The sequence below is a fragment of the Streptomyces sp. NPDC052910 genome (assembly GCF_055585605.1).
In genome coordinates this window covers 906329-963802 of record NZ_JBVJJR010000003.1, presented here as the reverse complement: position 1 = coordinate 963802, position 57474 = coordinate 906329, and the positions used below count along the sequence as shown (strand labels likewise).

Here is a 57474-nt window from a genome sequence, read left to right as displayed (position 1 = left end):
GCGCCGCGGCCCGGAACTCTCACCCCTGTACGCGGACCTGGCCGGGCTGCCACCCGCCCGGATCATCGTCGGCCAGGAGGATCCGCTGCTGGACGACTCGCTGTTCCTGTCCCGGCGATGGCAGGCGGCGGGCGCACCTGTTCACCTCGGCGTCGTCGCCGGCGCGATGCACGGCTTCACCCTGTTCCCCCTGGTGATCACCGAGCGGGAACTGCGGCGAGAGCGGGACTTCCTGGCCTCCGCCGTGACGGTAGCGTCGACGGCGTGAACCGTACCGCCCGGCTGTACGCCTTGGTGGAAGAGCTGCGCGCGGCGGCGCCGCGACCACTGACGGTCGCGGCGCTCGCCGCGCGGTTCGAGGTCGGCACCCGCACGGTACAGCGCGACCTCCAGACACTGATGCGGACCGGTGTCCCGGTGCGCTCCACCCCCGGGCGAGGCGGCGGCTGGTCGATCGACCCGGCAATGACCCTGCCCCCGATCCACCTCACCGCCGACGAAGCCTCGGCCCTCATCACCGCGCTCGCCGCGGCCGGCGCCTCCGCCCCCTACGCCGGCGCGGCCCGCGCGGCGGCCCAGAAGCTCGTCGCCACGATGGCGGGCCCCGCCTCGGCGGCGGCCCAGGAGCTCGCCGCACGGATCGTCACCCTGCCGGTGCGCGGCGACTCCGCGGTCCGTACGGCGGTGGAACGGGCCGTCGCCGACACCCTCGTGCTGCGGCTGACCTACACCGACGCGGCAGGACGCGAAAGCACCCGCGACGTGGAACCGGCCGGACTGCTCACCGCCGACGGCCGCTGGTACCTCATCGCCTGGTGCCGCACCCGCCGGGCCGGCCGGGGCTTCCGGCTGGACCGGATCGCGGCGGCGGTCCCGACCGGCGACCGGGCGCGGCCCCACAACCTGACCGAGCTCCTGCTCGGTTCGGCCGCCGCCGACGCGGTACGACCCGCGGCGCTGGCCTCGTTCACCCCTCCGCCGTGAGGAGGGGGAGGTGGCGGCCGATCGGTGAACCCTTCCGCCCGGGACGCCGGAACACCGGCGTGGGGTGACTCGGCGCCCTGGGGACGGATCACCCTCCATCGACCGATCCGCCGTACTCACAGCGGGGAACGCAGCCGAACCGGGAGCGCGGCCTTACCGGGAACACAGCCGCACGGCGAGCGCGGCCGCACGCGGGGCCGGACCCGGGGCGGGGCCGGGGGCGGAGTGGGCGCCCTGCACGGGACCCCGGCCGAGGGCCGGAGGGGCGCGCCTCCCCCCCTCTCACCCGCCCCCGCTCGGGCTTCCGTCACACCCCCGCCTCCGGTGATGCAAGAATCTTGCAATTTTTGTTATCCGGTCGGGAGCGCCGCGTCTCCCAAGCGTCGGATGCGAACGGAGAGAGGTGCGTGAGGCGTGGGAACCGATAACGCTGCGCTGGTCGAGGCCGCGCGGGCCGGGGACACGGCGGCACAGGACGAACTCGTCGCCGCCTGCCTGCCGCTCGTCTACAACATCGTCGGCCGTGCCCTCAACGGGCACGCGGACGTCGACGACGTCGTCCAGGAGACGATGTTGCGCGTCATCAACGGGCTGGGGGAGCTGCGCGACCCGGCCGGTTTCCGTTCCTGGCTGGTGGCCATCACCACCAACCAGATCCGCACGCACTGGCGCGAGCGGCGCCCGGAGACCCCCCTCGACGGGCTCCCGGGCACCGGTGCCGACGTACCCGATCCGGCGGCGGACTTCGTGGCCGTGACCATCGTGCGGCTCGGTCTGGAGGGCCAGCGCAAGGAGGTCGCCGAGGCCACGCGCTGGCTGGACGAGGGCGAGCGCGAGGTGCTCTCCCTGTGGTGGCTGGAGGCCGCCGGCGAACTGACCCGCGCCGAGGTCGCCGCCGCGCTCGGTCTCAGCCCGCAGCACACCGCCGTCCGCGTCCAGCGCATCAAGGAACGGCTCGACACGGCCCGCGGCGTGGTCCGCGCGCTCGGTGCCACTCCGCGCTGCCCCGGTCTGGACGCGGCCGTCGCCACCTGGGACGGCGTCCCGTCCGCCCTCTGGCGCAAGCGCGTGGCCCGCCACGCGCGCGGGTGCGGCGCCTGCGGCGGTTCGTGGACGTCGCTCGTCCCGGCCGAGGGGCTGCTGGTCGGCTTCGGCCTGGTCCCCGTCGCCGGAGCCCTCCTCGACTGGTGGGGCAGCGCCACCGTGCTGCGGACGGAGGCGGTGGCCGCCGTCCACCCGGGCGGATACGGCGACGTGCCCCACGACACCCACCCCCACCCCGACACTCACTCCCACCCCACGACTCACCCCGCGCAGCACAGCCATCCGGCGCACCCGGTGAAGACGACGAAAGGCAAGCACGGCGTGACCCACGCGAAGCGGAACAACCCCAGGGCGAAGGCGAAGCACGGCACGAAGGGCAAGCGCGTCGCGATCGGTGCCGCCGCTCTCGCCGTCGTGGCCGGCGGCGCGGTCATCGGCGGGACGGAGTTCTTCTCCGACTCGTCCTCCGGCACCGAGGCGAGCACCCGCGTCACGACCGGCGACGCGGCGATGCCCGTCGGCGACCGCTCCGGCACCGCCGCCCCCACCCCGAGCGCCACTCCCTCCGCCTCGGCGAAGGCCGCGAAGGACGGCAAGGGCGACAAGCGGGAGAAGAAGGGCAAGGGTGAAGACAAGGGCAAGGCGGGGGAGGGGAGCGGGAAGGGGAAGTCGGTGCAGGAACGTTCCGGCGGAGCGTCCTCGTCCGGTACCGGCTCGGGTTCGGGCTCCGACGCGGGGACGGGCGGCGGCACGCGCCCGGGTTCGGGAGACCGGCAGCAGAGCTCCCGTACATCCGACTCCGCCCGCACCGCCAAGTCGGCCGCCAAGGCGCCCGCGCCCTCCCAGGGCGACGTGAGCGGATCGCTCCAGCAGCAGATCGCGGCGCTGGTCAACGCCGAGCGCGCCAAGGCCGGCTGCTCGGCCGTCCGCCTCAACTCGCAGCTCACGCAAGCCGCCCAGGGCCACTCCGACGACATGGCGGCCCGCAACTTCTTCGACCACACCAACCCCGACGGCAAGGGCCCGGGCGACCGCATCACCGCCGCCGGCTACCACTGGAGCACCTACGGCGAGAACATCGCGTACGGGCAGCAGTCCGCGGCCTCCGTGATGGACGGCTGGATGCACAGTTCCGGCCACCGGGCGAACATCCTCAACTGCTCCTTCGAGGAGATAGGCGTCGGCATCAACCACGCGCCGGGCGGCCCGCGGTGGACGCAGGTGTTCGGCACGCGGTGACGTCTCGTCGCGGCCCCGCTTCCGGCTGAGCGGCCGTGCCCCGGGCGGGGGCGGGATCGGGGTTGGGCCGGGTGCGGCACACCACGTCACCGGCGAGCGGGTACCCGGTCTCGGCCGGCGAGCGGGGACCCGGCTTCGGCCCTGCTCCCGGCTTCGGCCCTGCTCCCGGCTTCGGCCCTGCTCCCGGCTTCGTCCCGGGTGCCGTCCCTGTCCCTGTCCCGTCCCGTTTCCACCCCCGACCCGGCCCCGGTCATCCCGGTGCCGTCCGGCAGCCGCCGTGGCGACGAAGTAGGGAGGCACGTGGCCGGATGTCATCCCTCGTTCAGGTGGCCCCGGTGTCAGGGCGGGTGGGAGCGGGCCACCGCATCGGGGGCCGTGGCGGGCGTGTGAGGTGACGTCCGGGCCGCCGCTGGGCTCCGTCGCCGAACGTGCTGTTGCTACATGGTGGTTCGGCTTCGACTGACGGCTCGAGGAGTGAGAGCGGCCATCCGGCCGGATGCTTTGGCTCTCGGCTGATCACACCGGCAGTTCTCCGCTGCCTCGGCAGGGGCGGCCTTCCGGCCGCCGGCCCGTGCCACTCCCTCCGACCCCAGGCGGCACGGCCCGCACCCGGCCCGGGACCGAACCTCCCCCGCCACGCACGTGGCACCGCTTCCCTCACGGAGCGGCAGCGTCCCCTCGCCCCTCTCCCGAGGAGACCCGAAGATGTCGATGCGCAATAGCGCGGCCGGTGCGCTGCCAGCCGTACCGGCCGGCGGCATGGTGCCGGCCAGTACGGTACGGCCCTGGCGGACGACCATCACGGCTGTCACCACAACGGTCACGGTCTCGGCCCGCTGCCCGCTGCCCGCTGCCCGTGGCGATCGTCCCCCCGGCTCCGGACAAGACCACCAAGGAGCGCAAGGTTACCGAGACGTGCCAGTGCAACCCGAAGGGCGGCTCCCCCAGCTCCTCCCCCTCGAAGGCAGCCGCCTCCGCCCTCCGGCGCCTCCGCCCCTACCGCCCCTGAACCGGGCCCGGTGACCGGCCTCAAGGGCGCGTCCAACTCGACGACCCAAGCCGCCACTTCCGGCACCCTCAGCACAACCTGACGCGGCTCTGAAGTAACCGCCTCCGGCCCCGCCGACGGCCGACCACAGCGCCGCTGCTCGCCCGCGCGGGAACGCGAGGGGCGGGCGGCGGCGCTGGTGTCACCCAGCTCAGCGATGGCTGACGGCCACCGGCGAGCTGCTTGGCGGGCCTAGAGGAGCCGCCGGGGCCGCCTGGGTGGGGCGCTGGCAGCCGCGCGGTTGGACCCACAAGCCTGAACGGACGGGCATCCGCCCCTTTGAGCCTTCGGCTGCCCGTCATCTGCGTCGCCCTCAAGGGCGAGGGGGAACCGCGGGCATGTGGGCCGCCTCAAACACCCGGACTGCCCCCGCGCGTGCGGGGACTACGAGGCCGCGTTTCTCGTGGCCGGCCGCAACGCGGGACCACCCCCGCGCGTGCGGGGACCACGGGCTGCTGGAGGCGGACGGCGGGTCGGCGGGGACCACCCCCGCGCGTGCGGGGACCACCGCCCCTTCACGAACGCCAGACCGCCGTACACCGGACCACCCCCGCGCGTGCGGGGACCACCAGTCCCGCCCAGGTGTACGTCGACCACCGCGGGGACCACCCCCGCGCGTGCGGGGACCACCACCAGCCACCGGCTTCCGGAGCGTGCACCCAGGGACCACCCCCGCGCGTGCGGGGACCACAGGGCGCCACCTGGTCTTTTAACCCGCCCAAGCCAGGTTTTTACTCACTTGCCGAGCATCCGGCGAAACCGGCATACAGCACACTCCATACGTCATGGTGACGTGGGATCCCACCCCCCCAGCCGAGGCGAGCCGACGGCCGCCTTCAAGCCTCCGCCCCCCGCCACGCCATCACTCACCAACGTCCCCCCCACGCTTGACTCTCACACCGATGTCAGACCTTAGCGTCGCCGCATGGCCCCAAGCACTCCCACTTCACCGGGAACGGCCGACCCCTCGGCACCACCCATAACGCGGAAACTCCCGTCCTCGACCCCCACCCCGACCACCACTCGCCACCTCCGCGACCACCCGGCAACAACCCTCGCAGTCCTCACCGCCTGCGTCTTTTTGGTCGGGACCGGCGAATGGGTCATGGTCGGGCTCCTCCCCACGCTGGCGGCCGACCTGAACCGGCCGCTTCCGGCCGTAGGGCGGCTCGTCACCTGGTACGCGCTGGTGGTCACCGTGGCGGGGCCGGTCGTGACCGTCGCCGTGTTGCCGCTGAGGCGGCGGCGGGCGTTGCTCGGGCTGCTCGGGGTGTTCGCCGTCGGGAACGCGGGCGCGGCGCTGGCCGGTGGTGCCGGGACGCTCGCCGTGGCGCGGGTGGTCACGGCGCTCACGCACAGCACGTCCTTCGCGACCGCCTTGGTCATCGCCGTTTCGGCCGCTCCGGCCGCGTACCGCGGCCGGGCGATCGCCGTCGTAGCCGCCGGCTGGAACCTCGCCACGGTCCTCGGCGCCCCGCTCGGTACCTGGATCGGCGGCCGGTACGGCTGGCGGGTGACGTTCTGGGGCATCACCGCCCTGAGCGTGCTCGCGCTGGTCGCGGTGGCCGTCGTCGTCCGGCCGGCCGAGCCGCGGACACGGCCCGCGCCCCGCACGGAAATACGCGCGCTCGTCGGGCGCGACGCGGCCCGCGTCCTCGCGGTGACCGTCCTCGCCCAAGCCGGCCTCTTCACCGTCCACACATACGTCGCCCCGCTCCTCGGCGACGTGAGCGGCTTCTCCGCGAACGCGGTCACCCTCCTCCTCGCCGCCTTCGGCGCCGGCGCGCTGCTCGGCAACGTCCTGGGCGGCCGGCTCGCCGACCGCACCCCCCAACGCGCCCTGCCCGCCGCGCTCCTGACGCTCGCCGCCGTGCTCGCCACGTTCGCCGTCGCCAGTCACGCGCGCTGGAGCGCCGCCCTCACCGTCGTCGCCCTCGGCCTGGCCTCCGCCACCCTCATCCCGCTGCTCCAGGAACGCGCCCTCGCCGCCGCCCCCGGAGCGCCCACTCTGATCACCGCCGTTACCGCGTCCGCCTTCAACCTCGGTACGGCCGGCGGCTCCGCCCTTGGCGGCCAGGCGCTCGGTTCCGGGTTCGCCCTCGACGATCTCGCCTGGCTGGGTGGCCTCGTCGTCACGGCCGCCGCCGCGCTCGCCGTGAGCCGGCGAGGACGCCCCTCACCCCGGGGCCGCTCCCTCACCTGACCGGCAGCCGGAACGCGCCGCACCCCGGGCCTGCTCCGTCCACCTTCCCCCTCTCTCCACACAGAAAGCAGGAATCATGTCTTCCACCCCCTTCCCCCTCCCCACCCCCACCTTCGACCGCACCGTGCAGGGCAGCGGCCCCGGCCTGCTCCTCGCCCACGGCGCCGGCGGCGGCATACAGGCCAACTTCGGCCCGATCATGGACGGTCTCGCCGAACGCTTCACCGTCGTCGGCCCGGACTTCCCGGGTACGGGCCGCACCCCGCGCTCCGGCGCGCCCCTCACCCTGGACGGACTGGCCGACGAGCTCGTCGCCGCCGCCGTCGCGGAGGGCCGGGAGACGTTCGCCGTCACGGGCTACTCGTTGGGCGCCGCCGTGGCCGTCCGCGTCGCCACCCGGCATCCGGAACGGGTCACCGCCCTCGTCCTCACCGCCGGTTTCGCCCGGCCCAACCCGCGTTTCACGCTCGCCGTACGGCTCTGGCGCGACGTCCTCCGGGCCGACGACCCGGCCGGTCTCACCGCCTTCGGCGCCCTGCTCGGCTTCGCGAATCCCACGGCGGACGAGCTCTCCCAGGACGACGTCGACGCCATGCTGGCCGCCGGCCGGGACTCCGTCCCGCCGGGCACCCCCGACCACCTCGACCTCGCCGAAGCCGTCGATGTCCACGCCGAACTCCCGCGCATCACCGTGCCCACTCTGGTCATCTCCACGACTCTGGACAACCTGGTCACGCCCTATCACCACCGCGAACTCGCCGACGGCATCCCCGGCGCACGCTTCGCCGAACTCCCCACCGGCCACCTGCCGTTCGCCGAGCGCCCGAAGGAGTGGCTGGACCTCATGCGCGGCTTCCTCGACGAGGTGGCCCACTGACGAGGTTTACTCGCTCCCGCCATCCCCCCGCCACCGCAGGTCGGCCCACCGTCGCCACCAGGCGCGGGAAGGCGGCCGGCGCCGGGCTGGGGGGCTGGCCCGTGACTCCGGTGATGTGACGGGAAAAGTGGCACACCAATGTCCGAAATCAACGCCGCCACACGGGCGTTCAGCGGCCGTCCCGAGCTCTGCCCGGCAGCCCCGGCGGTGGCTCCGAGACGCGTTTCACGTCACCTCGCGGCAGGGATACCGAGCCGCCGCAGGCATGAGTCGCCGCCATGGAACGGCAACACCCGCCGGGAAAAGTCGACCTGCCGTCGCCGTGGAGAACGGCGGTTCACCGCATACGCCGGCATCGGCCCGGCGGGAGTCGGGGCCGACGTGGTCTGCGACGGCAACGGAGACGCTGCGAAGAGACGGTTGCCGGGACGCGCACGTCCGTTCAGTCGCGCGCGCATTCCTTGGACGGGCCCAGTAGAAAAGCGCCCCGACCTCGAAGGCCGGCCGTATCGCAACTTGTCTCCGGCGAAGCCGTCCGGCACCGTGTTCGCGTGAAGGACAATGGAGAAGGCGGCGCACTGTCCATCAGCACAGGGCTTGTCGCAGGCATGCTGATCGGCATTCCAGTGGGGCTCGAGCTCGGAATGGTTGTTTTCCACAATGTGGCGTTGGGACTGGAGCTCGGCAGTGGCGTAGGCGGAGTCCTTGGCGTCGCCTTCCGCACGTCGCTGCGCTCGCTGCGCCGGTCCCGATAAGGACTCCGCTTGGCTGCTCGGCTTGACCTGCAGTCTCCGCCGTCGAACGGTATTCGGTTGCTCACCTGGGCACTCGCCGGATGCTGAGACGTCCTCCGCCTGATGCGCTGAACGAAACGAAGCAAGGCTGGCACTCTGACATGGGGCAGAGCCCACCCGTGGCTGCCCCGCCGGACCGCTTGGCAGGCTCACGATGGTGAACTCCATTCGACTCGGCTTGTGTTGGCTTGACGGGAAGCCGCTGCCTTATCGGAAGGCCGGGCGGTTCCGGGCGGTGTGGTGGTGATCGTCCAAGGCTGTCACCGACGCCACGGATGTCGAGCAGGCCCGACAAGCTTCCCTAACCTGGCCTTTCGGAGCCCCCGCCGGCACGTTCCCTGGCCGGCCAGAGCACAGAAACCCGCCGGGCCGGCCCTGGACGGTCCCCGGCACCGGATATGAACATCGGGTACCTGTTACGAGGTGGGCAATACGACCCGCGAGGATGACCAAGGCCCTACCGGAAGCCGGTGAGTGCCCGCCCTTCAGGCGCGGATGGCCAAAGCCAGTACGCCATTGCTCCCTCCCCCCACACCCGTCAGCAGCCGTTCCGCCGCCCGGTGAGCCCCGTCCGTACGGATCAGCGCGGCGACGGCCCGGGCACGTGCGGCGACGTCCGGGCGCATGGTGGACCCAAGGGCCTCGGTCAGGGAGCGGACGGTGGGGGTGACGGGCGGGTGCGCGGTGCCGACGCCGAGTTCGTGGACGCGGCGAGCCCGGTAGTGCTGGTCGTACATCTGCGGGACGACGACCTGGGTTACGCCGGCCAGCGCGGCGGCCGTGGTCGTCCCGGCGCCGCCGTGGTGGACGACGGCCGCGACCCGGGGGAAGAGGGCCCGTTGGCTGACGTCGCCGATGGCGAGGCAGTCAGGGGCGCCGTCCGGGAGGGACAGACCGGCCCAGCCCCGGCAGACGATCGCCCGTCGGCCGGCCGCGCGGGCGGCGCCGATCAATCGCGGCGAGGAAGCCGGGGGTGGCATGGATACTGCCGAAGCCGAAGTAGGCGGGGGCGCCGGACGCGAGGAAGTCCTCGAGGTCGGGGGAGAGCGGGGCGTCATCGGGGAGCAGCTAGGCGCCCGGCTGCCACACCGCACTCTGCTGCAACATCGTCCCCGGCCACCACATCTCGTCCCCCGCGCCGCCTCCCTTCCCACAAGAACCCTGGCCACCGAGCTTTTCACCGGGCTCCTTCCCACCAAGCTCTTCCCCACCGGACTTCTCCCCGCCCGGCCACGGGCCCAGGACCGGGTCCGCGGCGAGCCAGGGCGCCGTGCCGGGCCTGTGACCGCGTACGTCGGCCACCGGAGGCAGACCGGCCTCCCTCCGGCAGGCGTTGAGGATGCCGCGGAAGGTGGCGTTCACGTGGTCGGCGTCCTCAGCCCAGAGAGCGCGGCGGTCGGCTGGCCCCGGAGCGAGCGGCCGGCCGCTCAAGGCCAGTGGGGCGGAGCGTGATGCGCGGAAGGGAGGACTAACGGGCAGTACGAGACGTGGACGTACCGGACACCGGTCGCTTCCGCCACCGAAGGGGCGGTGATCTGCAACCCCCCGCCCGCCACGACGACGTCACAGCCCCGGAGCGCCCCCGGCAGCATGGTGAACTGGTTGACGACCGTGCCCCGGCCGGCGTCCGCAACCGCTCGGGCGAGGGACGAAAGCCGCCCCCGGCGGCGGTCCCGTGCAGCGGGGGAGCGATGAGCACCACGAGGAACCCCAGCTCCTCCACCCACTCCCCGAGACCCGGCGGCACGCACAGGCGCGCCTCCGCGCCGAGTGCCCGGAGTGCGGTGGCCGGCGCCACCATCGGCTGTACCTCACCCCGCGTCCCGATGGCCGACAGCAGCACACGCATCGCGACACCCCCCACCGAGGACCGCTCCGGCCGCCCGACACGGCCGGTATGCCCCGATTCTCAGGCCCGATGCCGGTCTTGCGGCAACTCCCCCTCCCGGCTCTGCGGTGAAAACGCGGGGAGGTGAGGCGGACCTGGCTCATCCGGAATATCCCGAGATGCCCCGGGATATCCCGAGGTGCCTGGAGGTGCCTGGAGGTGCCCGGAAGTGCCTGCCGCGCCCCGCCGCCCTCAAAGTCCCCAGTGGCCCGGCGTCCCCGGGGTGTACCCCATCGAGTGGTTCCCGGGCCTGAGCGGGTTGTTTCGGCAGCGCCGGAGCAACGGATGATCGAGGAACGCGCCGGCGTCCTCCTGCCGCCGTCCGCCCACCCCCCCGAAGGATGCCCGTGATGAAGACGATCGCCCGCCGCCTCGCAGGACTCTCGGCCACCATCGCTCTCGCACTGCTCCTGACCCCGCCGACGGCCGAAGCGGCAACGCACACCCCAGGCGTCCTGGCCGCCCCGACCGCCCCGGCCGGCTCCACGACGCCCATGAGCTGTCGGAGCGTCGGCGCCGCGCGGGACGCCGACGTGGCCGCCGTCCTCAAGCCCCTCGGCGTCGTCCTGCGCAACCCGGACACCCCGGTCGGCCTCTCCTGTACCCCCGCCCGCAATGGGGACCCCGACGTCAACTTCTGCGCGGGCAAGGACCCGTTTCACGGCATCGCCGTCATCGGCCGCCGCCCCACCGGTCACAGGTGCCCGTAAATCCCATCGGCGGATGAGCGGACGGGTGAACGGGCGGAAGGGCGGACGGATGGGGGATGGGTGACACCCCACCCGGGCCCGGCGCTCAGCCGGAGACCTGCTCATCCGCCGCCGGCTCAAGCGACGCCTGCCCGGGCTCGCCCCCCGACGTCTCCCCGCGGAGCATGCTGTACAGCGCCACGTCCCGCCATGCCCCGCCCCGGAAGGCGAAGCCGCGCATCACCCCTTCCAAGGTGAAGCCCACCTTCTCCAGCGCGCGCCGCTCGGCGACGTTGTCCACCTCGGTCTCCGCCGCGATGCGGTGCACGGTGGTGTGCGCGAACAGGTAGTCGACCAGTAGCCGTTGGGCCCGCGTGCCGACACCTCGGCCGCGGGCTTCCGGGAGGAGCTGGACGCCGATGAGCCAGGAGAAGGACGTACGCCAGTTGACGACCTTCCGCCAGCCGACGAAGCCGAGCCGGTCGCCGTCGCCCGTGACCACCATCAGTTGGCCGCCGTCGTCGGAGAGCATCCCGTTCTCCTCCCAACGCCGACGCCACGTACGGGAATCGATCCAGCCGGTCCACTGGAAGGGGCCGACGGTTTCGGGGCAGGTCAGGAAGCGTTCCAGAACGGGGAGGTCGCCGGCCTGGACGGGGCGCAACCGGATCATGTGATCACTCATCCGGGCACCGTAGCCACGGACGCCTCAACTCCCGGTAAGCCCTCGTGTCCGCCCTCACCCCCCCGCACCCGCCCTCACCCCCGCAACTTCCACATCCCCTAACCGCGCTCATTCCCCCCGCGCGAGCTCCGCGCGACGCCGCTTCGTCCGCCGCAGTTCCCGCCGCTTGGGGTGGCGGACGACGACGCCCGCCAGGCCGGGGGTTCCGCTGAGCCGGACCAGCGGGGCGCCGGGCAGCCGGGCGGCGCCGGCGGCGGTCTTGTCCCTGACCCCGGCCTCCATGCCGTCGGTGTTCACACCCCACCCCTCGGGCACGACGAGTACGACGCCGCCCATACCGCCGTTCACCTCCACGGCGACCTCCGGGAACCGGCACTCGGCCGCCGTGAAGTCCAGGACGACGCCGCCCATGCCACCATGGGCGACGATCCGCGCGGGCACCTGCCAGACTCCCTCGCGCTTCGCGCCGTGCAGGCCACCCTTGAGCGTCAGCGGACTGCCCGGGTCCGCGCCCGCCGGCCGCGGCAGATCCGCGGTGAGCGCGGCCAGCTCACCATGCGTCCGGGCCCTCAGTGCCCGCTCCACTCTCTGCTCCAACTCCACCAAGTCCAACCGTCCCTCGGCCGCCGCCTCCTTCAACCACTCCACCACCGCGTCCCGCTCGGTGTGGGAGGCGCGCACGTCCCCTTCAGCGCCGGGGACTGGCAGTCGCTCACTCATTCGCCCATGCTAGGGCCGGGCTTGCGGCGTCGAGGAGGGGCATGCAGACGGCTTGGGCACCATCTCTCGACTGCGAAGGTAAGCCCGGGTGAGCGCCCTACCTGGCCTGCTGGGCTTGACCTTTGTGGCACTGCGGCTTGACGTACCTGACCTGCCCGCGGCACCCAACCTGCCGAGTCTTGGCTGCAGGGCTTTCTCCCAGGGCCTCGACCGACCTGATCAGGAACCGGCCGCCGGCTGCGTATCGTCGAGCGCTGTCCGGACCATTCGGTAGGGTTCGCTGTTTTCTCCGGCCACGGCGGCGAGCAGCACCAAAAGCTCCGCCCCTACGGCCCGTCGAGTTTCCGGATCTGAGATGTCCCGCCAATGCTGGACCGCCCGATGCGCGGAGGCTCGAGTCAACGAATCCTCGACTCCTCGGGTGTGGGCTTGAATACCGGCGGTGTGTAGGTACCAACGTGAGGCGACCTCGGACCTTCCCAACAAGTGCGCTATCCACCCCCGCAGTTCGCGAATTTGAATCGTGTGCGAGTGCCTGTCGCCGTAGATAGCGGTGAACTCCTCGTCGATCCGTTCCGCCTCGTCACTCGCCGCGTGTAGACGGGGTACGTCCTTCGGGTCGGTGAAGGTCGCGGCGATGGCCGCGATGCGTTCGCGGTAGCTCTCGGGTGGGGGAGGCGGTGCCACCTCGTGGCTGCTGCCGATGGTCTTTGTCTGCTGTCGGTGGGTGCGTTCGATATCGACGGCCGCAGCCGGATTCGAGCGGGGCGCCTGTCGGGCCGGGAGAAGAGTGCCCCCCTGCCCGGCCGCTTGGGGCTGCTCCGACGGCCCGCCCTGCCAGAACTCGTGGGTTGTGGTCCCCCAGGGCCGAAAGAGCAGATCTTCGTCGTTCACGGTTTCCTCATAGGGTCGTTTTCTCGTCGACTGCCGGCGTTAGATGTCGATGCCCTTGCGCCGCATGTAGGCCACGGGGTCGACGTCGCTGCCGTATGCGGGGCCTGTGCGAACCTCCATGTGGAGGTGGGGCCCGCTGACGTTTCCGGTGGCGCCTGAGATGCCGATCTTCTGGCCGCCTTGGATGGTCTGGCCGGTGGACACTTCGACCTGGGTCATATGGGCGTACTGGCTGTACATGCCGTCGTCATGCTTGATGATGACTTGGTTGCCGTACGCACCGCCCGGACCGGCGGCGACAACCGTGCCCGGGCCGATGGCGTTGATGGGCGTGCCCGAAGGAACGACGAAGTCGACACCCGTGTGGTAACCGCTGGACCACATACTGCCCGCCTGGTGGTACGGGGTTCCGATGGAGCCGTGCACGGGCCGCTGCCAGTTGCCGGGGGCGGTGTCGGCCTCCACGACGCGGACCACCTTGCTGATGCGGGTGATCGGGGTAGTGGAATGACGCCAACTGTCGTAGGAGACCACGCGGATCTGAGCGCCGGTGTGAGGCGCTTCCACGACTTTCCCGTCTCCGATGTACATCCCGACGTGACCCGGCAAAGCGTCCGACCCGTCATACCCCGGGTTGAAGACCAGGTCTCCCGGCGCCGGGTGGTCGATGTCGACCTGGTGACCGATCTTGACCTGATCCCACGTGGTGCGTGGAATGTCGACGCCTGCCGACTTGTAAGCCTGCTGCATCAGCGACGAACAGTCGCACCGCTTGGCCGAGTTGCTGCCCAGTGGGTCGGTGCAGTCCCCGCCGAGCTGATACCAGCCACCGCGCTGCTTCATGGCCCACTCGACCGCCTGGCGCGCCTTCTGTGCGGGATTTTCGCTCGTCCCTACCGAGCCGGCGAAGCGTGAGGCGTTAGCCATGATGTCCCTGACGTAGTCGTACGTTTGGCCGCCGGCGAACGAGGGGCCAGGCACACCCTTGTGGTTGTGTACGGCTCCTGGCCCCGCGTTGTACCCGGCCAGCGCCAGTTCTATAGGGCTGCCTTTGTAGTCAGGGTACTTTTTGAATTCCTTGAGGAGCCGGCACATCATTCTGCCTTGAGCGGGGATGGCATCCGCAGGATTCCACACATCCTTCTTCCCGTCACCATCCCCGTCCACACCCTCGGTTTCCCACGTACTGTCGATGAACTGGGCGATTCCTTTCGCAAGAGGATTTCCGTCGCCGTCTTTGGATTCAGCATCCGATTGAAAGTTGCTCTCTGCCGAGAGTTGGGCGGCGAGAATGGAGGCGGGGAGTCCGGCATCACATGCGCTCGCAGCTTTCACGATGAGAGGGGCGTATTCAGGAGGGACGGCACCTTTTCCCACCTTCAAGGTGTTGGAGGCGAGGTTGTAATCCCCCTCTTGTTTCTTGTCGTCATCAAGGAAAGTTGCGACGAAAAACAAAAGACCAAGGCCAATGGCAAGCGGGCTGACGACCAGAAATGCTATCCCGGATATCAGAACCTTCTTGAGATTCAAGCTCCCCCCTCGTCATTTATTGCGTGAAGATTCCATTCCCCGGAGAATCGTCTGCCGCAAAGCTCTGGCCAAGGATGGTAGGCCTGAAGCCTCATCGTCAATCACTCCAGTACCGTGAGTAGCGATGAACAACCGCATACCAGAATTAAGGCGCCTAGCGCCCATAAGCCCCATAAAGGGCATGGATGGACTAAAAGGTGTAGATGCTGACGGCAGGTGACCGTTCGTGCCGTGTGCGTGCACCAAAGAACTTGGCCACACCAAGGGCACCTGCTAGAAATGCCTCTCGACGTTTGACCGAAAAATGCGGCGGCAATGCCGGGGGAGCTTTGGGTAGGAAAACGACTCTCGTTCCGTTGCCGGCGCATACCCGTCTGGCATTACCCGTAATGTCGGCGGTCGGCGGTAACGGCCGGTCCACGGTGGCCGGGCTCTTGGCCTGTGCACTGGCCGCGGCGGGCAGCTCTGCCGTGCTTGATACCGTCCCGCGGTTGTCCTCGCCGTGGCCGACGTGGGCCTCCGCCCCCGGCGGGGGTCTGCCGGCTCTGCCTCCGGGCCTGCCCCTTTCGCGCCGTCAGGTGCTGGAAGCCGCCTCGCGCTGTCATGGTCCTGCCGGGGACTGGCAGGTGTTGACCGACCATCAGGACTGGAGCTGTCCGCCGCTGTCGTTGCCCACCGACCCTGCGGCCTGGTATCAGCTCGCGGCCATCGGCGGTTGGCAGACGGTCGTGGCCGACACCGGGCACGCCGTGGCCCACGACATCGTGACCGCCCGGTGCGAAGGCCGGTCGGGGACGACAGCGGCCTGGTGCGGGCTGCCATTCGCTGTTCCCGTGCTGTGCGCGGCGGCCAACGGCGACGGCGTCCAGGCGCTCCAGACCGCCGTCCAGGCCGCCACCGCCGAGGGCCTGCCGCTCCAGCGCACGGTCGTCGCCTTGGTCTCACTCGCCGACGGCCGCCTGCCCGCCCCCGTACGCGCGGCCATCACCATGCTCCAAGGCCGGGTGTCGGCCGTCGTCACCGTGCCCTGGGATCCGCAGGTCCACCTGAGCGGTCTGCGCAGGACCGACCGGCTCAAGGCCCGGACTGTCCAGGCCGGCACCGAGCTGGCTCAGCGGGTTCTCGACGCCGCGAAGACGGCCTGGGGTGAACCCTTGCCACCGGCCCCTGTTCCGGCAGCCCTCCCCGCTGCCCGCCCACTTGACCATGTTCCCCCCGCACTCGAAGGAGCGGCATGAGCCAGCTTCTGCACCACGCCGTCACGTACCTCGCTGGCGGTCCGGTTCCGGACTTCGAGCCCACCGTGCCGGACAAGCTGAAGGACCCCACCAGCAAGATCCTCGGCTGGGCCGCCGGTCTGGGTTTGGCCCTGGCGGTGCTCGGCGGGCTGACCGGATGGGGGTGCGTGGCCGTCGGTCACAACAGTGAACGCGCCGGCCTGGCGGCCCGCGGCAAGCAGGCGATCCTGTGGAGCCTCATAGCCGGCCTGGGCATCTCCGTCACCAGCGGCCTGGTGATGATGTTTTACAACATGGGCAAGTGATCGACGCCCGATGGACTACCAAAAGAGCGCCCACAGGGCCCGCATACGCTTGTTGATCATTGGGGTCGCTGTCGTCGCACTCCTTGTCGGCGGCGTTCTGCTGCTGTCTGGCGGAGGGGAGAGCAGCCAGAAAAGCCCTTCGGCTGCCAAGACACCTCCCAGTGCGTCGCCGTCGCCGTCGTCTTCGCGGCTCGCGATAGGCCGCCCGGGGAACGGGACCCCTGCCAAGTCTCGTCACATCAAGATCCCTCGGAGCCAGGGGGTGAAGGACGGCGTCAGTGTCGGTTTCCACCGGGGGCAGGTGGGTGGGGTGATGGCGGCGGTCCGCCATCAGCAGGAGCTGGACCTCCTTGATGACTCGATCGCGCGCCGCCAGATGGAAGCCATCGTGTCGAAGGACTCCAAGGAAAGTGTCGACAAGTACGTCTCCCAAGTCCGTAAGGCACGCGAAGCCGCCGGGCTTCCGCCTTCCGGGGGCACTCCCGCCGGTGTCACCTTCACCACGCAGGTGAAAGCCGCTCGCCTGCGCAGCGTGAGCGACGATGGCGATGTCGTTGAAGTGTGGATGGCGTATGACCAGTATGCCTCGCTACCGGGAAAGGCTACTGACGACAATCCGTTGAAGGGCCAGACGACGCACGTCTTCTACAAGTGGGAAAGCGGCGACTGGAAATTGACCGAAGAGCCGCAGTACGTCAAGAAGACCTCCTATCCGGTGGCTTGGGACCCGGACAGCAGGTACGCGTGGGCAGACGACTGGAGATTGGTCGACGTTGAGTAGGTTCCTGTCGCGCTTTGGCGCGGTTTTCAGCGTGGCCATGATGATGCTGGCCTTTTTGGTCTCCTTCGCGACGGCGGCTGATAAAGGCGTCGGTCCTCAGGATGACTACCCGGAATGGCTGGAGAAGAGGCACGTTCGGATTGGCGTCACCGAGAAGACTCGCGTGTATTGCGATCTCGATGAGGCCGACAGTTGGAACGAGCAGCATCCCGACAAAAAAAGCTCCTGCCATGCGCAAAAGCGCTGCCCAAATGACTTCCCGCGGGACACCATATGTGGCCCAGAAGAGAACCCTGACCCTACCGACAAGGAAAAGGACGAGAAGGAACTCATTGCGCTGAGGCGATGGCGTGGGGATGCACAGAAAAACAACCCGCCGGACAAGTACAAGAAGTACAACGACTTCTTGACCAAATGCGTCGAGAAGGACGGCGAGATATTCGAAAAATGTAAGCTGAAGATGAACGACGAGTTCGCGGAGGCTAAGAATCCGTTCGGCTGGCTGGCCGGGAAAATCTCCGATCTCGCGTTTAAGGCGCTCAAGGAGGTCGCAGCGGTCATCGGTGAGGCCGTGGTGTGGCTGCTGCAACAGTTCGCCTCATTCTTCGATCATGCTTCGAGGGTCGATCTGAAGCAGACGGGAATCAAGGAGCCAACTGAAATCATGATGGGGGTATCCTCCCTCGTCGCAGCTTTCCTGCTCCTCATTCAGTTCGGCAAGGTGGGCATCTCCCAGCAGGGAGGGCCGCTCGCCACGGCGATTACCGGGCTGGCGAAATGGGGCTTCATCACCGCCACCTACTGGCTCTGCACACAGACGGCCCTGAACTGGTGCGACACCTTCAGCACCTCGATGATCGAGATGACGATCCAGGACGGCGGCCAAGACGCGAAAAAGGCCATGGAAGTCCAGTTGGGCGCGATGTTCTCCGGCATGATCGGCGGCACGGGAGCCGCGGCGGGCGGGGGCGCCCTCATGGCCGGCGGCGGCATCGTGGCGCACTCCGTCGGCGCCATCATCGTGCTCGGTATCCTGACGATCCTGGCCATCGGCATGCTGTGGATGGAGATGCTCATTCGCCAGGCGGCCATCATGATCCTGGTCACCATGATGCCGATCGCTCTCGCCGGGCAGATGCAGGACGCGACCAAGGAGTGGTGGCCCAAGGCCCGCAACGCTCTCATCGCGCTGATCCTGATGAAGCCCGTGATCGTCATCTGCTTCTCCATCGGCTTCTCCGCGATGGGTGACAGCACGGGAATTCAGAACATCCTCGTCGGCCTGGTTATCTTCATCCTCTCTGGCTTCGCTTGGCCGGCGATCGCGAAGTTCATCACCTTCACCACCGTGGGAGCCGGCGCGGCCATGGCCTCCGGAATGGTCAGCTCCCTCGGATCCAGCGTGTCGAGCATGTTCGGCGGCAACCAGCCCGCGCTCGCGGGCCCGGGCACCGTCGGCGGTGGCAGCAACTACACCCGTGCCCTGGAGGGCGACAACGCGGCGACCGCCGGCGGAGGCGGGGGAGGCGACTCCGGGTCCGGCAACGGCGGCAACCGGGGTGGTGGTTTCTGGTCGGCGGACGCGGTCAAGGGCCGTCTGAAGGGCACCGGCGGCGGCAGCCTCGGAACCAAGGTCGGCGCCAGTGTGGGGCTCGGCCTCCAGCTCGCCGCGCTCGGCAAGGACACCGTCGAAAGCGGCTTCGGCAGCGCGGCCGCGCACGCCGGCCTCGACCAGGGCGGCCAGGGCGGCGGACGCCACGTCGTCGTGCCCCCGCGCACCGGCGCCGGTGGTGACGGCGAGTCCGCTCCGCCGGCTGCCGGTTCGCCGACGAACGAGAGCGAACCGCCGCAGCCGACCGCCACCGTGCCGACGACGGCGCCCGCGTCACCGCGGCCTGAGTCGACGCCGCCACCGAGTTCTGCCGCGACGCCTCCCGCCCATGGAGGTGGCGCCTGATGTCCGCTCCGGACACGTTCAGCGGGTGGCAGTCCGAGCGCTCCGGTTTCATGGGCAACCTCAGCGGCGTCGGCTTCGCCCTGGTGGCCGGTGCCTGCGTCGTCGCGCTCATCCCGCTCTACCAGCACAGCTGGACCGCCGCCCTCGTCTTCCTCCCCCTCGCCGCACTGCTGCTCGTGCTCGCCTTCGGGCGCGTGCTCGGGCTGAGCGCGGACGAGTGGATCGTCCTCGCAGTAAGGCACCAGATCGCCGTGGCCACCAACCGCAACGTCTTCCTCTCCGGCGTCTTCGCCCCCCGCACCAAGGACGGCGAACAGCCCATGGACCTGCCCGGGGTGCTCGCGCGCCTGCACCTGCTGGAGGCCCCCGACGGCTTGGGCGGCACCCTCGGCGTCATGCACAACCCGGTCGACGGCACCTACACCGCCATCTGCCGCGTGACCTTCCCCGGTCTCGCGCTGGTCGACACCGACCGGCAGAACGCCCGCGTGCGCGCCTGGGGCGCCTTCCTGCGCTCGCAGTGCAAGGAGGGCGGTGCGATCACCCGGATCAGCGTCCACCAGCGCTCCCTGCCCGACGACGGCGCCGCCCTGCGCTCGTGGACGGAGCGCCACACCGCCGCCGAGGCACCGGCCGCCGCCGTCCAAGCCCTCGACGAGCTGATGGAAGGCGCCGGGCCGACCGCGACGATCCGCGAGACCTACCTCGCCCTCACCCTGTCCTCCTCGCGCGCGCGGCTGGCCATCAAGGGCGCCGGCGGCGGGCAGATCGGCGCCGCCGCCGTCCTGGTGCGTGAGATCCACGCGATGCAGGGCTCCCTGTCCAGCGCGGGCCTTCAGATCGTCGAGTGGCTCGGCCCCCGCGGCGTCGCGCAGGCGATCCGCACCGCCTACGACCCAGAGGCCCAACTCGCCCTCGCCGCCCGCAACACCGCCGCCGAGGACCCTGCCTGGTCGGGCGCCGAGCGCGGCGTCGACCCCGAACTCGCCGGGCCCGCCGCCGCCGAGACCGGCTGGGGCCTGTACCGGCACGACGGCGCGTGGACCGTCACCTACCAGGTCCGCGCCTTCCCCCGCAGCGAGGTCTACGCCACCTTCCTCCAGCCCCTGTTGCGCCCGCGGCAGAACGCCCGCCGCTCGCTCTCCCTGGTCTACGAACCGATCGGCCCGGCCAAGGCCCGCCAGGAACTCGCCCGCGAGAAGACCAAGCGCGACACCGCCCGCAAGCTGCGCGCGAAGACCGGCCGGGCGGAGTCCGAAGACGAGCGCCGCGAGGCGATGACCGCCCGCGCCCAGGACATCGCCCGCGCCTCCGGCCACGGCGTCGTCCGCATGACCTGTCTGATCGCCGTCACCGTCACCAGCCTCGACCAGTTGGAGACCGCCTGCGCCGAGCTCCAGGCCGACGCCTCCGACGCCGGACTGGAGATCCGCCGGGTCTGGGGCGCGCAGGACGCCGCCTTCGCCGTCGCCGCCCTCCCGCTCGGCCAGGGCCTGCCGGAGCGAAGGGTGGGCATCTGATGGCGCCGCTGTTCTCCCGAGGGAAGGACGACACCTCCCTCAAGGCCGCCACCATCTCCGACCTCCTCGACGCGCCCGCCGAAACGGCGCCGGCGAAGACCAAGGTCTCCGCCCGCGACCTGCGGCGTTCGCGTCTGCTGGAGGACCCGGCGGCCGCCATGCGCGTGGCCCCCAAACGCGGGTGGTCCGGGCCGTTCGCCGGCCGGGCCGCGTCCCCGGCCAAGGTCGAGGTGGTGCGCGCCGACACCGAGCGGGCCAGCGGCGTCTACCCGTTCCTGCACGCCGCCTCCCTGCCGCCGATCGGCGTCTACATCGGCTGGAACACCCTGACCATGCAGGCGTTCTCCGCCCATCCGGCCGCGTGGGTGCGCGAAGGGCTGTGCACGAACCCCAATGTCATGATCACCGGCATCCCCGGGTCGGGGAAGTCCGCGCACATCAAGGCCCTGTGCTTCCGCCTGATGGCCCTCGGCCACCGGACCCTGATCGCCGGCGACGTCAAGGGCGAGTACCGGGCCCTGTGCGAGCACCTCGGGGTCGAACCCGTCCGCCTCGGCCCCGGCCTGACCGGCCGGCTCAACCCGCTGGACGCCGGCCCCCTCGGCCACGGCCTGGAGAAGATCAGCGGCCCGGAACTGAAGACCCGGCTCCAGGAGATCCACCGCCGCCGCCTCACCCTCCTCAAGGCCCTGCTGGAACTCCAGCTCAAGCGCACCCTCAAGCCGCAGGAAGAGGAGTGCCTGGACATCGCCGTCCGCGAGGTCACCGGCGAACTCCACGGCCAGAGCACCCTCAGCGTGCCCACCCTCCCGCTGGTCTACGAGCGGTTGAAGGACCCCACCGACGCGATGGCCCGCGAACTGCGCGTCCGCGGCGGCGACGTCCAACTCGCCCGCGAACAGATGACCTCCCTGCGCTCCGCCCTCGGCGGCATGATCACCGGCCACCTCGGCGGCCTGTTCGACCAGCAGACCAGCATCGGCCTGGACTGGCAGGCCCCCATCCAGTCCGTGGACATCTCCGCCCTGGAGCAGTACGGGGACGAGACCGTCGCCATGGTCCTCACCTGCGTCTCCTCCTGGGCCCAGAGCGCCATCGACCGCCCCGGCGAACGGCCCTGGATCGTGGTCCGCGACGAGCTGTGGCGGCAGATGCGCTCGGGCGGTGCCGCCATGGTCCGCAAGATCGACGCCGACCTCCGCCTCTCCCGCGCCACCGGCACCATCCAGCTCCTGGCCACCCACCGTCTGTCCGACTTCGAAGCCGTCGGCTCCGCCGGCAGCGAGGCCGTCGCCATCGCCAAGGACCTCATCGCCTCCTGCGAGACCCGCGTCCAGCTCGCCCAGGACACCAAACCGCTCAGCCTGACCCGTGAGGCCATCGGCCTCACCGACGCCGAATGCGACCTCATCGGCTCCTGGGGCGCCGGACAACGCGGCCGCGCCCTGTGGAAGGTCGGCCGCGGTGGCGGCTCCCACGCCGTCCAGCTCATGCTTTCCCACACCGAACGCAAACTCTTCGAGACCGACGAGCGGATGGTGATCTGAGATCGTGTCCCCTCACGGCAGTCCGCGTCCGTCCCGGGCGGACGCCGATTCCCTCTTGGCACCCATGTTGATCCTCATCGGTGCTGCGGCGCTGGCCTGCACTCTGCTCACCGCACCGCTCGCGGCGCTGCTGTCCGGGCGGGGACGACCGCGATGGGTACATGACGACCCGGCAACCACGGCCGTCCTCGCCATCGTCCGCGGCCCTGGCGCGGCCTATTCTCCCGCTCCGCCCGCCTGGCTCTTCTGGGCTCTGACGATCATGTTGTTCGCCGGTGTCGGATGGGTCACCGTGCGCGTGCTGAGCAAGCGCGGCAAGAAGCCGGCCGGCCTGGCGGGCCGGCGCGAGCTGGCGGGCTTGCTGCCGAAGGGGGCGACGGCGCGCGCCCGGCAGCTACGACCGGGACTGGCCGGGCTCAAGCGCTTGGACCCCGATGACACTGGCAACCTCCTGGGCAATCTGGAGCCGAACGGTCCGGAGCTGCGCTCGTCCTTCGAGGATGTCGAACTCGACCTGATGGCTCCCCGGGCCGGAAAGTCGACGGGTGTCGCCGTTCCCCGTGTTCTTCGGGCACGTGGGTCCGTGCTGCTCACGTCGAACAAGGCGGACGTCTACAGCGTCACCAAAACCGAGCGGGAGCGTGTCGGCACGGTGTGGACGTTCGACCCTCAGGGCATCGCTCACACCCCACGCGAGATGTGGTGGGACATGCTGGCCGACGCTTCCACGATCGAGGGGGCCCGTCGTTTGGCCGGTCACTTCGTGGGGGCGGTCAACGACGACGCGTCCAAGCGGGACTTCTGGATCTCCGCCGCGCAGAACACCCTCACCGCGCTGTTCCACGCCGCGAACCGCGGGAAGCGTCAAGTGACGGACGTATTGGCCTGGCTGGCCGACCCTGCGGACCGCACGCCCGTCGATCTGTTGCGTGATGCGGGCATGGCGGCCCTCGCCGAGCAGTTGCAGGGGACCATCAGAGGCGCCGTCGAAACGCGCGACGGCATCTACGAGACCGCGCGTCAGTGTGTGGCCTGCCTCCTTGACCCCGAGATCGCCGCATGGGTGACCCCCGACCCCCGCCTGCCACAGTTCCGTCCTGATGCGCACGCATTGAGCCGGGACACGCTCTACCTTCTCTCAAAGGACGGCGGGGGCTCGGCCGCCGGCGTGATCGCCGCGGCGGCCGACTCCGTCCTTCGGGCCGGAGTCCGCGCAGCAGAGCGGATGGGTGGGCGCCTTGATCCCCCCATGACCGCTGTGCTTGACGAGGCCGCCAACGTCTGCAGGATCTCGGATCTCCCCGATCTTTACTCACACTTCGGCTCGCGCGGCATCAACGTCGTGACGTTGTTGCAGAGTTACCGACAGGGCAGCCGTGTGTGGGGCGAGGCCGGCATGGACGCGTTGTGGGGGGCGGCCACAGTCAAACTGCTGGGCGCGGGACTGGACGACGCCGACTTCATCGAAAAAATATCCCGGCTTGTCGGAGAGCACGACGTCACCACGGTGAGCTACTCGAAGAGTGAGGGCACGCGCTCCCGCTCCACTTCCACCCGCCTCCAGCGAGTAATGCCGGCGGACCGGATCCGCGCCCTTCCCAAGGGCACCGCCCTCCTCCTCGCCACCGGTGTGAAGCCGGCCCTGATCCGGTTGCGGCCCTGGTACGAGGAACCCGGAGCCGATCGCATCCAAGCGGCCGCCCAGGCGGAGGTGAAGGCCATCACCGCGCGGGCGAATAGGGGGGAATTTCCCACATGAGCGAGTTCGTCACGGAGACCGCAGATCCGGTTGCACCTTTCATTCTCTATTTGGAGGGCGAGGACCAGCGGGCAGCCATGGAAGGTCTCGCCGCATGGGTGAGCGGGCTTCTCCTACCCGTCTACGGCCGGGAGGTGAACCCGCGCTCACCGTGGTGCCCCCGGTGGTGGGAACACCTGGAGGCAGTAGCACAGTTGCATGCGCTGTGGCTCGCCTGGCAGGAACTCACGGGTCCGAATCAAGGGCTGACCGGACCGGCGACGTGGCACAGGGATTTCCTGGCGCCGACGATGCAGACGCTACGAGATCCCGACGGCCCCTTCGCCGGTTGCCGGGCCGGCGGGCACCGGGCAAAAGATGCACCTGCGGCGGAGGAATTCCCCGTGTGACGACCGGCGGAACAACTACTCTGACGAGCAATCATTGGTCTTGGTGCGAGGGGACGCGCATATGGCGGAACAACTGAACCTGGCGGACGCCTACGAGCAGGTCTACTCGGCTGCGGCGCGCATGCTGTGGGCGCAGCAGGCCCCCTCTTGGCGAGAGGAAGATGACCAGGAATGGACATGGCCGGCGCCTCGGCGGGCCGCTTGGCAAGCGCTGGAGCAGGTGCTGCTGGACACCGAGGCGGCTTTGGGAGCGCCTCGGTCGGGTGACGCGTCCGATCCCGCCCGGCACTTGATTTCCCGACGTGGTCCGGGAGACCGCCCTCTGCCCTTCGACGAGGCGGTGCTGGACTGGAAACGGCGACTCGACGCCGATCCGGGGTTCCTGGTGGAGCGACGGGAGCCGTACCCGGACTTTTACATGAAACCTGGCTCCTGCGTGGTGATTCCGTCTTCTCCCTACTTCGCGATGATCGATGTCTTCCCGGAGTTGTTCCACCGGCTGGCTCCCGGGCGGCCGGCGGTGACCGTCGGATCCGGCGCCGCGGACCTCTGTGTCGTGGCACACGAGGCCGCTGACGCCCTGCGTGCGCCGTTGGGAGACGTCACACCGACGCCGTTTCCAGGGAACGCCCCTTGGATTGCTCCCGTCTCCCGTTCGGTGTCGGACATGCTCGATCTCCGCGAGCGCTTCGACGCCCTGCGCCGCGCGGCGTGGAACGCGGCGGAAGCGATGCCGTCCCCGGAGGAGTTGAAGGGGACGCTGGACTTTTCAGTCCAGGTGGGAGCGGCCGTGGCGGCCGCCGATATCCGGATGATGCTGGCGGGGCAGCCGGCGCCCGCGTGGCGCGAGCAGTACGAACAGATTGACCCGGCGCAGCACGGTGTCGTGGGGGTCGTGTCCGGCTCCGGAGGAGAAACAGTGCCTGTGACGTTCGAGAAGAGTGCCGCTGACTGGCGTGGACTGAACGCCAAGGGCTCTCTTCCATGGACGCCGAAGGACTACCAGCGGCAGTACTACCCGGACCGTGGCGAAACCCAGAATGTGGTGATCTCTGCAACCCGCGCCCTGATCTTCGCCGAAATCCTCGACGAATACGCGGCACGTGTGATGCCGGGACGGAACACGGGACTCATCCACTACAGCGCCTACGAGCTCGGCCAGTTCCTCACCTGGGGAATCGGCCGTGAGCTGCGCGCCCACGCCGGATTCTGAGGGGGACGGCAATACATGGCAGACAAGCGCTACCGGATTCTCGTAGTCTCCGATATCAGTGGCATGGGCGGCGGTGGCGTTCCGGTGTTCAATTACCACATCACCGAGGCGCTCGCGAAAGAGCACGACGTCACGCTGTTCACTGCCGACCCTGAGACACAGCCTCACAGGGGCGCCCGGATGGTTTCCACTTCGTCGATACCCGAGGGAGTGGAGGGCCGGGCGTGGATGGATTTTCAGTCCACCCTCGACCCCCGTACCCATGGTCTCCCCAATCCGGAGGAGCGGCCCTTCGATCTGATCATCGGACACTCCCGTTTCTCCGGCCCGGCTGCGGCCGAGTTGCGTGACCGCTGGTATCCGGACGCGAAGGTCGCGCACTTCCTGCACACGAGTCCGGAACGGCTCGCCGAGGTCAATTACGCACACGATCCGACACGTGCACAAGCCAAAGCTGCTCGCGATTCCCGGATCGAGCGCGAAGTGATGGACCGGGCGGACGTCGTGGTGGGTGTCGGCCCATTGCTGACGGCGGAAGCCGAGCGACTGTCCTCGGCAGGACAACATGTGCCCGACGCACACCAGCTCATACCCGGTGTGAAGATCGAAGAGCTGGTGCCGCGTGCACCGCACGAGGGACGCCTCAACCTCCTGGTGATGGGCCGGACAGACGACCCGCTGAAGGGCGTCGACGATGCGCTGCGCGCAGTGAGGATGCTGAATGAGAAGGGCATCGATGTTCACCTGACAGTGCGTGGTGCCGACCCGGAGAAGCTCGACACAATAGCGGCGGGGGCCGAACGCCTGGGAGGGATGGGTAACGTCACTGTCAAACCCTTCACCAAGGACGCCAACGAGCTGAGGGCCGACGTCATCAACGCTGACGCCGTCATCATGCCGTCCAAGCATGAGGGCTTCGGCTTGGTGGCCACCGAGGCGGCAGGACACGGTGTGCCCATTCTCGTCAACCAGGAGAGCGGAGCCGCACAGTTCCTCGCGGACAAGGCGCGCATCGACCCCATGGTCGGCGAGCCCTGCATTGTCCCTGAGCCGGGCAACCCGAACAAGCGCCCCTTGTCCTGGGCCAAGGCCATCGGCGAGCTCAAGGCCGATCTCCCCCAGCGGCGTGAGAATGCCGAGCGACTCCGCGAGGCGCTCAGGGCCTACTCCTGGGAGCACGCGAGCAGAGCTCTTGTCGAGGCATCCATGCAGGCCACGCCCGTATCGCAGCAGAAGCCGCTTACTCAGGGGCAGGCGCAGCGGAAGGCAACCGTTCAGGGCCCCTACGGCAAGCTACTGGCGAGTGGCATGGCCCCGCAGCACGCGACACCACCCGGCCCGCAGAGCACCATCGCCAAGGCCGCTCGCCTGGCCTCTCCAGGGGTGCGTCCTCCCGGAGCCCAGCCCCAGTCGCCCCGCCCCGTACCGGCTCCCGCGCCCCGACCTTTCCATCTACCGCAGAACGTCCCCGGTCAGGGCAGGAACTCAGGCCGATAGGCGGCGTGACGTCGGCGGGAGGGCATCGTGCGGCGGTCTGCCCGCCGGACTCCACCTCTCACCCCCGTCCCTTCACCGCCGCACGCAAGTATTCCCGGTTCATGCGGCCGATCGCTGTCAGGGGGATGCCCTTCGGGCAGGCCGTGGCGCATTCGCCGGTGTTGGTGCAGCCGCCGAAGCCCTGGGCGTCCATGGTGTCGACCATGTCGAGGACGCGGGACTCGCGTTCGGGGGCGCCCTGGGGGAGGGCGTTGAGGTGGACGACCTTCGCGGAGGTGAAGAGCATGGCGGAGCCGTTGGGGCAGGCGGCGACGCAGGCGCCGCAGCCGATGCATTCGGCGTGTTCGAAGGCGAGGTCGGCGGCGGGCTTGGGTACGGGGGTGGCGTGGGCTTCGGGGGCGGAGCCGGTGGGGGCGGAGACGTAGCCGCCGGCGCCGATGATGCGGTCGAACGCCGTGCGGTCGACGACCAGGTCCTTCACCACCGGGAACGCCGCGGCCCGCCACGGTTCGACGTCGATGGTGTCGCCGTCGGCGAAGTGGCGCATGTGGAGCTGGCAGGTCGTGGTGCGTTCCGGGCCGTGTGCCGCGCCGTTGATGACCATGCCGCAGGCGCCGCAGATGCCTTCGCGGCAGTCGTGGTCGAAGGCGACGGGGTCGTCGCCGGCGAGGATCAGTTCCTCGTTGAGGTGGTCGAGCATTTCGAGGAAGGACATGTCCTCGCTGATGCCCGTGACTTCGTAGGTGGTCATGGCGCCCGGTTCCTCGGCGGTGCGCTGGCGCCAGATGCGCAGGGTGAGGTTCATGCGTAGCTCCGCTGGGTGGGGTGGACGTATGCGAAGGTCAGCTCTTCCTTGTGGAGCACCGGTGGGCTGCCCGTGCCGGTGAATTCCCAGGCCGCCGCGTAGGAGAACTCCTCGTCCTTGCGTGCCGCCTCGCCGTCCGGCGTCTGGCTCTCTTCGCGGAAGTGGCCGCCGCAGGACTCGGTGCGGTGCAGCGCGTCCAGGCACATCAGTTCGGCCAGTTCGAGGTAGTCGACGATCCGGTTCGCCTTCTCCAGGGACTGGTTGAGCTCCTCGCCCGTTCCCGGGACCTTGATCCGGCGCCAGAACTCCGCCCGGAGCGAGGGGATGCGGTCCAGCGCCTTGCGCAGGCCGGCATCCGTCCGGGCCATGCCGCACTCGTCCCACAGCAGTTCGCCCAGCTCGCGGTGGAACGAGTCGGGGGTACGGTCGCCGTCGACGGCCAGGAGCCGGGCGAGGCGGTCCGTGACCTCGGTGACGGCCTCGGTCACCGCCGGGTGGTCCTCGGGGACGGGGGTGTGCGCCTGCCGGGCCAGGTAGTCGTTGATCGTGGACGGGAGGACGAAGTAGCCGTCGGCCAGGCCCTGCATCAGGGCGGACGCGCCGAGGCGGTTGGCGCCGTGGTCCGAGAAGTTGGCCTCGCCGATCGCGAACAGGCCGGGAACGGTCGTCTGGAGGTCGTAGTCGACCCACAGACCGCCCATCGTGTAGTGGATCGCCGGGTAGATGCGCATCGGTACCTCGTACGGGTCCTCGGCGGTGATCCGCTCGTACATCTCGAAGAGGTTGCCGTACTTCGCCTCCACCGCCTTCCGGCCCATCCGCCGGATCGCGTCGGCGAAGTCCAGGTAGACGCCCTGCCCGCCGGGGCCGACGCCGCGGCCCTCGTCGCAGACGTTCTTGGCGGCGCGGGAGGCGATGTCCCGGGGGACGAGGTTGCCGAAGGAGGGGTAGACGCGCTCCAGGTAGTAGTCGCGCTCGTCCTCCGGTATGTCGGCCGGCGGGCGCGTGTCGCCCTTCGCCTTCGGTACCCAGATGCGGCCGTCGTTGCGCAGCGACTCGCTCATCAGCGTCAGCTTGGACTGGTGGTCTCCGGAGCGCGGGATGCAGGTGGGGTGGATCTGGGTGAAGCAGGGGTTGGCGAAGTACGCGCCGCGCCGGTGCGCCCGCCAGACCGCCGTCGCGTTGCTGTTCTTGGCGTTGGTCGAGAGGTGGAAGACGTTGCCGTAGCCGCCGGTCGCCAGCACCACGGCGTCGGCGAAGTACGTCCGGACGGCCCCTGTGATCAGGTCGCGGGCGACGATGCCGCGCGCCCGCCCGTCCACGACGATGAGGTCCAGCATCTCCGTGCGCGGGTGCATCTCCACGGTCCCGGCCGCGATCTGCCGGGACAGCGCCTGGTACGCGCCGAGCAGGAGCTGCTGGCCCGTCTGGCCGCGGGCGTAGAACGTCCGGGACACCTGGACGCCGCCGAACGAGCGGGTGTCGAGCAGGCCGCCGTACTCCCGGGCGAACGGCACGCCCTGGGCCACGCACTGGTCGATGATCTCGACGGAGACCTGGGCGAGGCGGTGCACGTTGGACTCGCGGGCCCGGAAGTCGCCGCCCTTGACGGTGTCGTAGAAGAGGCGGTGGACGGAGTCGCCGTCGTTGCGGTAGTTCTTCGCCGCGTTGATGCCGCCCTGGGCGGCGATGGAGTGCGCCCGGCGCGGCGAGTCCTGGTAGCAGAACTGAACGACACGGTAGCCCTGTTCGGCGAGCGTGGCGCCGGCCGCGCCGCCCGCCAGGCCGGTGCCGACGACGATGACGGTCTGCTTGCGGCGGTTGGCCGGGTTGACCAGCTTGGCGGCGAACCTGCGGCGGTCCCAGCGCTCGGCGATCGGGCCGTCGGGGGCCTTGGTGTCGGCGATCGGGTCGCCGGTCGTCCAGAGGCCCTCGCCAGGGGTCTCGTCGGCGGCCCGGCGCGCGTGGTCGTCTCGGGTGGTCCAGTCGGACATGTCAGCTCACGATTCCTGTCAGCACGCCGATCGGGACGGCGAGGAAGCCGAGGGTCAGCAGGGCGGCCAGACCGTTGGCGGTCGCCTTGAACGCCCGGTCCCGCCGCGGGGAGTTGGCGCCGAGCGTCTGGGCGGCGCTCCAGAAGCCGTGCCGGATGTGGAGGCCGAGGGCGAGTATCGCGGCGATGTAGAAGGCGCTCACGTACCAGCGGTCGAAGGAGGCCACCAGGTTCTCGTACGGGCGGCCCTCCTCGGCGTTGGGGTTCACGGTGAGGGTGGTGAGGTCCAGGATGTGCCAGATGATGAACAGCGCCAGGATCACCCCGCCCCAGCGCATGGTCCGGGTGGCGTAGCTCGCCCGTGCCCGCCTCCGCTCGTACCCCGCCGGCCGGGCGGCCAGGTCCCGGCGGCTCAACTGGTAGGCGGCCACGCCGTGCAGCACCACGGACGCCGTGAGCACCACCCGCGTCATCCACAGGAACCAGGTGCGGTGCAGGAAGGGTTCGCCGATCGTGCGGATCCAGTGCCCGTAGTGGTCGAACTCCCCGGGGCCGAAGAAGACTTTGAGGTTGCCCAGCATGTGGGCGACCAGGTACGCCAGCATGATCAGTCCGGTGGCCGCCATGACCGCCTTCTTGCCGACGGTCGAACGCCACAGGATGCCGATGAGGGACGGGGAGCGTTCCGTCCGGGTCGCCAGTGCCATGCCGCCGACAGTAGGTCGGCAAGATTCATGCGTCCAAGACATGACGGAGCTGGTTTCCATAGGCAATGGCTATCTACCCTGCTCGGTGTGCAACTCCAGCAACTCCGGTACTTCGCGACGGTGGCCGAGGTACGTCACTTCACCCGCGCCGCCGAGGCCCTCCACGTCGCCCAGCCGTCGCTCTCCCAGCAGATCCGGGCGCTCGAACGGGAGCTGGGCGCCGACCTCTTCCACCGGGCGCGCGGCAACATCACGCTGACCGACGCGGGCGAGGCGCTGCTCCCGCTGGCCCGGCGCATCCTCGCCGACACCGACACCGCGCGGCGCGAGGTCCAGGAGGTCGCCCGGTTGCGGCGCGGCCGGGTACGGCTCGGCGCCCCGCCGAGCCTGTGCGCCAGCCTGGTGCCGGACGTGCTCCGGGCCTACCACGCGCGGTACCCGGGGATCGAGCTGTTCGTCGACGAGGGCGGCTCCCGCGACCTGGTCCGCGACCTGGCCGCCGGCGAGCTCGACCTGGCCCTGATCATCACACCGCTCGGCGTCGGCGCCCCCGCCCTGACCACCACCGAGCTGCTGCGCGAGGACCTGGTCGTCGTCTCGTCCCCCTCCGCGCCGCCGCCCGTCCGGCGGGCCCGGATCCGGATCGACGACCTGCGCGGTCTGCCGCTGGTGATGTTCCGGCACGGCTACGACCTGCGGGAGATGACCGTCGCGGCCTGCCGGGCGGCCGGTTTCGAGCCGTCGTTCACCGTGGAGGGCGGCGAGATGGACGCCGTCCTGGGCTTCGTCCGGGCCGGGCTGGGCGTCGCCGTGGTCCCCGGCATGGTGGCCGCCCGCTCCGGGCTGCGCGTCACTCCCTTCGAAGGGGAGCGGATGCGGCGCACGGTGGCCGTGGCGCACCGCAAGGACGCGCCCCCGCCGCGCGCGGCACGGGAGTTGTGGGAGGTGCTGCTGGAGCACCTGGGTATCGGCGGGTGAGGTGGCGGGCAGGCGGTGTCAGAACGCCCCGCCGAGCCACACCCCCGCGCACGCCGCCGCGAGCCCCGCCCCCACGCTCCCCAGCACGTTCAGCACCGCCAGTCCCCGGGCCCCGTCCTCCGCCAGCCGCAACGTCTCGTACGAGAACGTGGAGTACGTGGTGAGCGCCCCGCACAGCCCGGTGCCCAGCCCCAGCTTGACGCCCTCCGGGGCCGCGGCGGTCACCACCCCCAGCACCAGGCAGCCGACGACGTTCACCGTGAACGTGCCCCAGGGGAACACCGAGTCGTGCCGCGCCTGGACGGCCCGGTCGGTGAGGTAGCGCAGCGGAGCGCCGGCCATGGCACCGGCGACGACGAACAGCCAGTTCACCCCCGGTGGACCTCGACCTCGTCCAGGGTGACCAGACCGCCGGGCATCCCGTCCAGCAGCTCGTCGACGACGGGCAGGAACGCCCGGACCCGCTCCGGCACGTCCACGATCACCACCGCCACCGGCAGCTCCTCGCTCAGCGACAGCAGCCGCGCGGTGTGCACAATGGACGAGGCGCCGAAGCCCTCGACGCCCCGGAACACGCAGGCACCCGCCAGCCCGGCCCGGTGGGCGCGGTGGACGAGCTCGGAATACAGCGGCCTGCCGTGCGCGGTGTCGGACTCGCCGAGGTACACCGTCAGCCGGAGCGCCGGACCGCGCGGGATCACCGTCGGCCTCCGCTCGTCACGCGCGGCTTCACCGTCGGCCTCCGCTCGCCACGTGCGGCATCACCGTCGGCCTCCATCCGTCCCGCCCGGATCACCCTCGGCCCCCGCCCACGAGCCGGCGCGTCGCCGCCGACGCGGCCCACACCGCCGCCAGCGCGGCGAGCGGCGTCGCGGCCAGGCAGAGCAGCCCGGTCGCCGTCCGGCCGTTCGCCAGGAACCGCTGGACGTCCACCGCGTAGGTGGAGAACGTCGTGTAGCCGCCGAGCACCCCCGTGCCGAGGAAGGGCCGCAGCAGCCGGTGCGGCGCACCCCGCTCGGCGACGGTCACCAGCAGGACGCCGATGAGGGCGCAGCCCGTCGCGTTGACCAGGAACGTCGTCCAGGGGAAGGTGTCGTCCGGCGTCGGCCACAGCAGGCCGGCCCCGTACCGGGCCGCGGCGCCCAGCCCACCGCCGGCGGACACCGCCGCCACCACGGGCCCCTGACCGGGGCCGCGTCGTGCGGTGGCCGGGACGGCCGGTGTCGTGCTCACCCGGTCACGCTAGCGCACGGACCGGACGGGCACCCCTCGGATGCCGGGCCGTCGGCCGACGGCCACCGGTCCATGGAACATCGGGCCCTCGGGCATCGGGCCCTCGGACACCGCCCTGTCGGGCATCGGCCCGTCGCGTCGGAGGTCATCCCCGTCGGACATCGGCCCCTCGGACGTCGCCCCATTCGGCCTCGGCCCGTCGAAGTTCGCCCCGCCGGACACCGCCCGTCAGGCGCCGGCCCCCGTCCGTGGCCGTCGCCCGTACGGCCACCTCACGCGCCGACGGTCCTTCGCCCCCTTCCCCCTTCGTACGCGTTCGTACGCGCTGGGGGGCGCGGTGGTACAGACATCGCACGGCCGTCAGGAGAGCTTCCGGGGCCCGGTGGGGCCGGTCGGCGGCCGGTCACCCGTCCGCCGCACTATTCGAAACCTTCGGGGTGATCGGGCGTTGATCCGGGCTCCCGGCCGTCAACCGGCCGTGAGCCGACCCTGTCAGACCGAACGAAGGTGTCACCCCATGTCACGAATCGCCAAGGCAGCGGCCCTCACCGCCACCGTGGGCACGGCGCTCGCCGGCGTCTCCGGCACCGCCCTCGCCGACTCGAACGCCAAGGGGGCGGCCGTCGGCTCCCCGGGCGTCATCTCCGGCAACGTCATCCAGATCCCGATCCACCTCCCCATCAACCTCTGCGGCAACACCATCGACATCGTCGGGCTGCTCAACTCGACCAACGGCAACGTCTGCGTCGCCGACTGACGCACCGCACCCCGACGACACCGGGCGCGACCGCGCCGGGCCTCCGCTCCGCACGGCGGAGGGCCCGCGGGTCCGGCGCCCGTTCGTGGCGCCCCCGACCCGGTCGGCGGGCGCCACACTGATGCCGGATGCCGGATGCCGGATGCCGGATGCCGGATGCCGGATGCCGGATGCCGGATGTCAGCGGGCGGTGGCCCGGTCCTCCTCCGTGCGGCCCTCGACCCCGTCCTCCTCCGTGCGGCCCTCGGCCCGGTCCGTGACGGGCGCGGCGACGGCGATGGCCGTGGCGACCAGGCCCTCGGCCGCCGCCCAGCGCCCCTCGAAACCGTCCAGCCGGCGGCCGCCGACGACCGGTCCCGGGACCAGCAGCCGGGCGGCGAACGTACCGGCGACCGGGTCGACGGTCAGCTCCGCCTCGTCGAAGTCCAGTTCCAGGCCGGTCAGCGGGTACCAGGCCTTGAACACGCTCTCCTTGGCGCTGAACAGCAGCCGGTCCCAGTGCACGGCGGGGTGGCGGTACGCCAGTTCGGCCAGCCACTCCCGCTCGGACGGCAGCGTGACCATGTCGAGGACGCCGTCCGGGAGCGGCCCGTTCGGCTCGGCGTCTATGCCGAGCGACGCGGCGTCGGCGGCGTGTGCCACCGCGGCGCCCCGGAATCCCAGGCAGTGCGTCATGCTGCCCACCACGCCGTCGGGCCAGCGCGGCGCGCCCCGCCGGCCGGGCAGCAGCGGCCCGGGCGGGAAGCCCAGCCTGCCGAGGGCGGCGCGGGCGCAGACCCGGACGGTGGCGAACTCGTGGAGACGCTTGGGGACGGCGCGGGCGACGTGGGCCGCCTCCTCGGGGAAGAGGAGGCTCACCGGGTCGTCCGGGGCGTCGGCGAAGGCGTGCTCGGTGACGGCCCAGTCGGGCAGGAGTGCGGAGATCACCAGACGGCTCCCGGCTCGTCGACGGGCTGGGGCAGGATCTGCCGGAGCGGCTCGCGGGGCGGCCGGGGCCGCCACTCGCGCGGGTAGCCGACCGACACCTCCTCGAAGCGCACCCCGTCGTACCGGGACACGCGGGGGATGTGCAGGTGGCCGTAGACCGCGGCGGCGGCCCGGAACCGGACGTGCCAGTCCGCGGTGAGCTCGGTGCCGCACCACTGGGCGAAGTCCGGGTAGCGCAGGATCCGGGTGGGTTCGCGGACCAGCGGCCAGTGGCTGACGAGGACGGTCCGCAGCCCCGGGGCCAGCTCCGACAGCCGGCGTTCGGTGTAGGCGACGCGCGCCCGGCACCAGTCGTCGCGGGTGGGGTACGGGTCGGGGTGCAGGAAGTGCTCGTCGGTGCAGACGACGCCGGCCTCGTAGGCCCGGCGCAGCGACTCCTCCTTGGTGTCCGCGCCGGGGACGCGGAAGGTGTAGTCGTAGAGGGTGAACAGCGGTGCCACGGCCACCGGTCCGCCGTCGCCCTCCCACACCGGGTAGGGGTCCTCGGGCGTGGCGACGCCGAGTTCGCGGCAGAGCTCCACCAGGCGCAGGTAGCGCTTCTCGCCGCGCAGGTCGCAGGGGTCCTTGGGCGGGGTCCACAGCTCGTGGTTGCCGGGCGCCCAGATCACCTTGGCGAACCGGCCGGCGAGCAGCCGCAGCGCCCACTCGACGTCGGCGTACCGCTCGGCGATGTCGCCGGCGACGATCAGCCAGTCGCCGTCGTGGGTGGGGCGGAGGGTCTCGGTGAGGGCGCGGTTCTCGGCGTGGGCGATATGGAGGTCGCTGACGGCGAGCAGTCTCGCGTTCGGATGGGGCACGGTTGAACGTCCTTTTCGCTTCTCGCGTCGTACTGGTGAACTTCGCGCCGCCACCCGGCCGGTGACGGCCGATGAGCACCGGTGACGACCGGCGAAGGCCGGTGACGACCTGTCCGGCGGCTCCAGGCCCGTGTCCCGCGCCCGGCCCCTCACGCTAATACGGCGGTCCGGCCGGGTGGAACCCCCGCCGTGAGGCGGGTGGGACGGGTGAGGCGTCGTGGCAGTGTGACGGGCCGGGGGAGCGGCGGTGCGGCGCGAAGGGGGATTACGGGTCCCGGCGCGCGTGGCCGATGATGGGGGCATGACCAACGACGGGGGAAGGGCGCATCAGCCCACCAGTTACGACCTGCGGCCGCCGGCCCCGGCCTGGCCGAACCCGTACGCGGATCCGGCGGCGCCGCCGCTGACCCAGGACCCGGCCGCGATACCCGTCGCGCCCGGCGCGGCGGCGGCCGCGGCCGGAGCACCGGGAATGGCCGGAGGACCGGTCGGAGCACCCGGAACCGCCGGAGCACCCGGGACCGCCGGAGCATCCGGGACCGCCGGAGGGACGGCGGCGGGGGAGCCGGGCGCGGGCCGTCGTGTGGGTGGCCGGTACCTGCTGCGTTCCCGGCTGGGTCACGGCGGCATGGGCACAGTGTGGCGGGCGCACGACGAGGTCGTGGACCGCGAGGTCGCCGTCAAGGAGCCGCGCGTCCCGGACCACCTGCCGGAGTCCATGCGGCAGAACATCCACTTGCGGATGCAGCGCGAGGCCCGCGCCGCGGCCCGCGTCGCGCACCCGTCGGTCGTCGCCGTGCACGACGTGGTGGTGGAGGACGGCCGGCCCTGGATCGTCATGGAGCTGGTCAAGGGCCAGTCGCTGGGCGCCCGGCTGAACGAGGGGACGCTGGACCCGCGCGAGGCGGCCCGGATCGGCCTCGCGGTGCTGGGCGCGCTGGAGGCGGCGCACGAGGCGGGGGTGCTGCACCGGGACGTCAAGCCGGACAACGTCCTGCTCGGGCGGCACGACCGGGTGGTCCTCACCGACTTCGGCATCGCGCAGATCGAGGGGGAGCAGGGCCTCACAGAGACCGGTGGCTTCATCGGCTCGCCCGAGTTCGTCGCCCCGGAACGGGCGTTGGGGCAGCGGCCGGGCCCCGCTTCCGACCTGTGGTCGCTGGGCGTCGTGCTGTACGCGGCCGTCGAGGGGATGTCCCCGTTCCGCCGCTCCAACACCCAGGCCACGATGCAGGCCGTGCTCTCTGCCGAGCCGCCGCGGCCGGCCCGGTGCCCGGCCGCGTACGCGGACGTCGTGATGGGGCTGCTGCGGAAGGAGCCGTCCGCCCGGCCGACGACGTCCCAGGTGCGCGCGGCCCTGGAGGAGGTGGCCCGGCCGGCGCCGCCGGTGCCCGCGGCCGTGGTGCCGACGGTGCCGGTCACCGGCAGCCGCTGGATCCCGCCGGTCCTGCACCACAAGCGGAAGACGCAGTGGTCCCTGGGCATCGGGGTCGTCGTGGTGGGCGCGGCCGTCGCGCTGTTCGCGATCAACCCGTTCGGGTACGGGCCGGCGACCCCGCTGCACTGGAAGGTCGTCGACGAGCCGGAGATCGTCAAGGCGTCGGTGGCGGTACCGGAGGACTACGTCAAGGACGTCAAACCCGACGACCACCTGGTGCACTTCAGCGACCCCGGCGGGGTCTACGGCGTCTCCCTCTTCATCGCGACCGACCCGCCCGCCGGCTCCTCCTCCGCGTCCGACAAGGACAAGGAGGTCCACTCGGCGCGCGGCGAGGCCGCCAAGCGCAAGACGGACTTCGAGAAGGGCAACGTCTCCGGTGTCGCCGACGCCCGGGCGTCGGTCGGCTCGGCCCCCTCCTTCGACGGCCTCGAGTCGGTGGAGATGACGACGACCTACCGGAAGTCCGGTGCCGGGGAGAACGACCCGAAGGCCGTCCTCCGCGGCCGCGTCATCGTGAACAAGGCGAAGGACACCGCCTGGTACCTGGAAGTGACGATGCCGGAGAAGGGCAAGGCGCGGACCGAGGGGGACAAGCTGTACAAGGAGGTCCTGCGGTACCTCAAGCTCAAGGAGAAGTGAGCCGGGGGAACGGGGCGGTGCCCGGGGCTGTCAGCCGGTGGTGTCCCCTCCCGCGGTGCGCCACGCGTGGGCGGCGGCCCGCTCCACCGCGGCGGCCAGCAGGTCGGCGTCGTCCCGCGTGCAGCCCGGCGGCGGCCCCAGCCGGCGCAGCCGGCGCGCGGGGTCGGCGGGCGGCTGGGGGTGCAGGGGGACGGCGGACAGCCCGCCGCCGGTGAAGTAGGCGTCGGCCGGGCCCAGTTCGGAGACGGCGACGCTCGCCGGTCCCGTGGCCGTCCCGGCGGAGCCGCCGGAGCGGGCGGCCCGCAGCTCGGCCAGCAGCCTGTCCTTGCCGCGCCCGCGTAGGGCGGGCAGCAGAAAGGGGTTGTCTTCCAGGGAGCTCGCGAACGCGTAGTGGACGGCCGCCCCGTGGCCGCAGGGGTCACCGGTGTCCCGGCATTCGCACTGCGAGGAGAGCTCGCCACGCCGGGGGAAGAGGGCGAGCCCGGCCTTGCCGAGGGTGTCGTCGATGGTCTCCGGCATACGGCCCTCCAGCAGGCTCGCCGCGTGCCGGAGCTGCCCGGCCAGGACCGTGACGCCGGCCGACCACTCGTCGTCGCCGAACACCGGCAGCCGCAGCGTCACCTCGTAAGCCCGCTTGGCCTGTCGCACCCGGGCGGTCACCTCGCCCGGGCGGACCGTCAGCCCCTGGACCGCGCCCTGGCGGGCCAGCGTACGGCCGCGCGGGAGACGGGGATTGGGATAGGTGGCGCCCAGCGACTCCAGGGCGCGGATCCAGCGCCTGCTCCACCAGGGGTTCGCGGGGGCGGCCGGCTTGCCGGAGGGGGCGGGTTTCCCGGATGCGGTGGATTTCCCGGATGTGGTGGGCTGCCGGCGGGTGGCCGACGTCTCGCGGGTGGCCGCCTTCTCACGAGTTATCGACTTCTCACGAGTGGTCGTGGTGCGACGGGTGGTGGTGCTCATGCCGTTCCTCCTGAGGCTGCCGGAGTGGTCGGGGCGTCGCCCGGGCCCGCCGTCTCTCCCGAGTCGGCGAGGCGGACCAGGGCGCGCAGGGCGTCGTCGTCGAGCTCGGACAGCCAGGTCTCGCTCGTGCCGACCACGGCGTCCGCGAGGGAACGCTTGCTCTCCAGGAGCGCGTCGACGCGCTCCTCGAAGGTGTCGGCGGTGACCAGCTTGTGCACGTGCACGGTCCTGGTCTGGCCGATGCGGTGGGCGCGGTCGGTGGCCTGGTCCTCGACGGCGGGATTCCACCAGCGGTCGTAGTGCAGGACGTGTGAGGCCCGGGTGAGGTTGAGGCCGAAGCCGCCCGCCTTGAGGCTGACGATGAGCAGCGGGGACGCCGCGTCGTCGTGCTGGAACGCGTCCACCATCGCGTCGCGCCGTTCGGCCGGGGTGCCGCCGTGCAGGAACGGCACGTCGTCCAGGTCGAGTTGGGACGCCAGGTGGCGGGCCAGGAGGTCGCCCATCACGCGGTACTGGGTGAACACCAGGGCCCGGTCGCCCGCGGCCACGGCCTCGCCCAGCATCTCGGTCGCGCGCATCAGCTTCCCCGACCGGCCCGCCAGCGAGCCCGTCGTCGCCGTGTCCGCTTCGCCCAGGTACTGGACGGGGTGGTTGCAGATCTGTTTGAGGTGGGTGAGCAGCCGCAGGACGTTGCCCTGCCGCCGGATCCCGGTGCCGAGCCCGCCGTCGCTTTCCAGCGCGTCGGCGACGGCGGCGCGGTAGAGCCGGGCCTGTTCGGGGGTGAGATCGCAGGCGACCGTGGACTCCATCTTCGCCGGCAACTCGTCGACCACCGCGCTCTTCATGCGCCGCAGCACGAACGGCGTGACGACGGCGCGCAGCCGCTCGGCCGCCTCCTGATCGCCGTCCCGCTCGATCGGCCCGGCGAACTGCTGCTTGAACCGCCGATGCGAACCGAGCAGCCCGGGGTTGGCGAAGTGCGTGACGGACCACAGCTCCGACAGCCGGTTCTCGACCGGGGTACCGGTCAGTGCGACCCGGGCCCGGGCCTCCAGGCGCATGGCCGCGCGGAACGTCTGCGCCGTGTGGTTCTTGATCTGCTGCGCCTCGTCCAGGACGACGAGGTCCCAGTCGACGGACGCGAGCAGGTCGGCGTCCAGCCGCAGCAGGGCGTAACTGGTGACGACGACGGCGCCGGGCGGGAACGCGGCCGGGTCCGCGGCGCGGCGGGCGCCGTGGTGGCGGAGCACGGTGAGGCCGGGCGCGAACCGGGCCAGCTCGCGCTCCCAGTTGCTCACCACGGACGTCGGGCAGACGACGAGCCGGGGCCGGTCGCCCGTGCGTCCGGCCAGCAGCGCGATGGTCTGGAGGGTCTTGCCGAGACCCATGTCGTCGGCGAGCAGCGCGCCGAACCCCAGGTCGGTGAGGGACTGCAGCCAGGCGACGCCGCGCCGCTGGTAGTCGCGGAGGTCGGCGTGGACGCCGGCGAGGTCGGGCTCGGTGCGCCCGGCCGCCTCGCGCAGCCGGCCGACGAGATCGGCGACCGAGCCGTCGGCCACGGCCGGGACGTCGCCGAACTCCTCGGTGTGGTGGCGCCCGCACAGCGCGACGGCCAGCGCCTCGGCGGTGGACAGCCGGCCGGTCGTGCCCACCAGCGCGGCCAGGTCGTCGATCCGCTCGGGATCCAGCCGGAGCCAGGCGTTCCGCCAGGCGGCGAGGGGTTCGCCGCGGGAGGCGAGGGCGGCGACCTCGTCCGGGGTGACCGGCTCGTCGCCGACGACGGCCTCCCAGCGGTAGGTGACGGTACGGCCGCGGGGCGCGGGGGCGCCCTTGCGTGCGCCGCGGCGGGTGCCGACGCGGAGGCGGGGGCCGAGGACGTTGCCGCCGTTGCCGTTGCCGTTTCCTTCGTTGCCGACCCGGTCGCCCCTGCCGCCCCCGCCGCTCTTCCCCTCCTTGCCGTTCCCGCCGGAGAGTTCGGCCGGTACGACGAGGCCGATGCCCGCCGTGTGCAGGGCGGTCGCGGTGTCGCCGAACAACTCGGCGGCCTGGAACGGGTTGAGGAGCACCCGGGTGGGCCGGTCCTCCCCCAGACAGGCGGCGACCGGGCGGAACACGCGGGCCGCGCGGCCCAGCCCCTCGGTCAGCGCCTCCTGCGGACCGTCCAGGATCCGGCCGCCGACGGCGAGGGTCTCCGTGCCGGAGTCCCAGACGCGCTGGGCGGAGACGAGCACGCCCGGTTCGTCCACCGCTTCCAGATGGAAGGTGAGCGGCCAGAGCGCGTCCGGACCGGCGGGTGTGCCGAGGCGCAGGCAGAGGCGGGCGACGGCCCGTTCCCCGCCGCCGGCGAGGGCCCACTCCGCGAGTTGCGCGGGGGTGAGGTCGGTGGGGGCGGGTGCCTCGGCGGAGTGGACGGGGGCGGTCAGGGCTGCGATCCAGCGGGAGATGCCCTGGGCGTCCGTTTCGGAGGCGGGGACAGGGGTGGGAGTGGAGGCGGGGGCGGGTGCGGGGGCGGGGGCGTTCGGGTGGGTGGGGGGCCGGGCGCCGGCTCGGGCGCAGGCATCGGCGACGGCGTCGCAGAACGCGGTGAGCAGGGCGAACGGTGACCAGACGCGTGCCGACACGGGGGCTGCGTCGGTGCCGTCCGGCGTGGGGGTGCCGTCCGGTGTGAGGGCGTCACCCGGTGTGAGGGTGCCGTCTGGTGTAAGGGTGCCGTCCGGTGTGGAGATGCGATCCGGCGTGGGGATCCGGTCCTGTGCGGAGGTTCGGTCCTGTGCGGGGATTGGGTCCCGTGCGGGGACGCGCAAGGCGTGGGCGGCGGCGGGCAGCGCCTCGGCGAGAGCAGCGAGCCGGGGGTCGCCCTCGGTCTCGGCCCGCCAGTGGGCCCGCACCCGCCCCTCACCGGCTTCGCGCAGGGCGGGGACGAGGTGGCCGGCGGTGACGTGCTCCAGGGCGAGCCGGGCGGCGATGGCCCAGGCGCGGACGGAGTGGTCCCAGTCCGGCTTCGGATCCTGTTCCGGTTCTTGTTCCGGTACCGGCATGGGTTCCGCGGCGTCCTCCTGTTCGCCGGCGTCCCCGGCGCGGGGGTCCGCGAGGGCGGCCAGCGCCGCGACGGCCTCGCCGATCGGGACGAGCAGCGCCGGAACGTCCGCTTCCACCAGGGAGCCGCCGTGTGGCAGGAGCGTGGGAAGGCGGGTGCCGGTACCGGTGAGGCGTCCGGGACCGGTGGACGGCAGGCCCAGTGCCGCCGCCTCGGCCGCCGGTTCGGAGACGCCCCAGAAGGCCATCGCCCCGTTTCCCGGAACGTCGGGATCCGGAACGAACGTCGCTTGCAAGCGGCCAGGAAACTCCGGCGTGCCCATACAGCGTTCCCCTCTGTCAGGAAATGCGGACTCCAGGAAGCGGACAGCATAACCACGCCGTGCGTGAATTTCACATGAGAGCCCGCGAAGACGTTATTCCCGGGTGTGATCGGCAGGCCTCCGGGGGAGGGGGCGCGGGCGTCGCCGAACGGTTTTATCCGCCGCCGGTCACCGGTGATCGGCCCCCGGTGCGGCCCCTTGCGCACCGCGCCACCTGCCCGAGAGGCGCTGGAGCCTGGCGACTTTCCGACGCAACCCAACCATCCTGCGCTTTTCGGTCGAGCATTTCGCCGGGCCGTTCAGGACACTGTTTTCCGGTAATGTCAAATCACCCTCAGGGCATTTCGAGAGCAGAAATTCAAGCCCTGTCAAGAGCGCTGTTCCCGATCGCCCCTCCTGTCCGTTCTCGAATTCCCCGAACGGAGGGTCGCGGGTGCCTCGTGACGCCTCCGGGTGTTTCCGCGCGGTGCCGCCGGCCGCCTCCGCGGGCGCACCGGCGGCACCGTCCCCGCGAACTCCCCAGCCCGTTGCCTGGTAGCGGCCGATCACGGCACGGTAGAGCTGTCCTTATGAGCCCTGAGACGCACACCGCCGAGACGTCCGCTCCCACGACGCCACCGCCCGCCGTCCCGAAGATCCTCGTCACCGGTGGCGCCGGCTTCATCGGCTCCCACTACGTCCGTACCCTGCTGGCCGGGGACGGACCGGAGCGCCCGCACGTCACCGTCCTGGACAAGCTCACCTACGCGGGGGTCCCGGCCAACCTGGACCCCGTCCGTCACTCCGACCGCTTCCGCTTCGTCCAGGGCGACATCTGCGACGTCGAACTGGTCGACCGGCTCGCGGCCGAGCACGACCAGATCGTCCACTTCGCCGCCGAGTCCCACGTCGACCGCTCCGTGCGGGAGGCGGACGCTTTTGTCCGTACCAACGTGCTGGGCACCCAGAGACTCCTCGACGCGGCGCTGCACAACGGTGTCGAGGTCTTCGTGCACATCTCCACGGACGAGGTCTACGGCTCGATCGACCACGGTTCATGGACCGAGGACGCGCCGCTCGCCCCCAACTCGCCCTACGCGGCGGCCAAGGCGTCCAGCGACCTGTTCGCCCTCGCCTGTCACCGCACCCACGGCCTCGACGTGCGCGTCACCCGATGTTCCAACAACTACGGTCACCACCACTTCCCCGAGAAGCTGATACCGCTCTTCGTCACCAACCTGATGGACGGCCTGGAGGTGCCGCTGTACGGGGACGGGGGCAACGTCCGCGACTGGCTGCACATCGACGACCACGTGCGCGGCGTCGAACTCGTCCGTACCCGCGGCCGGGCCGGCGAGATCTACCACATCGGCGGCGGCACCGAGCTGGCCAACCGGGAGCTCACCGGGATGCTGGTGGAGGCGGTCGGCGCCGACCCGTCCCTCGTCCGGCACGTCGACGACCGCAAGGGGCACGACCGCCGCTACTCGCTCGACTGGAGCAAGATCCGGGACGAGCTGGGGTACCGGCCGGTCCGCCGCTTCGAGGAGGGGCTGGCCGAGACGGTCGCCTGGTACCGGGACAACCGGGACTGGTGGGAACCGCTCAAGCGGCGGGCGGCCCTGCTCCCGCCCGCGCCCGCGCCCGAGGGCGAGCCTGAGCCCGGGGGCGCGCCCGCGTGACCGACGTCCGTCCGGGCGCCGGGCCGGCGCCGGGCCGGCGCCGGGCCGGGTGCCGGCCGGGCGCCCGTCAGGTCATGCCGGGCGTCTGTCGCGCCGTGCCGGCCCCGGACTTCCGCGGCAGCAGGAAGCTGACGGCGAGGCAGAGCGCGACGAGCCCGATGGCGGCCCACATGGTGGCGGTGAACCCGGGGACGTAGCCGTGGGCGCGCCCGTCGGCGTGTGAGTCGCGGACGGCGAAGAAGACGGTGCCCATGACGGCCACACCGACCGAGGCGGCGATCTGGGCGACGGTGTTGAACAGGCCGGAGCCGGAAGCGGCGTGCTCGCCGGGGATGTTCTCCAGGGTGAGCGCGGCCAGCGGCGCGACGGCGAGGCCGAGGCCCAAGCCGCCCACGGCGACGCCGGGCAGGAAGTCGAGCCAGGTCGTGCCGGGGCCGCCGGACCGCGCGGCGAAGGTGAGGAGCAGGAAGCCGACGGCCGTGACGACGAGGCCGAGCTGCACGGTGGCCCGCCCGATCCTCGGCAGCAGCACGGCCGCGCCGAGCCCGGCGCCGGCCGTGGTGGCGACCGGCCACGGCAGGATGGCCACACCGGCGGCCATCGGGCTCATCTCCAGTCCCGCCTGGAGCATCTGCATGAAGGTGAGGAAGAAGCCCATGACCGGCAGGAAGAAGAGGAACTGCAGCAGCAGCCCGCCGCCGACCGACCGCAGGTGGAACAGCGACATCTCGACGAGCGGCGTCCGTCCCGCGGCGGACAGCCGCTTCTCGTACCGGTGGAAGAGGAACAGGGTGACGACGCCGAGGGCGAGGCAGCCGTAGGTCCACAGGGGCCAGGGCCGCTCCTCGCTGCCGGCGATCAGCGGGTAGAGGACCAGGACGAGCCCGGCCCCGGAGAGGAGTATGCCGGGCACGTCCAGCCGGGGCCGGGCCTCGGCGCGGCCTTCCGGCAGCACCCGGGAGGCGATGACGAGCGTCAGGGCGCCGACCGGGATGTTGATCCAGAACACCGCGCGCCAGCCCTGCCCGAACAGGTCGGCCTCCAGCAGGGCGGCGCCGAGGATCGGGCCGACGGCCGAGGCGAGGCCGTTGAGCGAGGAGAACGCGGCCATCGCACCGCCGCGTTCGTGCGGCGCGTACATCAACTGGATCTGCGACAACACCTGCGGAACCATCGCCGCGGCGAAGACGCCCTGGACCACCCGGGTCGCCACCAACAGCTCCGCGTTCGGCGCGGCGGCGCACAGCGCCGAGGCCAGGGTGAACCCGGCGACACCGACGAGGAACACCCGCCGGTACCCGTACAGGTCGCCGAGGCGCGCCCCGGTGATGATGCCGAGCGCGAACGCCAGCGTGTACCCGGCCAGCAGCCACTGCACCTGGGCGGAGGAGGCGTTCAGGTCCTCCCGGACGGAGGGGAGGGTGACGTTCATGACGGTGACGTCGAGCAAATCCATGAAGCTCGCCAGCAGGATCACGACGAGGGCAACGGTCCGGGCCCGGCCGGACGCGACGGTGGTGGTGGCGGGTGGAGCAGAGGTGTCGGTGGACACTCGGGACCCTCCGGTTCACGAGACAGGCACGTGCTGCGGGTAAAGTAACTGCACCGCTAAGTATCTGAATCGCGAAGCTAAAAGAGGATGGCGATGAGTGTCAAACCGACGAACGGGGAAACGGACGTCGCGGCGGATGTCCTGGCCGGCCGCGTCACGCTGGCCATGACCGACCTGGCGGGTGCCCTCGGCCGGCTCCACGACCGGATCGCCCGGCAGTTGGGCATGGCCCCCACCGACCTGCTCTGCCTCCACACCCTCGACCGCGAGGGCCCGACCACCGCCGGCACCCTCAGCGCCCGCCTGGGCCGCACCACCGGCGCGGTCACCCACATGCTCGACCGCCTGGAGAAGGCCGGCTACGTACACCGCCGCCCCCACCCCGACGACCGCCGCCGCGTCGTCGTCGAAGCGGCCCCGGAGGGCCTGGCCCGCATCGCCGCGGCTTACAAGGGCCTGGAAGCTCGCAGCCGCGTCCTCATGTCCGGCTTCTCACCCGCCGAACTCCGGGTGATCCACTCTTTCCTGACGGGCAGCCGGGACGACGCGCTGGAGGAGGCGGCGTCGCTGCCCGAGTAGGCGGGCACGCTCGCCGTCGTGGCAGGCCCGCGGACGCGGGCGGCACTCGGCGGCCCGGCCGTCGGACCGCTCGTCACCGGCGGAGCCGACGGCCTGGGGTCGGACCGTTCGGGGCGGGTTACGCCGTACCCGTGTCCGCGAGGCGTCCCGGCGCGTCCTCGCACCCGAGGGCCTCGTCCTCCCCGAAGTCCGGGGCCTGAAAAGGGTTGTTCGCCGGAGCCGGCGATGCCGCGAGGGAGCGGCGGGGTGCCGGCTCCGGAGCGGAGAACAGTGAGGTCGGACCGATGAGAGATCTCCCTTGTCATTGCCGGCCCCCAAAGGGGCCCGCGTATCGTGCCGGGGCGCGGTGGCCCTACAGCTTGGTCATCTTGGCGTACGGGCTCGGGATCCGTTCTTGGGTCGAACCGAAATCCACGAGCACCGCGCCCCCGTCCTCGGTGCCGATCACCCGGCCGAGGCCGTACATGTCGTGCGTCACCTGGTCGCCCACGGCGAAGTCCTCGGGAGCGGGTGGGACCCGGGCCGCGAAGGGGCTGGTGGGCAGATGGCGCTTCAGTCCAGCAGGCTTAGTCATTGCCTCCATCATGCGCCCGCGAGGGCCCTTCGCGCTGCGGTCGAACGCGTCGGATTGGACACAGAACGGGTACGACACCGTGCACCCGGGAAGGCGACCGGCCGCCCCAAAAGACCCGCGAAGGCGGCCACACCCCTTCTGACCAGCAAAAAGACCCTCCCAAAGGGAGGGTCTCGCAGTGCGCCCCCGGCAGGACTCGAACCTGCGGCCAAGCGCTTAGAAGGCGCCTGCTCTATCCACTGAGCTACGGGGGCCGGTGTGGTGCGGCGGTGTCGCGGACGGCTGGAGCCCCGGGCTCGGTGGTGCCGTGACCTTGCCGGGGACAAGGATAGGGCTCCGCGTACCTCGTCCCGGTTGCTTCACCTCCGTGACACGATGTGGAGGTTCGGTGAAGCGGTCCTGATAATCGCAGGCGAGTGCGAATCGTGCACCGTTTTTGACGCCTCCTGCGGCGGGTGTTGTGTACTCGTTATGCCCGGGCCTCACTCGCCACGCCCCGCGCGGCATGGTCTATACGCTTCAAAAACACCTCAGAATTGGGCATTCTGCACATGTGGCGACCTTGGACGTACGGCCCCGGCTGATCGACGCGCTGTCCGCACTGCGGGACCGCGTGGACGCCGCTCGGTTTCCGCTCCCCCTTCCCGGCGCCGTTCGCGCCCGTCGCAACCGGGCCGAGCTCCTGGCGCAGCTTGACGACTACCTCGTGCCCCGGTTGTGCGCCCCTGAAGCACCCTTGCTGGCCGTGGTCGGCGGATCCACCGGAGCGGGGAAGTCCACGCTGGTGAACTCGCTGGTGGGGCGGCGGGTGACGGAGGCGGGGGTGCTGCGGCCGACGACGCGGGTGCCGGTGCTCGTCTGTCATCCCGATGATCATCATTGGTTCGCCGGGCCGCGGGTGCTGCCGGCGCTGCGGCGGGTCCGGGGGCCCGTGCGGGACGGGCTGCTGGAGGACGTCCCCGTAGAGGTGACCCCTACGGGTGACGAGGATGACGAACGGCCGGGGCTGCGACTGGAGACGGACCGGGCGCTGCCTCGGGGGCTGGCGCTGCTGGACGCGCCCGACATCGACTCGCTGGTGGAGCGCAACCGGGAGCTGGCGGCACAGTTGATCTGCGCGGCGGACGTGTGGGTGCTGGTCACCACGGCCACCCGGTACGCGGACGCGGTGCCGTGGCACCTGCTGCGGGCGGCCAAGGAGTACGACGTCACGCTGGTGACCGTCGTGGACCGGGTGCCGCACCAGGTGACGGGCGAGGTGGCGCGGCAGTTCGGGGCGCTGCTGGAGGCTGCGGGGCTCGGGGACGTCCCCCGGTTCACGATCCCGGAGCTGCCCGAGTCGGTGGCCGGCGGGAGCGGACTGCTGCCCGTCACGGCCGTCGCGGGGCTGCGGGCCTGGCTGATCCAGCGGGCGCAGGACCCGGCCTCGCGGACGGTGGCCCGGGCCCGGACGGCCAACGGCGTGCTGGCGTCGCTCGGTTCGCGGCTGCCCGGGCTGGCCGGGGCGGCGGCGGGGCAGCACTCGGCGGCGGTGCGGCTGCTCCAGCGGGTCGAGGACGCGTACGCCCGGGCCGCGGACCGGGTCCGGCGCGACGCGGCCGGCGGCGAGGCGCTGGCCGGCGACGCGCTGACGCACTGGCGCGGCCACCCCCGCGACAGCACCTCCGACGAGTTGCTGACCGCTCTCACCAACGCCTTCATCGCCCTCCTGTCCTGCGCCGTCGACGCCGCCGACGAGGAGATCGCCACCGCCTGCGCCGGTGATCCGGCCACCGCCACGGCGCTGGCCCCGCGGGACGCGGAGGGCGCCGTCGCCCGGATCGGGGTGGCCGTGCGCTATTGGCGGCGCTGTCTGGAGGAGCACGCGGAGGAAGAGGTGCGGGAGGTCCGGCAGACGAGGACCGTCGACCGCGGCCCCGTCCCCGACGCGGACCGGGTGACCGCGCTGCTGGCCGCCGCGCTGCTGGGCGGCCGACGCGCGCAGTCCGCGAGCGAGGCGCTCGCCGAGGCGCTCGGCGCACGCAGCGCGCTCCGGTTGCGCGAACGCGGCGGAGCGCTCCTCGACGCCTGCGTGGACCGCGTGCTGGAGACGGAGCGGGACCGCCGGACCGCCCCCCTGGAAGCCCTCGACGTGACCCCCGACCACCAGGTCGAGCTCATCGCCGCCCTGTCCGTGCTGCAGAAGGAAAGGTGACCGCGGTGCATTCAGCCGACGACCGCCGCGGGCCGGGGAGGCCGCCCGCGTCCGACGCCGTCGACCGTTCCTGGGACGACGGACTCATCGCCCGCCGCGCGCGCCCGGAGCGTACCCACCCGGACAAGGCGCGCCAGGAACGGCGGGAGCGCCCAGTGGCTCCCGCGCGCCCCGCGCCGAGCGTCGCCACCACCCTGGGCCAGCCCCTCCTCACCCGGCTCGACGCCCTGCGCCAACTGGTCGGACTCTCCCGGGCCCGGCTCGACGGTGGCACCCTCGACCAGGCCGGACGGGTACTGGAGGAAGCCGCCACCCGGCAGCGGCACCCGCTCGACCTGACGGTCGTGGCCATCGCCGGATCGACCGGAAGCGGCAAGTCCACCCTTTTCAACGCCCTCGCCCGCGCCCAGCTCTCCGAGGCCGGGGTACGCCGCCCCACCACCTCCGCGCCCGTCTCCTGCGCCTGGACCGACCGCGCGGACGGGCTGCTGGACCGGCTCGGGATCGCGGCGGCGGCCCGCTGCCGGCCGCCGCGCCCGTGCGACCCCGCGTTCGCCGGGCTCGTCCTCCTCGACCTCCCGGACCACGACTCCGCCGCCCCCGGTCACCGGGAGCAGGTGGACCGGCTGCTGGGGCTGGTGGACGCGGTCGTCTGGGTGGTGGACCCGGAGAAGTACGCCGACGCGGTGCTGCACGAGCGCTACCTGCGCCCGCTGGCCGGCTACGCGGAGGTCACCTTCGTCGTCCTCAACCAGCTCGACCGGCTCTCCGGGGACGCGGCCGACCAGGTCCTGGACGACCTCCGCCGGCTCCTCGACGAGGACGGCCTGGCCCTCGGCGAGCACGGCGAGCCCGGCGCGGCGGTCCTGGCCCTGTCCGCCCTGACCGGCGAGGGCGTCGGGGAACTGCGCGAGGTCCTCGGCCAGTTCGTCACCCGCAGGAAGGCCGCCGAACTGCGCCTCACCGCCGACGTCGACGGCGCCTCGGCGCGGCTCCGCCCCGTCTACGTCGCCGAGGGCCGGCCCGGCCTGACGGACGGGACCCGGCTGGACTTCGAGGACCGGCTGGCGGAAGCGGTCGGCGCCCGCGCGTCGGGACTGCGCGCCGAACGGACCTGGCTGCGCGGCGCCGAACGGGCCTGCGGGACGGTCTGGGGCCGCGCCTGGCGCCACTACCGCAAGACCCACGACGCGCGGACGGGTGAGGCAGGCGGGGGAAGCGGTGCGGAGGTGGCGCCGCCCCAGCGGCGGACGGCCTCCCGCCCACTGGTCGAACAGGCGGTGCGCACCCTGGTGCACGAGGCGTCCGCCGGGCTGCCGGAGCCCTGGGCGGTGGCCGTCCGCGAGGCCGCCGTCGGTGGTGCCGAAGGGCTGGCCGAGGCCCTGGACGAGGCGGGCGCCGCGGCCTCCCTGCCCGCCGCGCGCCGGGGCGCGTCCGGCGTCCGGTGGACGGGCGGACGGCGGACCGGGAGCCGGCGGGTCCCGCGGGGCCAGGCGGCGGGCGCGCGGACGGAAGGGCATCGTCCGGCGGAGACCGGCGGTGAAGCGCCGCCCACGGGCGGACGCGGCGGTGGGGAACGGCCTGGCGGGCGGCGGCCGGGCGGGCGGAGAACGGCCGGCCGGGGTGCGGGCGATCGAGGTGCGGGCGATCGAGGTGCGGGCGGGTGGGAGAACCGGCGGCGGCGTGGGGGCGGGCGGCGTACGGGTGGGTGGCGCACCGGGGGGCGGCGGACGGGCGTGGGGCGGACGCGCGGTGGCGGCGCGCCCCGGCTGGTGCGGCCCCGGTGGTGGGCTTTGGCCACGGCCGCACAGGTGATGCTGGTGCTGCTGCAACTGTGCGGACTGGTGTGGCTGCTGGCGGCGGTGTGCGGCGGCACGGATGTGCCGTGGTGGGTGCCTGGCGGGCTGACCGCGGGCTGCGTGGCGGGGGCCCCACTGCTCTCCTGGGGCTGCCGGCTGGCCGCCCGGGGGCCGGCCCGCGGGTACGGGCTGGAGACGGAACGCCGCTTGCGGAACGCCGCGGCGGCCTGCGGCCGGGAGCGGGTGCTGGAGCCGGTGGCGGCGGAGCTGCTGCGCTACCGGGAACTGCGGGGGCAGTACGTGGTGGCGGCGGGGGAGGGGTGAGGGCGGGGGCTGGGACTGGGACTGGGGTGCCCGGGTGGGGTGTTCGGATGGGGTGGGGTGCTCCGGTTGGGGCGGGGTGCCCCGGTTGGGGTGGGGTGTCCCGGTGGGGGTGGGGTCCCCCGGGTGGGGGTGAGGAGTGAGTGGTGGGAAGGGGTCGGTCTGTGGAAAAGCCGGGTTGAGGTCCTTGGGGCGGTGAGGGGAGGGGCGGGGGCGTCTTTTGAGGTTCCTGTGAGTGACGACTTTCTTCAGCGCGCTCGCGCACTGTCCACAGGCCCCCACACGCCTTGCGCGCCGCGTGCACGATGAGGTCACGGGCGGGTTCGCCGCTCGTGCCGGGCGGTGCCGGGTCACGCGAGCGACCCCGGCTGCCGTGAAACGGGGGAGGCAGCACGATGAACGAGACACTGGTGACGGTCGTGGGCAATGTGGCGACCCAGCCCGACTTCCGGGAGGCCACGAACGGCGCGGCCGTCTCCCGCTTCCGGCTCGCCGCGACGGTGCGTCGCTGGGACCGGGGGCGGGAGGAGTGGGCGGACGCCTACACCAGCTTCTACTCGGTGTGGGCGTGGCGGTCGCTCGCCAGCAACGTGGTCGCCTCGGTGTCGATCGGTGAACCGTTGGTGGTACAGGGCAAATTGCGGATCACCACGCAGGAGCGGGACGGGAGGCGGTGGACCTCCGCGGACATCGACGCGGTGGCGATCGGGCACGATCTCGCGCGCGGGACGTCGGCGTTCCGCAGGGTGACGCCGGCCCGGCCGCTGCCGGTCGAACCGGTGCGCATGGCGGGCGCCCTGGGGAAGGCGGTCACGGACGTGGAGGCGGCGCGGATGAGCGCGGTCGTGGGCGGCGTGAGGACCGGCTCACCGGGAGAGGCAGCCCTCACGGCGGCCGTCGTCCCACCGGACATCCCCTCGGCCTCCCCGCCGGCCACCGCATCGGCCACCCCACCGGACACCGCATCGGCCGTCCCACCGGACCTCCCCACAGGCGTCCCGTCCGACATCCCATCGGCCACCGCATCAACCACCGCACCGGGCACCGCATCGGTCACCCCATCAGGCGGCCCTTCGAGGGGCGTCGGCGTATCTGACGACGTTTCCGGTAGTGAGCCCGTGGGTACCGTGGATCGCTCGTTGGTGCGGAGCGCTCTCTGAAGTGGGGCGTTTGTCCGGGTGATTTGTCGATAAACCCGGACCGAACACCTGGTTCCGATAACGATTCCGATTCGGATCGGCCGCCCGGAAGGTGAGGGTGACCTTCGCGTCGCGCCCGCTCCATAGGATCCCCCACACGTACCAACGGGGCTGCTGCTTTTGAATTGCCCGGCGTGTCGCGCGAGGCCCTGCGACGCCTCGCGCGCGCCCGAAAGGAAGTCCATGAGCTCTGAAACGAGGCGGTGGCCCGTGCGCTTCGCCGCGGCCGTCCTGGCGTGGGCCCTCGCCCTGGTGGGCGTGGCGTCCGTGTCCGGGGCGGCGGTGGCGGCGGAGGCGCCGCAGCACACGGGGGGTGTGAGCGCGGTGCTGGGCGGCGAGACAGCGGCCCGGTCCGGGGCGCACGTCAAGAAGGGGAGCGCGTCGGTTCCCGTCTCGGCCGGCCTCTTCGAGATGAAGGTCGACGGCGGCGGAACGGTGCAGACCTACTGCGTCGACGCCGACACGGCCACCGTCAACGGGGCGAAGTACCGGGAAGTGAGCTGGAGCGAGTCCTCGCTCCAGCGCAACCGGAACGCGGGCCGGATCCGGTGGATCCTGCAGAACTCCTACCCCCAGGTCGACGACCTCGCCGCGCTCGCCGAGAGATCCGGGGCCGGCACCCTCGATCCCGGGCTCGCCGCGGCCGGCACCCAGGTCGCCATCTGGCGCTACTCGGAAGGCGCCGTCGTCCGGGCCGACCACCCCGCGGCGCAGAAGCTCGCCGACTACCTCTACAAGAACGCCGAGGACCTGGCGGAGCCGAAGGCGTCCCTCTCCCTGGACCGGCTCGCCGTGTCCGGCCGGCCGGGCGGGCGGATCGGTCCGGTCACCGTCCGGACCACCGCGGACAGCGTCACCCTCACGCCCACCGCGGAGGCGGTCGCCCGGAACATACGGATCGTGGACAAGGCCGGCAAGCCCGTCACCACCACGGGCAACGGCGGACAGCTCTACTTCGGGGTCCCCGCCGGTGTCCCGGCCGGGACGGCCGGGGTCACGGCCACCGCCACCACCCAGGTCCCGGTCGGCCGGGTGTTCACCGGCGACCTGGTCCGCACGCAGACGATGATCCTGGCCGGTTCCAGTCGGAGCACCGCCACGGCCGGAGCCGTCGCCGCGTGGGCGGACAAGGGCGCCGCCCCCGCGATATCGGCCCGGAAGAACTGCGCCAAGGGCGGCGTCGAGATCACCGTCGGCAACCGGGGCGACGCGCCCTACGCCTTCCGGATAGACGGCGCGCCGCACACGGTGAAGCCGAACGCGACCGAGACGGTCCTGGTCAAGGTCCCGGAGGACCAGGCGTACCGCATCACCGTCAGCGGGCCGGACGAGCGGTCCACGATCTTCACGGGCGTCCTCGACTGCCGGACCGGTGACGCCGCCCGGACCGGCCTGGTGACCAAGGACGCGACGGCGGCCGGGCCGCCGCCCTCCCCGTCCGGTACGCCGGACGGCCGGGCCGGGAGCGGCGGGACGGGCCGGGACGGAGCCGGTGACGGTGCCGGCGACGGTGCCGGGGGAACCGCCTCGGACCGTGATCTGGCGGACACCGGCGGCAGCGGCACCACGCCGACGGCCGTGGGCCTCGCCTCGGCCCTGGTGCTGGTCGGGGGAGCCACGGTGTTCCTTCTGCGGCGCCGTAGGGCCGCCGCTTCCGAGGCGTCGGGCGACTGACGCCGGGCCCGGCGTGGACGGGCGCCGGCCGCCCCCACCGGCGTGGCGGGGGCGGCGCGCCGCCCCCTGCCGTGCCGAATCGCGTTTTCGCCACGGGGCGCCGGTACGGCAAGATGGGTGTGTCTGCCCTCACGCGGCGGAGCCGCACATTGGCCCTTCTCGAATGCCGGACGGTTTCTCTTGGCTGAGTACATCTACACCATGCGCAAGACGCGCAAGGCGCACGGCGACAAGGTCATCCTCGATGACGTGACGCTGAGCTTCCTGCCCGGTGCGAAGATCGGTGTGGTCGGCCCGAACGGCGCCGGTAAGTCCACCGTCCTGAAGATCATGGCCGGTCTGGAGCAGCCCTCCAACGGCGATGCCTTCCTCTCTCCGGGCTACACCGTCGGCATCCTGATGCAGGAGCCGGAGCTCGACGAGTCCAAGACGGTGCTGGAGAACGTCCAGGACGGCGTCGCCGAGGTCAAGGGCAAGCTCGACCGGTTCAACGAGATCGCCGAGCTGATGGCCACCGACTACTCCGACGCGCTGCTGGAGGAGATGGGCAAGCTCCAGGAGGAGCTGGACCACGCCAACGCGTGGGACCTGGACGCCCAGCTCGAGCAGGCCATGGACGCCCTGGGCTGCCCCCCCGGCGACTGGCCGGTCACCAACCTCTCCGGTGGTGAGAAGCGCCGCGTGGCCCTCTGCAAGCTGCTGCTCGAGGCCCCCGACCTGCTGCTCCTCGACGAGCCCACCAACCACCTCGACGCCGAGTCGGTGAACTGGCTGGAGCAGCACCTCGCCCAGTACGCCGGCACCGTCGTGGCGATCACCCACGACCGGTACTTCCTCGACAACGTCGCGGGCTGGATCCTGGAGCTCGACCGCGGTCGCGCCATCGGCTACGAGGGCAACTACTCCACCTACCTGGAGAGCAAGCAGGCCCGCCTCAAGGTCGAGGGCCAGAAGGACGCCAAGCGCGCCAAGCGGCTCAAGGAAGAGCTGGAGTGGGTCCGCTCCAACGCCAAGGGCCGTCAGGCCAAGTCGAAGGCGCGTCTGGCCCGCTACGAGGAGATGGCGGCCGAGGCCGACAAGATGCGGAAGCTGGACTTCGAGGAGATCCAGATCCCGCCGGGCCCGCGTCTGGGTTCCGTCGTCGTCGAGGTCAGCAACCTCTCCAAGGCGTTCGGTGACAAGGTCCTCATCGACGACCTGTCCTTCACGCTGCCGCGCAACGGCATCGTCGGCGTCATCGGCCCGAACGGCGCCGGCAAGACGACCCTGTTCAAGATGATCCAGGGCCTGGAGAAGCCGGACTCCGGCACCATCAAGGTCGGCGAGACCGTCAAGATCTCCTACGTCGACCAGAGCCGCTCCAACATCGACCCCAAGAAGACGCTGTGGGCCGTCGTCTCGGACGAACTGGACTACATCAACGTCGGCCAGGTCGAGATGCCCTCGCGCGCCTACGTCTCGGCGTTCGGTTTCAAGGGCCCGGACCAGCAGAAGCCGGCCGGTGTGCTCTCCGGTGGTGAGCGCAACCGTCTCAACCTGGCGCTCACCCTCAAGCAGGGCGGAAACCTGCTGCTCCTCGACGAGCCGACCAACGACCTCGACGTCGAGACCCTGTCCTCGCTCGAGAACGCGCTGCTGGACTTCCCCGGCGCGGCCGTGGTCGTCTCCCACGACCGCTGGTTCCTCGACCGGGTCGCCACCCACATCCTGGCGTACGAGGGCGACTCCAAGTGGTTCTGGTTCGAGGGCAACTTCGAGTCCTACGAGAAGAACAAGATCGAGCGGCTCGGCCCGGACGCGGCGCGTCCGCACCGCGCTTCCTACAAGAAGCTCACCCGGGGCTGACGTGGCGCGCCGCACCTACTCCTGCCCGCTGCGCTGGTCCGACATGGACGCCTTCGGACATGTCAACAACGCGGTCTTCCTCCGGTACCTGGAGGAGGCCCGGATCGACTTCCTCTTCGGCTCCGAGTTCGGCAAGGGGAACCACTCGTTCTCGGACGGGTCCGTCGTGGCCCGGCACGAGATCGACTACCTGCGGCCGTTGGTCCACCGGCCCGAGCCGGTGGTCATCGAGAGCTGGGTGACGCACATCTCCCGCGCCTCGCTGACCATGTCCTACGAGATCAAGGACGAGGAGCGGGTGTACGCCCGGGCCTCCACGGTCGTCGTGCCGATAGACCGGGAGACCGGGCGGGCGCGGCGGATCACCGACGAGGAGCGCGAACTGCTCGCGGAGTTCCGGGACGAGGAGTCCGTCGCGGACGGTGTCGAGGGAGCCGTCGCCGTATGACGGCGGCTCCCGTCCCGCCGCCCGCCCCGGCCCCGTCCGGGCGGGGGCCGCGGCTGCGGTTCGCCGACGCGGGGGAGGCGGCCGACCTGGCCGCCTTCCTGGCCCGGCTGATCCACTACGACCGGGCGGCGGTGGTACGGCTCCAGGCGGGCGGCGGGGTGCTCGGCGTGTTCGGGCGCCCGCCGTCCTTCGAGGTGCTCGCCATCCGGACGGCCCGGCTGGCCGACGACGGCGCGCTCGACGTGACCGTGTCGGCCGGGCGGCTGGCCGATGAGATCGACGCCGGTGTCCCGGCCTCGGCCGGCGGTGGGCCTGATCCTGTCGGCGGTGGGCTTGAGGTCGCCGTTCCCGAGACCGTCACCGGGCCGCCCTGGGCCGGTGTGCTGCCGCCGCGCGGTGGCTGGCGACGGGTGCCCGGGCTGCCGCCGGTGGACGAGGTGCGAGGTGTCGTCGCGGCGGCGGTCGGGGAGTTCCGGGCGCGGGACGAGGCGTTGCCCGAGCAGCGGCGGAACCGGGCCGAGCGGGATCGGATCGGGCGGGAGATCTGGTCGCGGACGCTCGGGGAGACGGGCGTGCCGTTGCGGGTGGTGCACGCGGCTCAGGCTCTTGGTTTTTTGCGGCCCTCGCGGGTGGCTGTCGGGGCGGGTGCGGTCGGTTCCGCCGGTGTGGAGCCGTTGGCGCTTTTCGCCGTTGGCGGGTGGTTGCGGTTGCGGACGCCTTACGGGTCCGTCGCCGTGCGGGTCGGGGGCGTCGGGGGGCTGACCGTCACGCCTGCGTGACGGGTTCGGAGGGTGCCCCTGTCCCGCCCTTTCACCGTTTCTTGCGGGGGCAAGCCCCCGCACCCCCGAAACCGCGCTCCGCGCGGTTGTCCTCAAACGCCGGACGGGCTTAGTCGGGGGTGTTGATCATTGAGGCCGCCGCGTACGTCAGGTAGCGCCACATCTCGTCCCTGTGTGCCTGCGAGAGGTCCAGGGAGTCCACCGCGTCCCGCATGTGGCGGAGCCAGGCGTCGTGGGCGGCGCGGTCGACGGTGAAGGGGGCGTGGCGCATGCGGAGGCGGGGGTGGCCGCGGTTCTCGCTGTAGGTGCGGGGGCCGCCCCAGTACTGCATGAGGAAGAGGGCCATGCGCTCCTCGGCGGGGCCGAGGTCGCCTTCGGGGTACATGGGCCGGAGGAGCGGGTCCTCGGCCACCCCCTCGTAGAAGCGGTGGGCCAGGCGCCGGAAGGTGTCCTCGCCGCCGACCTGCTCGTAGAAGGTCTGCTCCTGAAGCGTGCCGCGCGGAATCTCTTTCACCCCTCCATGGTCGCAGACCACCCGGCCGAGGACTCCCGTCGTAGGACTCCTCGGCCGGAACGGGACGGTCTCAGCCTCGGCGGACGGTGATCGTCGTCCAGGCGCCCACGTGGACCCGGTCGCCGTCGTGCAGCGGGACCGGAACATAGGGCTGGATCGGGTCCTCGGAGCCGTTGATCGTCGTGCCGTTGGTGGAGTCCTGGTCGACCACGGCCCAACTGCCGTCCGGCTGCTCCACCAGTACGGCGTGCTGGTGGGAGACGCCCGGGTCCTCGGGCGGGCGGGAGAGGTCGATGTCGGGGGACTCGCCCGTGCTGTGCCGGCGGCGGCCGATGGTGACCTGGGGGCCGGTGAGACGGCACTGCTGCTCGGGTGAGTAGGCGGGCAGGTTCAGGCCGGCCGCCTCGGGGCCGCTGCGGTTCATCATCGACCGGAAGTAGTCGCGGTCGGGTGCTATCACCGCGACCCAGCCGGCGGCCGGCGCCGGAGCCGCCGGGGGCCCCGGCTCGTACGCGTAGGGGTTGTCGGGCGCGGGGGCCGGCGGGGGCAGCATCCAGTCGTCGTCGCCGTCGAGCCCCGGCGAGGTGTGCTGCGGGGCGAGCGGCTCCGCCGGGCGGTTGATCCGCGACGGGCGGGAGCCCTGGTAATCGAAGGAGTGCGGCGGGCCGGGCTGCGGCGGCGGGGGAGGGGCCGACTGGAAGCCGTGGGGCTGCGGTGGCGTCACGTACGGCGAGGCGGCCCTGGTCAGGAAGTTGTACGCGCACTCCTCGCAGAACGGCGCCTGTGCCTCACGGGGCGTACGGCACTGCGGGCACAGTTCCGCCTGCATCGTGGCCTCGGCGGTGCCGCCGGGGTAGGAAGGCGGCGCCGGTGGCGGG

At 71.7% G+C, this 57474-nt stretch carries 49 protein-coding genes, 1 tRNA gene and 1 CRISPR repeat array (2 of these 51 only partly in view); of the genes, 29 read left to right on the top strand and 21 right to left on the bottom strand.

The genetic code is table 11. The annotated features are described in order from the left end of the window. From ACZ6X9_RS15280 to ACZ6X9_RS15255, 6 genes are all read left to right on the top strand, one after another. Positions 1 to 268: the 3' portion of an alpha/beta hydrolase gene (locus tag ACZ6X9_RS15280; protein WP_469778449.1), read on the top strand. 686 nt of this gene lie to the left of the window's left edge; only the last 268 of its 954 coding nucleotides appear in the window; its start codon lies off the left edge, out of view; its stop codon occupies positions 266 to 268. Then, on the top strand, positions 265 to 984 hold the full coding sequence (locus tag ACZ6X9_RS15275) for a helix-turn-helix transcriptional regulator (protein ID WP_469778448.1): 720 nt from the start codon (positions 265 to 267) through the stop codon (positions 982 to 984). The genes ACZ6X9_RS15280 and ACZ6X9_RS15275 overlap by 4 nt, the downstream gene beginning before the upstream one ends. A gap of 414 nt (positions 985 to 1398) precedes the next feature. Then, entirely contained in the window at positions 1399 to 3267 is a 1869-nt protein-coding gene (locus ACZ6X9_RS15270) for a sigma-70 family RNA polymerase sigma factor (protein ID WP_469778447.1), read from the top strand. A gap of 1407 nt (positions 3268 to 4674) precedes the next feature. Further along, positions 4675 to 5006: direct repeats of the CRISPR family, unit length 29 nt; unit sequence GGGACCACCCCCGCGCGTGCGGGGACCAC. Between the two features lie 234 nt (positions 5007 to 5240). Beyond that, positions 5241 to 6518, top strand: a complete 1278-nt coding sequence (locus tag ACZ6X9_RS15265; protein WP_469778446.1) for an MFS transporter — start codon at positions 5241 to 5243, stop codon at positions 6516 to 6518. Between the two features lie 76 nt (positions 6519 to 6594). Next, positions 6595 to 7395 carry an alpha/beta fold hydrolase gene (locus ACZ6X9_RS15260; protein WP_469778445.1) on the top strand — a complete coding sequence of 267 codons (801 nt, stop codon included), beginning with the start codon at positions 6595 to 6597 and terminating at the stop codon, positions 7393 to 7395. 551 nt (positions 7396 to 7946) lie between these two features. After that, the gene (locus ACZ6X9_RS15255) at positions 7947 to 8150 is read left to right on the top strand and encodes a hypothetical protein (protein ID WP_469778444.1); all 204 of its coding nucleotides are present in this window, start codon (positions 7947 to 7949) and stop codon (positions 8148 to 8150) included. A 524-nt stretch (positions 8151 to 8674) separates the two neighbouring features. Here ACZ6X9_RS15255 and ACZ6X9_RS15250 read toward each other — a convergent pair. Then, positions 8675 to 9169, bottom strand: a complete 495-nt coding sequence (locus ACZ6X9_RS15250; protein WP_469778443.1) for a glycosyltransferase — start codon at positions 9167 to 9169, stop codon at positions 8675 to 8677. A gap of 488 nt (positions 9170 to 9657) precedes the next feature. Then, positions 9658 to 9990 (bottom strand): hypothetical protein, encoded by a 333-nt coding sequence (locus ACZ6X9_RS15245; RefSeq protein WP_469778661.1) that lies wholly within the window; start codon positions 9988 to 9990, stop codon positions 9658 to 9660. 437 nt (positions 9991 to 10427) lie between these two features. On the opposite strand from ACZ6X9_RS15245, the gene ACZ6X9_RS15240 reads away from it, so the two are divergent. Next, on the top strand, positions 10428 to 10787 hold the full coding sequence (locus ACZ6X9_RS15240) for a hydrophobin family protein (RefSeq protein ID WP_469778442.1): 360 nt from the start codon (positions 10428 to 10430) through the stop codon (positions 10785 to 10787). A gap of 85 nt (positions 10788 to 10872) precedes the next feature. Here ACZ6X9_RS15240 and ACZ6X9_RS15235 read toward each other — a convergent pair whose 3' ends face one another. The 4 genes from ACZ6X9_RS15235 to ACZ6X9_RS15220 all read right to left on the bottom strand — a co-directional run bounded on the left by ACZ6X9_RS15235 (position 10873) and on the right by ACZ6X9_RS15220 (position 14595). Continuing rightward, a complete protein-coding gene (locus tag ACZ6X9_RS15235) occupies positions 10873 to 11451 on the bottom strand; it encodes a GNAT family N-acetyltransferase (RefSeq protein WP_469778441.1) in 579 nt (192 codons plus the stop codon). A gap of 108 nt (positions 11452 to 11559) precedes the next feature. After that, positions 11560 to 12171 (bottom strand): DUF1707 SHOCT-like domain-containing protein, encoded by a 612-nt coding sequence (locus ACZ6X9_RS15230; RefSeq protein ID WP_469778440.1) that lies wholly within the window; start codon positions 12169 to 12171, stop codon positions 11560 to 11562. Positions 12172 to 12390: 219 nt separating this feature from the next. After that, complete coding sequence (locus ACZ6X9_RS15225; protein WP_469778439.1) at positions 12391 to 13065, bottom strand: hypothetical protein; 675 nt, start codon at positions 13063 to 13065, stop codon at positions 12391 to 12393. A gap of 39 nt (positions 13066 to 13104) precedes the next feature. Continuing rightward, entirely contained in the window at positions 13105 to 14595 is a 1491-nt protein-coding gene (locus ACZ6X9_RS15220; protein ID WP_469778438.1) for a peptidoglycan DD-metalloendopeptidase family protein, read from the bottom strand. A 629-nt stretch (positions 14596 to 15224) separates the two neighbouring features. Here ACZ6X9_RS15220 and ACZ6X9_RS15215 point away from each other — a divergent pair. The 10 genes from ACZ6X9_RS15215 (at position 15225) to ACZ6X9_RS15170 (ending at position 26801) form a co-directional block, all read left to right on the top strand. Further along, the gene (locus ACZ6X9_RS15215; RefSeq protein ID WP_469778437.1) at positions 15225 to 15833 is read left to right on the top strand and encodes a hypothetical protein; all 609 of its coding nucleotides are present in this window, start codon (positions 15225 to 15227) and stop codon (positions 15831 to 15833) included. After that, positions 15830 to 16138, top strand: a complete 309-nt coding sequence (locus ACZ6X9_RS15210) for a hypothetical protein (RefSeq protein WP_469778436.1) — start codon at positions 15830 to 15832, stop codon at positions 16136 to 16138. The genes ACZ6X9_RS15215 and ACZ6X9_RS15210 overlap by 4 nt, the downstream gene beginning before the upstream one ends. Positions 16139 to 16400: 262 nt before the next feature. After that, positions 16401 to 16919, top strand: coding sequence for a hypothetical protein (locus ACZ6X9_RS15205; RefSeq protein WP_469778435.1), 519 nt, complete (start codon positions 16401 to 16403; stop codon positions 16917 to 16919). Continuing rightward, on the top strand, positions 16912 to 18876 hold the full coding sequence (locus ACZ6X9_RS15200) for a hypothetical protein (RefSeq protein ID WP_469778434.1): 1965 nt from the start codon (positions 16912 to 16914) through the stop codon (positions 18874 to 18876). Before ACZ6X9_RS15205 ends, ACZ6X9_RS15200 begins: the two co-directional genes overlap by 8 nt. Then, positions 18876 to 20396: an SCO6880 family protein gene (locus ACZ6X9_RS15195; RefSeq protein ID WP_469778433.1), complete on the top strand. Its 1521-nt coding sequence runs from the start codon at positions 18876 to 18878 to the stop codon at positions 20394 to 20396. The genes ACZ6X9_RS15200 and ACZ6X9_RS15195 overlap by 1 nt, the downstream gene beginning before the upstream one ends. After that, complete coding sequence (locus ACZ6X9_RS15190; RefSeq protein ID WP_469778432.1) at positions 20396 to 21943, top strand: type VI secretion protein; 1548 nt, start codon at positions 20396 to 20398, stop codon at positions 21941 to 21943. Before ACZ6X9_RS15195 ends, ACZ6X9_RS15190 begins: the two co-directional genes overlap by 1 nt. A gap of 64 nt (positions 21944 to 22007) precedes the next feature. Continuing rightward, entirely contained in the window at positions 22008 to 23702 is a 1695-nt protein-coding gene (locus ACZ6X9_RS15185) for a type IV secretory system conjugative DNA transfer family protein (RefSeq protein WP_469778431.1), read from the top strand. Then, entirely contained in the window at positions 23699 to 24091 is a 393-nt protein-coding gene (locus ACZ6X9_RS15180) for a DUF4913 domain-containing protein (protein ID WP_469778430.1), read from the top strand. The genes ACZ6X9_RS15185 and ACZ6X9_RS15180 overlap by 4 nt, the downstream gene beginning before the upstream one ends. A 61-nt stretch (positions 24092 to 24152) precedes the next feature. After that, positions 24153 to 25304, top strand: a complete 1152-nt coding sequence (locus ACZ6X9_RS15175) for a hypothetical protein (protein WP_469778429.1) — start codon at positions 24153 to 24155, stop codon at positions 25302 to 25304. Between the two features lie 15 nt (positions 25305 to 25319). After that, a complete protein-coding gene (locus ACZ6X9_RS15170; protein ID WP_469778428.1) occupies positions 25320 to 26801 on the top strand; it encodes a glycosyltransferase family 4 protein in 1482 nt (493 codons plus the stop codon). A 58-nt stretch (positions 26802 to 26859) separates the two neighbouring features. Here ACZ6X9_RS15170 and ACZ6X9_RS15165 read toward each other — a convergent pair whose 3' ends face one another. From ACZ6X9_RS15165 to ACZ6X9_RS15155, 3 genes are read right to left on the bottom strand one after another with little or no spacing between them, the layout of a single operon-like run. Further along, positions 26860 to 27606 (bottom strand): succinate dehydrogenase/fumarate reductase iron-sulfur subunit, encoded by a 747-nt coding sequence (locus tag ACZ6X9_RS15165; protein WP_469778427.1) that lies wholly within the window; start codon positions 27604 to 27606, stop codon positions 26860 to 26862. Continuing rightward, a complete protein-coding gene (locus tag ACZ6X9_RS15160; RefSeq protein WP_469778426.1) occupies positions 27603 to 29600 on the bottom strand; it encodes a fumarate reductase/succinate dehydrogenase flavoprotein subunit in 1998 nt (665 codons plus the stop codon). Before ACZ6X9_RS15160 ends, ACZ6X9_RS15165 begins: the two co-directional genes overlap by 4 nt. 1 nt (position 29601) lies before the next feature. Next, positions 29602 to 30306 carry a succinate dehydrogenase cytochrome b subunit gene (locus ACZ6X9_RS15155; RefSeq protein ID WP_469778425.1) on the bottom strand — a complete coding sequence of 235 codons (705 nt, stop codon included), beginning with the start codon at positions 30304 to 30306 and terminating at the stop codon, positions 29602 to 29604. 87 nt (positions 30307 to 30393) lie between these two features. Between ACZ6X9_RS15155 and ACZ6X9_RS15150 the strand changes: the two genes are divergently transcribed. Beyond that, a complete protein-coding gene (locus ACZ6X9_RS15150) occupies positions 30394 to 31284 on the top strand; it encodes a LysR family transcriptional regulator (protein ID WP_469778424.1) in 891 nt (296 codons plus the stop codon). A gap of 18 nt (positions 31285 to 31302) precedes the next feature. On the opposite strand, the gene crcB is transcribed toward ACZ6X9_RS15150, so the two are convergent. The 3 genes from crcB to ACZ6X9_RS15135 all read right to left on the bottom strand — a co-directional run bounded on the left by crcB (position 31303) and on the right by ACZ6X9_RS15135 (position 32517). Continuing rightward, positions 31303 to 31656, bottom strand: a complete 354-nt coding sequence (gene crcB, locus ACZ6X9_RS15145) for a fluoride efflux transporter CrcB (protein WP_469778423.1) — start codon at positions 31654 to 31656, stop codon at positions 31303 to 31305. Next, complete coding sequence (locus ACZ6X9_RS15140; protein WP_469778422.1) at positions 31653 to 31985, bottom strand: DUF190 domain-containing protein; 333 nt, start codon at positions 31983 to 31985, stop codon at positions 31653 to 31655. Before ACZ6X9_RS15140 ends, crcB begins: the two co-directional genes overlap by 4 nt. 91 nt (positions 31986 to 32076) lie before the next feature. Then, a complete protein-coding gene (locus tag ACZ6X9_RS15135) occupies positions 32077 to 32517 on the bottom strand; it encodes a fluoride efflux transporter FluC (RefSeq protein WP_469778421.1) in 441 nt (146 codons plus the stop codon). A gap of 517 nt (positions 32518 to 33034) precedes the next feature. Here ACZ6X9_RS15135 and ACZ6X9_RS15130 point away from each other — a divergent pair. Further along, positions 33035 to 33274, top strand: a complete 240-nt coding sequence (locus ACZ6X9_RS15130) for a chaplin (protein WP_351503252.1) — start codon at positions 33035 to 33037, stop codon at positions 33272 to 33274. A 180-nt stretch (positions 33275 to 33454) separates the two neighbouring features. Here ACZ6X9_RS15130 and ACZ6X9_RS15125 read toward each other — a convergent pair whose 3' ends face one another. Continuing rightward, on the bottom strand, positions 33455 to 34201 hold the full coding sequence (locus tag ACZ6X9_RS15125; protein WP_469778420.1) for a 4'-phosphopantetheinyl transferase family protein: 747 nt from the start codon (positions 34199 to 34201) through the stop codon (positions 33455 to 33457). After that, positions 34198 to 35058 carry a metallophosphoesterase family protein gene (locus tag ACZ6X9_RS15120; protein ID WP_469778419.1) on the bottom strand — a complete coding sequence of 287 codons (861 nt, stop codon included), beginning with the start codon at positions 35056 to 35058 and terminating at the stop codon, positions 34198 to 34200. The genes ACZ6X9_RS15125 and ACZ6X9_RS15120 overlap by 4 nt, the downstream gene beginning before the upstream one ends. Before the next feature lie 301 nt (positions 35059 to 35359). Between ACZ6X9_RS15120 and ACZ6X9_RS15115 the strand changes: the two genes are divergently transcribed. Continuing rightward, entirely contained in the window at positions 35360 to 37138 is a 1779-nt protein-coding gene (locus ACZ6X9_RS15115; RefSeq protein WP_469778418.1) for a serine/threonine-protein kinase, read from the top strand. A 30-nt stretch (positions 37139 to 37168) separates the two neighbouring features. Here ACZ6X9_RS15115 and ACZ6X9_RS15110 read toward each other — a convergent pair whose 3' ends face one another. Beyond that, positions 37169 to 38098 (bottom strand): SWIM zinc finger family protein, encoded by a 930-nt coding sequence (locus tag ACZ6X9_RS15110; RefSeq protein WP_469778417.1) that lies wholly within the window; start codon positions 38096 to 38098, stop codon positions 37169 to 37171. Beyond that, positions 38095 to 41382 carry a DEAD/DEAH box helicase gene (locus ACZ6X9_RS15105; protein WP_469778416.1) on the bottom strand — a complete coding sequence of 1096 codons (3288 nt, stop codon included), beginning with the start codon at positions 41380 to 41382 and terminating at the stop codon, positions 38095 to 38097. The genes ACZ6X9_RS15110 and ACZ6X9_RS15105 overlap by 4 nt, the downstream gene beginning before the upstream one ends. Positions 41383 to 42026: 644 nt before the next feature. Here ACZ6X9_RS15105 and rfbB point away from each other — a divergent pair. Continuing rightward, positions 42027 to 43118, top strand: a complete 1092-nt coding sequence (gene rfbB, locus ACZ6X9_RS15100) for a dTDP-glucose 4,6-dehydratase (protein ID WP_469778415.1) — start codon at positions 42027 to 42029, stop codon at positions 43116 to 43118. Between the two features lie 67 nt (positions 43119 to 43185). On the opposite strand, the gene ACZ6X9_RS15095 is transcribed toward rfbB, so the two are convergent. Further along, entirely contained in the window at positions 43186 to 44670 is a 1485-nt protein-coding gene (locus ACZ6X9_RS15095) for an MFS transporter (protein WP_469778414.1), read from the bottom strand. A 93-nt stretch (positions 44671 to 44763) separates the two neighbouring features. Between ACZ6X9_RS15095 and ACZ6X9_RS15090 the strand changes: the two genes are divergently transcribed. Then, entirely contained in the window at positions 44764 to 45249 is a 486-nt protein-coding gene (locus tag ACZ6X9_RS15090; protein WP_469778413.1) for a MarR family winged helix-turn-helix transcriptional regulator, read from the top strand. Positions 45250 to 45601: 352 nt separating this feature from the next. Here ACZ6X9_RS15090 and ACZ6X9_RS15085 read toward each other — a convergent pair whose 3' ends face one another. Both ACZ6X9_RS15085 and ACZ6X9_RS15080 read right to left on the bottom strand, forming a co-directional pair. Further along, positions 45602 to 45823, bottom strand: coding sequence for a hypothetical protein (locus ACZ6X9_RS15085; RefSeq protein ID WP_469778412.1), 222 nt, complete (start codon positions 45821 to 45823; stop codon positions 45602 to 45604). Positions 45824 to 46004: 181 nt separating this feature from the next. After that, a tRNA-Arg gene (locus tag ACZ6X9_RS15080) sits at positions 46005 to 46077 on the bottom strand. Between the two features lie 308 nt (positions 46078 to 46385). Here ACZ6X9_RS15080 and ACZ6X9_RS15075 point away from each other — a divergent pair. From ACZ6X9_RS15075 to ACZ6X9_RS15045, 7 genes are all read left to right on the top strand, one after another. Beyond that, entirely contained in the window at positions 46386 to 48017 is a 1632-nt protein-coding gene (locus tag ACZ6X9_RS15075; protein ID WP_469778660.1) for a dynamin family protein, read from the top strand. After that, positions 48014 to 50140, top strand: a complete 2127-nt coding sequence (locus ACZ6X9_RS15070) for a GTPase (protein WP_469778411.1) — start codon at positions 48014 to 48016, stop codon at positions 50138 to 50140. The genes ACZ6X9_RS15075 and ACZ6X9_RS15070 overlap by 4 nt, the downstream gene beginning before the upstream one ends. A 392-nt stretch (positions 50141 to 50532) precedes the next feature. Then, a complete protein-coding gene (locus tag ACZ6X9_RS15065; protein WP_469778410.1) occupies positions 50533 to 51297 on the top strand; it encodes a single-stranded DNA-binding protein in 765 nt (254 codons plus the stop codon). Between the two features lie 222 nt (positions 51298 to 51519). After that, positions 51520 to 53010 (top strand): Cys-Gln thioester bond-forming surface protein, encoded by a 1491-nt coding sequence (locus ACZ6X9_RS15060; protein WP_469778409.1) that lies wholly within the window; start codon positions 51520 to 51522, stop codon positions 53008 to 53010. A 180-nt stretch (positions 53011 to 53190) separates the two neighbouring features. Then, positions 53191 to 54855: an energy-dependent translational throttle protein EttA gene (ettA, locus tag ACZ6X9_RS15055; protein ID WP_469778408.1), complete on the top strand. Its 1665-nt coding sequence runs from the start codon at positions 53191 to 53193 to the stop codon at positions 54853 to 54855. 1 nt (position 54856) lies between these two features. Beyond that, positions 54857 to 55303: an acyl-CoA thioesterase gene (locus ACZ6X9_RS15050; protein ID WP_469778407.1), complete on the top strand. Its 447-nt coding sequence runs from the start codon at positions 54857 to 54859 to the stop codon at positions 55301 to 55303. Continuing rightward, on the top strand, positions 55300 to 56082 hold the full coding sequence (locus ACZ6X9_RS15045; RefSeq protein ID WP_469778406.1) for a DUF8185 domain-containing protein: 783 nt from the start codon (positions 55300 to 55302) through the stop codon (positions 56080 to 56082). The genes ACZ6X9_RS15050 and ACZ6X9_RS15045 overlap by 4 nt, the downstream gene beginning before the upstream one ends. Positions 56083 to 56191: 109 nt before the next feature. Here ACZ6X9_RS15045 and ACZ6X9_RS15040 read toward each other — a convergent pair whose 3' ends face one another. Both ACZ6X9_RS15040 and ACZ6X9_RS15035 read right to left on the bottom strand, forming a co-directional pair. Then, positions 56192 to 56596 (bottom strand): globin, encoded by a 405-nt coding sequence (locus ACZ6X9_RS15040; RefSeq protein WP_469778405.1) that lies wholly within the window; start codon positions 56594 to 56596, stop codon positions 56192 to 56194. Positions 56597 to 56666: 70 nt separating this feature from the next. Beyond that, positions 56667 to 57474 carry the 3' portion of an FHA domain-containing protein gene (locus ACZ6X9_RS15035; protein WP_469778404.1) on the bottom strand. The gene runs 101 nt beyond the window's last position, so 808 of the gene's 909 nt are visible here — the last part of the coding sequence; the start codon falls outside the window, past its right edge; it ends in the stop codon at positions 56667 to 56669.

Excerpts from the sequence above, each read along its gene's own strand:
- ACZ6X9_RS15130 (WP_351503252.1), top strand. The coding sequence starts at position 33,035 with ATGTCACGAATCGCCAAGGCAGCGGCCCTCACCGCCACCGTGGGCACG.
- ACZ6X9_RS15090 (WP_469778413.1), top strand. The coding sequence starts at position 44,764 with ATGAGTGTCAAACCGACGAACGGGGAAACGGACGTCGCGGCGGATGTC.
- ACZ6X9_RS15155 (WP_469778425.1), bottom strand. The coding sequence starts at position 30,306 with ATGGCACTGGCGACCCGGACGGAACGCTCCCCGTCCCTCATCGGCATC.
- ACZ6X9_RS15235 (WP_469778441.1), bottom strand. The coding sequence starts at position 11,451 with ATGAGTGATCACATGATCCGGTTGCGCCCCGTCCAGGCCGGCGACCTC.
- ACZ6X9_RS15165 (WP_469778427.1), bottom strand. The coding sequence starts at position 27,606 with ATGAACCTCACCCTGCGCATCTGGCGCCAGCGCACCGCCGAGGAACCG.
- ACZ6X9_RS15160 (WP_469778426.1), bottom strand. The coding sequence starts at position 29,600 with ATGTCCGACTGGACCACCCGAGACGACCACGCGCGCCGGGCCGCCGAC.
- rfbB (WP_469778415.1), top strand. The coding sequence starts at position 42,027 with ATGAGCCCTGAGACGCACACCGCCGAGACGTCCGCTCCCACGACGCCA.
- ACZ6X9_RS15195 (WP_469778433.1), top strand. The coding sequence starts at position 18,876 with ATGTCCGCTCCGGACACGTTCAGCGGGTGGCAGTCCGAGCGCTCCGGT.
- ACZ6X9_RS15250 (WP_469778443.1), bottom strand. The coding sequence starts at position 9,169 with ATGCCACCCCCGGCTTCCTCGCCGCGATTGATCGGCGCCGCCCGCGCG.
- ACZ6X9_RS15240 (WP_469778442.1), top strand. The coding sequence starts at position 10,428 with ATGAAGACGATCGCCCGCCGCCTCGCAGGACTCTCGGCCACCATCGCT.
- ACZ6X9_RS15170 (WP_469778428.1), top strand. The coding sequence starts at position 25,320 with ATGGCAGACAAGCGCTACCGGATTCTCGTAGTCTCCGATATCAGTGGC.
- ACZ6X9_RS15115 (WP_469778418.1), top strand. The coding sequence starts at position 35,360 with ATGACCAACGACGGGGGAAGGGCGCATCAGCCCACCAGTTACGACCTG.
- ACZ6X9_RS15265 (WP_469778446.1), top strand. The coding sequence starts at position 5,241 with ATGGCCCCAAGCACTCCCACTTCACCGGGAACGGCCGACCCCTCGGCA.
- ACZ6X9_RS15260 (WP_469778445.1), top strand. The coding sequence starts at position 6,595 with ATGTCTTCCACCCCCTTCCCCCTCCCCACCCCCACCTTCGACCGCACC.
- ACZ6X9_RS15245 (WP_469778661.1), bottom strand. The coding sequence starts at position 9,990 with ATGGTGGCGCCGGCCACCGCACTCCGGGCACTCGGCGCGGAGGCGCGC.
- ACZ6X9_RS15175 (WP_469778429.1), top strand. The coding sequence starts at position 24,153 with ATGGCGGAACAACTGAACCTGGCGGACGCCTACGAGCAGGTCTACTCG.
- ACZ6X9_RS15190 (WP_469778432.1), top strand. The coding sequence starts at position 20,396 with ATGGCGCCGCTGTTCTCCCGAGGGAAGGACGACACCTCCCTCAAGGCC.
- ACZ6X9_RS15210 (WP_469778436.1), top strand. The coding sequence starts at position 15,830 with ATGAGCCAGCTTCTGCACCACGCCGTCACGTACCTCGCTGGCGGTCCG.
- ACZ6X9_RS15085 (WP_469778412.1), bottom strand. The coding sequence starts at position 45,823 with ATGACTAAGCCTGCTGGACTGAAGCGCCATCTGCCCACCAGCCCCTTC.
- ACZ6X9_RS15060 (WP_469778409.1), top strand. The coding sequence starts at position 51,520 with ATGAGCTCTGAAACGAGGCGGTGGCCCGTGCGCTTCGCCGCGGCCGTC.
- ACZ6X9_RS15180 (WP_469778430.1), top strand. The coding sequence starts at position 23,699 with ATGAGCGAGTTCGTCACGGAGACCGCAGATCCGGTTGCACCTTTCATT.
- ACZ6X9_RS15045 (WP_469778406.1), top strand. The coding sequence starts at position 55,300 with ATGACGGCGGCTCCCGTCCCGCCGCCCGCCCCGGCCCCGTCCGGGCGG.
- ACZ6X9_RS15105 (WP_469778416.1), bottom strand. The coding sequence starts at position 41,382 with ATGGCCTTCTGGGGCGTCTCCGAACCGGCGGCCGAGGCGGCGGCACTG.
- ACZ6X9_RS15065 (WP_469778410.1), top strand. The coding sequence starts at position 50,533 with ATGAACGAGACACTGGTGACGGTCGTGGGCAATGTGGCGACCCAGCCC.
- ACZ6X9_RS15185 (WP_469778431.1), top strand. The coding sequence starts at position 22,008 with ATGTTGATCCTCATCGGTGCTGCGGCGCTGGCCTGCACTCTGCTCACC.
- ACZ6X9_RS15230 (WP_469778440.1), bottom strand. The coding sequence starts at position 12,171 with ATGAGTGAGCGACTGCCAGTCCCCGGCGCTGAAGGGGACGTGCGCGCC.
- ACZ6X9_RS15110 (WP_469778417.1), bottom strand. The coding sequence starts at position 38,098 with ATGAGCACCACCACCCGTCGCACCACGACCACTCGTGAGAAGTCGATA.